This is a genomic window from Micromonospora sp. NPDC023644 (assembly GCF_040640115.1).
GTDB lineage: Bacteria > Actinomycetota > Actinomycetes > Mycobacteriales > Micromonosporaceae > Micromonospora.
The window spans coordinates 1-56,244 of the sequence record NZ_JBFABA010000032.1; the positions used below are offsets into that span (position 1 = coordinate 1).

At 73.2% G+C, this 56,244-nt stretch carries 54 protein-coding genes and 1 pseudogene (1 of these 55 only partly in view); 18 read left to right on the forward strand and 37 right to left on the reverse strand.

Annotated elements, in window-relative coordinates; translation table 11 throughout:
* Positions 1-88: pseudogene (locus AB0G08_RS20850) on the forward strand (phytochelatin synthase); the annotation flags it as partial.
* A gap of 236 nt (positions 89-324) precedes the next feature.
* On the opposite strand, the gene AB0G08_RS20855 reads toward AB0G08_RS20850, so the two are convergent.
* Positions 325-681 (reverse strand): VOC family protein, encoded by a 357-nt coding sequence (locus AB0G08_RS20855; RefSeq protein ID WP_358090348.1) that lies wholly within the window; start codon positions 679-681, stop codon positions 325-327.
* 159 nt (positions 682-840) lie between these two features.
* On the opposite strand from AB0G08_RS20855, the gene AB0G08_RS20860 reads away from it, so the two are divergent.
* A complete protein-coding gene (locus tag AB0G08_RS20860; RefSeq protein WP_358090351.1) occupies positions 841-3,696 on the forward strand; it encodes an aconitate hydratase in 2,856 nt (951 codons plus the stop codon).
* A gap of 55 nt (positions 3,697-3,751) precedes the next feature.
* Here the strand turns inward: AB0G08_RS20860 and AB0G08_RS20865 are convergent, their stop codons facing one another.
* The 9 genes from AB0G08_RS20865 to AB0G08_RS20905 form a co-directional block, all read right to left on the reverse strand.
* Positions 3,752-5,752 carry a hypothetical protein gene (locus tag AB0G08_RS20865; RefSeq protein ID WP_358090353.1) on the reverse strand — a complete coding sequence of 667 codons (2,001 nt, stop codon included), beginning with the start codon at positions 5,750-5,752 and terminating at the stop codon, positions 3,752-3,754.
* Between the two features lie 402 nt (positions 5,753-6,154).
* Positions 6,155-6,766 carry an ATP/GTP-binding protein gene (locus AB0G08_RS20870; protein ID WP_358090356.1) on the reverse strand — a complete coding sequence of 204 codons (612 nt, stop codon included), beginning with the start codon at positions 6,764-6,766 and terminating at the stop codon, positions 6,155-6,157.
* Positions 6,747-7,133, reverse strand: a complete 387-nt coding sequence (locus AB0G08_RS20875; protein ID WP_121400719.1) for a DUF742 domain-containing protein — start codon at positions 7,131-7,133, stop codon at positions 6,747-6,749. The genes AB0G08_RS20870 and AB0G08_RS20875 overlap by 20 nt, the downstream gene beginning before the upstream one ends.
* Before the next feature lie 5 nt (positions 7,134-7,138).
* Positions 7,139-7,561: a roadblock/LC7 domain-containing protein gene (locus tag AB0G08_RS20880; RefSeq protein WP_357880558.1), complete on the reverse strand. Its 423-nt coding sequence runs from the start codon at positions 7,559-7,561 to the stop codon at positions 7,139-7,141.
* A 91-nt stretch (positions 7,562-7,652) separates the two neighbouring features.
* A complete protein-coding gene (locus tag AB0G08_RS20885; RefSeq protein WP_358090358.1) occupies positions 7,653-10,136 on the reverse strand; it encodes a nitrate- and nitrite sensing domain-containing protein in 2,484 nt (827 codons plus the stop codon).
* Between the two features lie 208 nt (positions 10,137-10,344).
* Positions 10,345-11,886: a prenyltransferase/squalene oxidase repeat-containing protein gene (locus AB0G08_RS20890; RefSeq protein ID WP_358090360.1), complete on the reverse strand. Its 1,542-nt coding sequence runs from the start codon at positions 11,884-11,886 to the stop codon at positions 10,345-10,347.
* Between the two features lie 95 nt (positions 11,887-11,981).
* On the reverse strand, positions 11,982-12,887 hold the full coding sequence (locus AB0G08_RS20895) for a terpene synthase family protein (RefSeq protein ID WP_358090363.1): 906 nt from the start codon (positions 12,885-12,887) through the stop codon (positions 11,982-11,984).
* Positions 12,884-14,275, reverse strand: a complete 1,392-nt coding sequence (locus AB0G08_RS20900) for a cytochrome P450 (RefSeq protein WP_358090366.1) — start codon at positions 14,273-14,275, stop codon at positions 12,884-12,886. The genes AB0G08_RS20895 and AB0G08_RS20900 overlap by 4 nt, the downstream gene beginning before the upstream one ends.
* Positions 14,276-14,424: 149 nt before the next feature.
* Entirely contained in the window at positions 14,425-15,345 is a 921-nt protein-coding gene (locus AB0G08_RS20905; protein WP_358090368.1) for a GNAT family N-acetyltransferase, read from the reverse strand.
* A gap of 91 nt (positions 15,346-15,436) precedes the next feature.
* Between AB0G08_RS20905 and AB0G08_RS20910 the strand changes: the two genes are divergently transcribed.
* A complete protein-coding gene (locus AB0G08_RS20910; protein WP_357880536.1) occupies positions 15,437-15,685 on the forward strand; it encodes a DUF2630 family protein in 249 nt (82 codons plus the stop codon).
* Positions 15,686-15,728: 43 nt separating this feature from the next.
* On the opposite strand, the gene AB0G08_RS20915 is transcribed toward AB0G08_RS20910, so the two are convergent.
* From AB0G08_RS20915 to AB0G08_RS20925, 3 genes are all read right to left on the reverse strand, one after another.
* Positions 15,729-16,664, reverse strand: a complete 936-nt coding sequence (locus AB0G08_RS20915; protein ID WP_358090370.1) for an RIO1 family regulatory kinase/ATPase — start codon at positions 16,662-16,664, stop codon at positions 15,729-15,731.
* A gap of 221 nt (positions 16,665-16,885) precedes the next feature.
* Positions 16,886-17,530: an HAD family hydrolase gene (locus AB0G08_RS20920; RefSeq protein WP_358090372.1), complete on the reverse strand. Its 645-nt coding sequence runs from the start codon at positions 17,528-17,530 to the stop codon at positions 16,886-16,888.
* Positions 17,531-17,591: 61 nt separating this feature from the next.
* A complete protein-coding gene (locus tag AB0G08_RS20925) occupies positions 17,592-18,461 on the reverse strand; it encodes a carbon-nitrogen hydrolase family protein (protein ID WP_358090374.1) in 870 nt (289 codons plus the stop codon).
* A 106-nt stretch (positions 18,462-18,567) separates the two neighbouring features.
* On the opposite strand from AB0G08_RS20925, the gene AB0G08_RS20930 reads away from it, so the two are divergent.
* The 6 genes from AB0G08_RS20930 (at position 18,568) to mug (ending at position 22,921) form a co-directional block, all read left to right on the forward strand.
* Positions 18,568-19,140, forward strand: coding sequence for a TetR/AcrR family transcriptional regulator (locus AB0G08_RS20930; protein WP_121400709.1), 573 nt, complete (start codon positions 18,568-18,570; stop codon positions 19,138-19,140).
* Between the two features lie 160 nt (positions 19,141-19,300).
* Entirely contained in the window at positions 19,301-20,209 is a 909-nt protein-coding gene (locus AB0G08_RS20935) for a TIGR04222 domain-containing membrane protein (RefSeq protein ID WP_358090377.1), read from the forward strand.
* Complete coding sequence (locus tag AB0G08_RS20940) at positions 20,206-21,024, forward strand: DUF692 domain-containing protein (protein WP_358090380.1); 819 nt, start codon at positions 20,206-20,208, stop codon at positions 21,022-21,024. The genes AB0G08_RS20935 and AB0G08_RS20940 overlap by 4 nt, the downstream gene beginning before the upstream one ends.
* A complete protein-coding gene (locus tag AB0G08_RS20945) occupies positions 21,021-21,467 on the forward strand; it encodes a hypothetical protein (protein WP_358090383.1) in 447 nt (148 codons plus the stop codon). The genes AB0G08_RS20940 and AB0G08_RS20945 overlap by 4 nt, the downstream gene beginning before the upstream one ends.
* Before the next feature lie 60 nt (positions 21,468-21,527).
* A complete protein-coding gene (locus tag AB0G08_RS20950; protein ID WP_358090385.1) occupies positions 21,528-22,295 on the forward strand; it encodes an SDR family oxidoreductase in 768 nt (255 codons plus the stop codon).
* A complete protein-coding gene (gene mug / locus AB0G08_RS20955) occupies positions 22,295-22,921 on the forward strand; it encodes a G/U mismatch-specific DNA glycosylase (RefSeq protein ID WP_358090388.1) in 627 nt (208 codons plus the stop codon). The genes AB0G08_RS20950 and mug overlap by 1 nt, the downstream gene beginning before the upstream one ends.
* A gap of 125 nt (positions 22,922-23,046) precedes the next feature.
* Here the strand turns inward: mug and AB0G08_RS20960 are convergent, their stop codons facing one another.
* From AB0G08_RS20960 to AB0G08_RS20970, 3 genes are all read right to left on the reverse strand, one after another.
* A complete protein-coding gene (locus AB0G08_RS20960) occupies positions 23,047-25,026 on the reverse strand; it encodes an ABC transporter ATP-binding protein (RefSeq protein ID WP_358090470.1) in 1,980 nt (659 codons plus the stop codon).
* Positions 25,027-25,147: 121 nt separating this feature from the next.
* Positions 25,148-25,915: an enoyl-CoA hydratase/isomerase family protein gene (locus AB0G08_RS20965; RefSeq protein WP_358090391.1), complete on the reverse strand. Its 768-nt coding sequence runs from the start codon at positions 25,913-25,915 to the stop codon at positions 25,148-25,150.
* Between the two features lie 46 nt (positions 25,916-25,961).
* Positions 25,962-26,189 carry a helix-turn-helix domain-containing protein gene (locus AB0G08_RS20970; protein WP_007462679.1) on the reverse strand — a complete coding sequence of 76 codons (228 nt, stop codon included), beginning with the start codon at positions 26,187-26,189 and terminating at the stop codon, positions 25,962-25,964.
* 210 nt (positions 26,190-26,399) lie between these two features.
* Between AB0G08_RS20970 and AB0G08_RS20975 the strand changes: the two genes are divergently transcribed.
* A complete protein-coding gene (locus AB0G08_RS20975) occupies positions 26,400-26,999 on the forward strand; it encodes a cadmium resistance transporter (RefSeq protein WP_358090394.1) in 600 nt (199 codons plus the stop codon).
* 117 nt (positions 27,000-27,116) lie between these two features.
* On the opposite strand, the gene AB0G08_RS20980 is transcribed toward AB0G08_RS20975, so the two are convergent.
* Positions 27,117-28,721: an ABC-F family ATP-binding cassette domain-containing protein gene (locus AB0G08_RS20980; protein WP_358090397.1), complete on the reverse strand. Its 1,605-nt coding sequence runs from the start codon at positions 28,719-28,721 to the stop codon at positions 27,117-27,119.
* A 245-nt stretch (positions 28,722-28,966) separates the two neighbouring features.
* Here AB0G08_RS20980 and AB0G08_RS20985 point away from each other — a divergent pair, with 245 nt between their 5' ends.
* On the forward strand, positions 28,967-29,884 hold the full coding sequence (locus tag AB0G08_RS20985; protein ID WP_358090473.1) for a neutral zinc metallopeptidase: 918 nt from the start codon (positions 28,967-28,969) through the stop codon (positions 29,882-29,884).
* 99 nt (positions 29,885-29,983) lie between these two features.
* Here the strand turns inward: AB0G08_RS20985 and AB0G08_RS20990 are convergent, their stop codons facing one another.
* The 10 genes from AB0G08_RS20990 to AB0G08_RS21035 form a co-directional block, all read right to left on the reverse strand.
* Positions 29,984-30,634, reverse strand: coding sequence for an acVLRF1 family peptidyl-tRNA hydrolase (locus tag AB0G08_RS20990; protein WP_358090399.1), 651 nt, complete (start codon positions 30,632-30,634; stop codon positions 29,984-29,986).
* A gap of 34 nt (positions 30,635-30,668) precedes the next feature.
* On the reverse strand, positions 30,669-31,295 hold the full coding sequence (locus AB0G08_RS20995; RefSeq protein WP_358090401.1) for a LysE family transporter: 627 nt from the start codon (positions 31,293-31,295) through the stop codon (positions 30,669-30,671).
* A gap of 205 nt (positions 31,296-31,500) precedes the next feature.
* Positions 31,501-31,917 carry a metal-sulfur cluster assembly factor gene (locus tag AB0G08_RS21000; protein ID WP_358090404.1) on the reverse strand — a complete coding sequence of 139 codons (417 nt, stop codon included), beginning with the start codon at positions 31,915-31,917 and terminating at the stop codon, positions 31,501-31,503.
* Entirely contained in the window at positions 31,914-32,390 is a 477-nt protein-coding gene (gene sufU / locus AB0G08_RS21005) for a Fe-S cluster assembly sulfur transfer protein SufU (protein WP_358090407.1), read from the reverse strand. The genes AB0G08_RS21000 and sufU overlap by 4 nt, the downstream gene beginning before the upstream one ends.
* Positions 32,391-32,432: 42 nt before the next feature.
* Positions 32,433-33,737 carry a cysteine desulfurase gene (locus tag AB0G08_RS21010; RefSeq protein ID WP_358090409.1) on the reverse strand — a complete coding sequence of 435 codons (1,305 nt, stop codon included), beginning with the start codon at positions 33,735-33,737 and terminating at the stop codon, positions 32,433-32,435.
* A 32-nt stretch (positions 33,738-33,769) separates the two neighbouring features.
* Positions 33,770-34,543, reverse strand: a complete 774-nt coding sequence (gene sufC, locus AB0G08_RS21015; RefSeq protein WP_121400692.1) for a Fe-S cluster assembly ATPase SufC — start codon at positions 34,541-34,543, stop codon at positions 33,770-33,772.
* Positions 34,543-34,869: a non-heme iron oxygenase ferredoxin subunit gene (locus AB0G08_RS21020; protein WP_358090412.1), complete on the reverse strand. Its 327-nt coding sequence runs from the start codon at positions 34,867-34,869 to the stop codon at positions 34,543-34,545. Before AB0G08_RS21020 ends, sufC begins: the two co-directional genes overlap by 1 nt.
* On the reverse strand, positions 34,869-36,011 hold the full coding sequence (gene sufD / locus AB0G08_RS21025) for a Fe-S cluster assembly protein SufD (protein WP_358090414.1): 1,143 nt from the start codon (positions 36,009-36,011) through the stop codon (positions 34,869-34,871). The genes AB0G08_RS21020 and sufD overlap by 1 nt, the downstream gene beginning before the upstream one ends.
* A 116-nt stretch (positions 36,012-36,127) precedes the next feature.
* The gene (sufB, locus tag AB0G08_RS21030) at positions 36,128-37,558 is read right to left on the reverse strand and encodes a Fe-S cluster assembly protein SufB (protein WP_088999372.1); all 1,431 of its coding nucleotides are present in this window, start codon (positions 37,556-37,558) and stop codon (positions 36,128-36,130) included.
* Complete coding sequence (locus AB0G08_RS21035) at positions 37,555-38,313, reverse strand: HTH domain-containing protein (protein ID WP_358090417.1); 759 nt, start codon at positions 38,311-38,313, stop codon at positions 37,555-37,557. The genes sufB and AB0G08_RS21035 overlap by 4 nt, the downstream gene beginning before the upstream one ends.
* Before the next feature lie 98 nt (positions 38,314-38,411).
* Between AB0G08_RS21035 and AB0G08_RS21040 the strand changes: the two genes are divergently transcribed.
* The gene (locus AB0G08_RS21040; RefSeq protein ID WP_358090420.1) at positions 38,412-39,374 is read left to right on the forward strand and encodes a COX15/CtaA family protein; all 963 of its coding nucleotides are present in this window, start codon (positions 38,412-38,414) and stop codon (positions 39,372-39,374) included.
* Positions 39,375-39,411: 37 nt separating this feature from the next.
* Here AB0G08_RS21040 and AB0G08_RS21045 read toward each other — a convergent pair whose 3' ends face one another.
* From AB0G08_RS21045 to AB0G08_RS21055, 3 genes are all read right to left on the reverse strand, one after another.
* Positions 39,412-40,332: a hypothetical protein gene (locus AB0G08_RS21045; RefSeq protein WP_358090423.1), complete on the reverse strand. Its 921-nt coding sequence runs from the start codon at positions 40,330-40,332 to the stop codon at positions 39,412-39,414.
* A gap of 6 nt (positions 40,333-40,338) precedes the next feature.
* Entirely contained in the window at positions 40,339-40,671 is a 333-nt protein-coding gene (locus AB0G08_RS21050) for a hypothetical protein (protein WP_358090426.1), read from the reverse strand.
* A 412-nt stretch (positions 40,672-41,083) separates the two neighbouring features.
* Entirely contained in the window at positions 41,084-42,043 is a 960-nt protein-coding gene (locus AB0G08_RS21055; protein ID WP_358090429.1) for a heme o synthase, read from the reverse strand.
* Positions 42,044-42,308: 265 nt separating this feature from the next.
* Between AB0G08_RS21055 and tkt the strand changes: the two genes are divergently transcribed.
* The 6 genes from tkt (at position 42,309) to pgl (ending at position 50,787) form a co-directional block, all read left to right on the forward strand.
* Positions 42,309-44,447 carry a transketolase gene (gene tkt, locus AB0G08_RS21060; protein WP_358090431.1) on the forward strand — a complete coding sequence of 713 codons (2,139 nt, stop codon included), beginning with the start codon at positions 42,309-42,311 and terminating at the stop codon, positions 44,445-44,447.
* A gap of 16 nt (positions 44,448-44,463) precedes the next feature.
* Positions 44,464-45,642: a transaldolase gene (tal, locus tag AB0G08_RS21065; protein WP_358090434.1), complete on the forward strand. Its 1,179-nt coding sequence runs from the start codon at positions 44,464-44,466 to the stop codon at positions 45,640-45,642.
* Positions 45,639-47,288, forward strand: a complete 1,650-nt coding sequence (locus AB0G08_RS21070) for a glucose-6-phosphate isomerase (protein WP_358090437.1) — start codon at positions 45,639-45,641, stop codon at positions 47,286-47,288. The genes tal and AB0G08_RS21070 overlap by 4 nt, the downstream gene beginning before the upstream one ends.
* A 2-nt stretch (positions 47,289-47,290) precedes the next feature.
* Complete coding sequence (zwf, locus tag AB0G08_RS21075; RefSeq protein ID WP_358090476.1) at positions 47,291-48,841, forward strand: glucose-6-phosphate dehydrogenase; 1,551 nt, start codon at positions 47,291-47,293, stop codon at positions 48,839-48,841.
* Positions 48,842-48,932: 91 nt separating this feature from the next.
* Entirely contained in the window at positions 48,933-49,949 is a 1,017-nt protein-coding gene (locus AB0G08_RS21080) for a glucose-6-phosphate dehydrogenase assembly protein OpcA (protein ID WP_358090440.1), read from the forward strand.
* A 67-nt stretch (positions 49,950-50,016) separates the two neighbouring features.
* The gene (pgl, locus tag AB0G08_RS21085; protein WP_358090443.1) at positions 50,017-50,787 is read left to right on the forward strand and encodes a 6-phosphogluconolactonase; all 771 of its coding nucleotides are present in this window, start codon (positions 50,017-50,019) and stop codon (positions 50,785-50,787) included.
* A gap of 72 nt (positions 50,788-50,859) precedes the next feature.
* On the opposite strand, the gene AB0G08_RS21090 is transcribed toward pgl, so the two are convergent.
* The 7 genes from AB0G08_RS21090 to AB0G08_RS21120 form a co-directional block, all read right to left on the reverse strand.
* Positions 50,860-51,210, reverse strand: a complete 351-nt coding sequence (locus AB0G08_RS21090; RefSeq protein ID WP_358090446.1) for an RNA polymerase-binding protein RbpA — start codon at positions 51,208-51,210, stop codon at positions 50,860-50,862.
* Between the two features lie 128 nt (positions 51,211-51,338).
* Positions 51,339-51,602 (reverse strand): preprotein translocase subunit SecG, encoded by a 264-nt coding sequence (gene secG / locus AB0G08_RS21095; RefSeq protein ID WP_121400676.1) that lies wholly within the window; start codon positions 51,600-51,602, stop codon positions 51,339-51,341.
* Between the two features lie 95 nt (positions 51,603-51,697).
* The gene (tpiA, locus tag AB0G08_RS21100) at positions 51,698-52,489 is read right to left on the reverse strand and encodes a triose-phosphate isomerase (protein WP_358090449.1); all 792 of its coding nucleotides are present in this window, start codon (positions 52,487-52,489) and stop codon (positions 51,698-51,700) included.
* A complete protein-coding gene (locus tag AB0G08_RS21105) occupies positions 52,489-53,688 on the reverse strand; it encodes a phosphoglycerate kinase (protein ID WP_358090452.1) in 1,200 nt (399 codons plus the stop codon). The genes tpiA and AB0G08_RS21105 overlap by 1 nt, the downstream gene beginning before the upstream one ends.
* A 35-nt stretch (positions 53,689-53,723) precedes the next feature.
* A complete protein-coding gene (gene gap / locus AB0G08_RS21110; RefSeq protein ID WP_358090455.1) occupies positions 53,724-54,728 on the reverse strand; it encodes a type I glyceraldehyde-3-phosphate dehydrogenase in 1,005 nt (334 codons plus the stop codon).
* 264 nt (positions 54,729-54,992) lie between these two features.
* Complete coding sequence (gene whiA / locus AB0G08_RS21115; RefSeq protein WP_076467662.1) at positions 54,993-55,973, reverse strand: DNA-binding protein WhiA; 981 nt, start codon at positions 55,971-55,973, stop codon at positions 54,993-54,995.
* A gap of 54 nt (positions 55,974-56,027) precedes the next feature.
* Positions 56,028-56,244, reverse strand: the end of a protein-coding gene (locus AB0G08_RS21120) for a 2-phospho-L-lactate transferase CofD family protein (protein WP_358090458.1). 902 nt of this gene lie beyond the right edge of the window; the window shows 217 of its 1,119 coding nt (coding positions 903-1,119); the start codon falls outside the window, past its right edge; its stop codon occupies positions 56,028-56,030.

Consider the following 56,244-nt stretch of genomic DNA (forward strand, 5'->3'; position numbering starts at 1 on the left):
CGACTCCGCCGACCCCACCCAGGCCTCCTACCGGATGAGCGTCGACAACCTCGCCGACTGGATCGCCACCCGCGGCTACACCGCCTGACCCGACCACGAGAACGCACCACCGAACGACGACAAGGGCCGGCCCACGGGGCCGGCCCTTTCGTCATGCCCACAAGCTGGCCCCGCCCCGCACGGGGGAGGCCGGGGCGGGGCGGCCGAGCCCGGGGCGGGGTGGGCCGCACGGGCCCAGGCGGGGCGGCCGAGCCCGACTCGGGGAGGCCCCTCCGAGTCGGCAGCCCCGAGTCGGCAGCTCCGCGAGCCCGGTGACGGCGGAAGTCAGTCGATCGGGGCGAGGAACTCCAGCCGGTTGCCGTGCGCGTCCTGCGAGTGGAAGCGGCGCATCCCGGGCAGCTCGTCGTTGCCCCAGGTGACCGGGTACCCGGCGGCGGCCAACCGGGCGGCGAGCGCGTCCAGGTCCGGCCGGAGCAGGCCCGGATGGGCCTTGCGGGCGGGGCTGAAGTCGTCCTCCACGCCGAGGTGCAGCTCCGCGCCGTGACCGGTGAACCAGCAGCCGCCCCGGGCCACGAGCGCGGGCGGCTTGGGCTTCTCGGTCATCCCGAGCACGCCGACGTAGAAGGCCCGCGACGCCGCCTCGGAGCCGCGTGGGCAGGCGAGCTGGACGTGATGGATCATGGTGGCACCTCCTCGTCCCGAACGATGGCACGAGGTTGCGAAGTTAGCAAGACGGACGTACGGTTTTGTTGACGACGAGATCGGCGGTAAGTGTCCCCTAACCACGGCGGCACCCCGACCGGTGCGACAGACTGCTCAGGACTACTCACGGTCGCTGGTGTGAAGGAGTACGACGTGGCGAGCCTCGACACCTTCGGTGCGAAGACCCAGCTACGCGTCGGAGACGCGAGCTACGAGATTTTCAAGATCAGTAAGGTGGAGGGCCACGAACGGCTCCCCTACAGCCTGAAGATCCTCCTGGAGAACCTGCTCCGGACCGAGGACGGCGCGAACATCACCGCCGACCACATCCGGCAGCTCGGGGCCTGGGAATCCGACGCCGACCCGAGCGTCGAGATCCAGTTCACCCCGGCGCGGGTGCTCATGCAGGACTTCACCGGCGTGCCCTGCGTGGTCGACCTGGCCACCATGCGCGAGGCCGTCCGGGACCTGGGCGGCGACGCCACCAAGGTGAACCCGCTCGCCCCGGCCGAGCTGGTCATCGACCACTCCGTCATCGCCGACCTGTTCGGCCGCGAGGACGCCTTCGAGCGCAACGTCGAGCTGGAGTACGAGCGCAACAAGGAGCGCTACCAGTTCCTGCGCTGGGGCCAGACCGCGTTCAACGAGTTCAAGGTCGTCCCGCCGGGCACGGGCATCGTGCACCAGGTCAACATCGAGTACCTGGCCCGCACGATCATGGAGCGCAACGGCCAGGCGTACCCGGACACGGTGGTCGGCACCGACTCGCACACCACGATGGTCAACGGCCTGGGCGTGCTCGGCTGGGGCGTCGGCGGCATCGAGGCCGAGGCCGCGATGCTCGGCCAGCCGGTCAGCATGCTGATCCCGCGCGTGGTGGGCTTCAAGCTCTCCGGCGAGATGCCGGCCGGCACCACCGCCACCGACCTGGTGCTCACCATCACCGAGATGCTGCGCAAGCACGGCGTGGTCGGCAAGTTCGTCGAGTTCTACGGCCCGGGCGTGAGCGCCGTGCCGCTGGCCAACCGGGCCACCATCGGCAACATGTCCCCGGAGTACGGCTCCACCGTGGCGATCTTCCCGATCGACGCCGAGACCGTCCGCTACCTGGAGCTGACCGGCCGCGACGCCGCGCAGGTCGCGCTCGTCGAGGCGTACGCCAAGGAGCAGGGCCTCTGGCACGACCCGGACGCCGAGCCGGAGTACTCGGAGCGCCTGGAGCTGGACCTGGGCACGATCGAGCCGTCCCTGGCCGGCCCGAAGCGCCCGCAGGACCGGGTCCCGCTGGGCAACGCCAAGACGCTGTTCCGCTCGGCGCTGACCGACTACGTGGCCGCCGACGAGACCGGCGGCGACCGTGGCCGCAAGTCGGGCGTGCCGCAGCTGGAGAAGCCGTTCGGCGTGCAGGGCCACGCCGACGAGGCGAGCGCCGAGTCCTTCCCGGCCAGCGACTCCCCGGCCAACGGGGTCAGCGACCCGGCCGACGCGCCGCGCGACCTGGAGACGGCGGCGGTCGGCTCCGGCGGGCGGGCCAGCAACCCGATCCAGGTCACCGGCACCGACGGCGTCGAGTACGAGCTGGACCACGGCGCCGTGGTGATCGCGGCGATCACCTCCTGCACCAACACCTCCAACCCGCAGGTGATGATCGGCGCGGCCCTGCTGGCCCGCAACGCGGTCGACAAGGGCCTGACCCGCAAGCCGTGGGTGAAGACCACCCTGGCCCCGGGTTCCAAGGTCGTCATGGACTACTACGAGCGCGCCGGCCTCACGCCCTACCTGGAGAAGCTCGGCTTCCACCTGGTCGGCTACGGCTGCACCACCTGCATCGGCAACTCCGGCCCGCTGCCGGAGGAGGTCTCCGCCGCGGTGAACGAGGCCGACCTGGCGGTCGTCTCCGTGCTCTCCGGCAACCGGAACTTCGAGGGCCGGATCAACCCGGACGTCAAGATGAACTACCTGGCCTCCCCGCCGCTGGTGGTCGCGTACGCGCTGGCCGGCACGATGGACATCGACCTGGCCAACGAGCCGATCGGCGAGGACAGCGAGGGCAACCCGGTGTTCCTGCGGGACATCTGGCCCGACAGCGCCGAGATCCAGGACGTCATCGCCTCGGCGATCGGCGCCACCGGCTTCAGCGCCGCGTACTCCGACGTCTTCGCCGGTGACGAGCGCTGGCAGTCGCTGCCCACCCCGACCGGCGACACCTTCGCCTGGGCGGGCGAGTCCACCTACGTCCGCAAGCCCCCGTACTTCGAGGGCATGGAGCGGGAGCCGAAGGCCGTCGTCGACATCACCGGCGCCCGGGTGCTGGCCAAGCTGGGCGACTCGGTGACCACCGACCACATCTCGCCGGCCGGCTCCATCAAGGCCGACTCCCCCGCCGGGAAGTACCTCGCCGAGCACGGCGTGCCGCGGCACGAGTTCAACTCGTACGGCTCCCGCCGGGGCAACCACGAGGTGATGATCCGGGGCACCTTCGCCAACATCCGGCTGCGCAACCAGCTGGTCCCCGGCGTCGAGGGCGGCTTCACGGTCAACCACCTGACCGGCGAGCAGACCTCGATCTACGACGCCTCGGTCGCCTACCAGGAGGCGGGCATCCCGCTGGTCGTGCTGGCCGGCAAGGAGTACGGTTCCGGCTCGTCGCGCGACTGGGCGGCCAAGGGCACCATGCTGCTCGGCGTCCGGGCGGTCATCGCCGAGTCGTACGAGCGGATCCACCGCTCGAACCTGATCGGCATGGGCGTGCTCCCGCTGCAGTTCCCGGCCGGCGAGACCGCCGAGTCGCTCGGCCTCACCGGCACGGAGACGTTCTCCATCGCCGGGGTCACCGCGCTGAACGACGGCGAGACCCCGCGTACGGTCAAGGTCAGCACCGACACCGGCGTCGAGTTCGACGCGGTGGTCCGGATCGACACCCCGGGCGAGGCGGACTACTACCGGCACGGCGGCATCCTGCAGTACGTCCTGCGTCGCATGATCGCCAGCTGACGGCACGGACGGAGGGCCCCCTGCCACCACGGCAGGGGGCCCTTCGCGCGTCCGGTCAGATGCGGCCGGTGCCGGCGCCCGCGACGACCAGGGCGGGCACGTCCGCCGCCGCGTCGAGGGTGTACGGGTAGTACGTGCGCGGCTCGACCACGGTGCCGTTCGTCTCCGGCACGCCGGAGCCGACGTACACGTTGTGGCGCTGCACCGCCCGGCCGGGCCCGCTGTCGGCGTAGCCGCTCGCCGACCACATCGGGTGCGGCACGTCGCGGAAGTAGTTCCCCTCCACCAGCACGCCCGCGTTCTCCGTCGACGCCACGCCGTAGAGGGCGTTGCCGAGGAAGTAGTTGTTGTAGACGTGCACCGGCTCGCCGAAGCGGACCCGGGGGTGCCGCTGGCGGCTGTGGTCGAAGAAGTTGTGGTGGATGCTGACCTTCAGGCGGCCGACGTCGGTGGAGGCCGCGCCATCGGAGTGACCGATCAGCATGGACTTGTCCGAGTGGTCGAAGTGGTTCCACGACACCGTCACGTAGTCCGCGCCCCGGACGATGTCGACCGACCCGTCCACCGCGCCGGAGAAGCGGTTGTGGTCGATCCAGATGTGGTGCGAGTTCTGGCCGACGTTGATCGCGTCGTCCTCCGCGTTCGTGAAGTTGATGTTGCGGACGATCACGTTGTACGACCGGTAGAAGTCCAGCCCGCCGCCGGTGATCTCGGCGTTGCCGACCCCGACGATGGTCTTGTTGGGACGTACGCCCTGCTTGCTGGTGATCGCGATCCGCCCGGTGACCTGGATGACCAGCGGGCCCACCGTGTCGATGTGTTCCAGGAAGTCGGCCGCGTTGGTGGCGGTCACGGTCGGTCCGCCGGCGCCGCCGGTGGTGCCGTTCTGCCCGAGGGCCGCGACGGCGGCGAAGCCGTCCGGGCCGGCGAGGGCCGGCGCCGGGGCGGTGGCGACGGCCGTGACCTTGCCGGGCCCGGCACCCGCCGGGACGATGGTCGGCACGCTCACGGCCGGGTCGAGGGTGTACGGGTAGTACCCGCGCGGGTCCGGCACCGTGCCCCGGGTCTCGATCGGGTGGTTGCAGGCGACCAGGATGTTGCCCCGCTCGACGATCCGGCCCAGGTCGCCGCTGAAGGCGACCCGGCCCGGGTTGTTGACGCTGTAGAAGTAGTTGTTCTCCATCAGCACCGCGGCGTCGTACGTGGAGGCGACCCCGTAGCTGTTGTCGTTGTAGTGGTTGTTGTAGACGTGCGCCAGCGCGGAGAAGCGCACCCGCGGGTTGCGCTGGTCGGAGCGGTCGAAGAAGTTGTGGTGGTAGGTGACCCGCAGCCGGCCGAGGTCCTGCGGGCCGGCGTCCTCGTCGTGGCCGAGCAGCAGCGTCTTGTCGTGGTCGTGGAAGTGGTTCCAGGAGACCGTGACGAAGTCCGAGCCGCGCTTGATGTCGACCGCGCCGTCGTCGCCGTTGGAGAACTCGTTGTGGTCGATCCAGATGTGGTGCGAGAACATCTGCACGTTGATCAGGTCGTCGGTCGCGCCGGTGAGGTGCAGGTTCCGGATGATGATGTTGTGCACCGCGTTCGCCGGGGGCGAGGTCACGTCGTCGTCGACCGGCACGCCGATGTTGAGCCCGCCGCCGGAGAGCGTCGCGTCGTCGCCGAGCCCGACGATCGTCTTGTCGGAGGCGACGTTCCACATCCCGTCGTTGGCGCCGGTGGGCAGCGTGATGGTGCCGGCGACCTGGATGACGTACGGCCCCGGGCGGGCGATGTGGCCGAGGAACTGCGCGGTGGTGGTGACCGTGACGACCGGCCCGCCGGCGCCGCCGGTGGTCCCGTTCCGGCCGAGGGCGGAAACGCTGGCGAAGCCGTCCGCCGCCGCGAGCGAAGCGGTGCCGACCGCTGCCTGCGGGGCGGGTGGGGCCGGCGCGGCGGGCGGGAGCGCGGCGCCGGCCGGCGACGCCGGTGCCAGTAGCGCGGCGGCCAGTCCGGCGGCGGCGAGCAGCCGTCGGCGCCGCCGGGGCCGTGGCGGCCCGTCGGGGTTGCGGGTCGCGAGCATGGGGTTCCGCCTTTCTCGTACGGCGGATCGCCGGAGCCGGCGCACGACGAGCCGGCGCCGTTCTCCGGTGCCGGGGCGCGGTCGAGCGACCGTTTCGGGGCACGCTCGCGCGACCGGACGCGAGGGGACGGGTCCCGCGTCGGGGGTGCGGGCCGGCTCCGGCGATCAGCCAGCTGATGGACGACGGAAAGCGCTTTCCAGCGCCCATGCTAGGCAGCCCGATTGATCGAAGTCAATCAATCACGCGATCCGGCCCCGCCCCACTCCGGCGGGACGACGGCGGGAGGCGCGGGGGTCCACGCCCCGAGATCTTGGTACGGGAAGGCCCGAGGAGGGGCTGTTCCGTACCAAGATCTCGGCGGCGGACCGCGGACGGCGCGGCGCGGTGATGGTGGTGGTGGGTTACTCGGTCGCGGCGGCGCGGCGGCGGGCCTCGCGGGTCTTCATGGCGTGCTCCATCAGGGTGATGAGCACCTCCTTGCTGGACTCCCGCTGCCGGGCGTCGCAGAGCAGCACCGGCACCCCCGGGTCGAGGTTGAGCGCCGCCTGCACCTCGTCGAGGCGGTACTGCCGGGCCCCCTCGAAGCAGTTGACCGCCACGACGAACGGGGTGCCCCGGCCCTCGAAGTAGTCGATCGAGGGGAAGCAGTCGGCCAGCCGCCGGGTGTCGGCCAGCACCACCGCGCCGAGCGCGCCGAGCGCCAGTTCGTCCCAGACGAACCAGAACCGGTCCTGGCCCGGGGTGCCGAAGAGGTAGAGCACCAGGTCGTCGCTGATGGTGATGCGGCCGAAGTCCATCGCCACCGTGGTGGTCGTCTTGCTCTCCACCCCGGAGAGGTCGTCGATGCCGACGCCGGACTCGGTCAACACCTCCTCCGTACGCAACGGGCGCGTCTCGCTGACCGCACCGACCATGGTGGTCTTGCCGACGCCGAAGCCACCCGCGACGAGGATCTTGATCGCGGTGGGCAGTGGCGTCGCTCCCGCCGGCCGCTCAGAGTGCCCGTAGTCCATTGATTACCGCCTCGAAAACGCTGTTGTCGGGAAGGCCGGCCGTGGTGTGCGGCTCGCGTACCTGCACCAGGCTGCGGGCCGCCAGGTCACCGAGCAGGACCCGGATGGTGCCCACCGGCAGGTCCAGGTGGGCGGCGATCTCGGCGACGGACTGGATCCGCTGGCAGAGCCCGACGATCGCCAGGTGCTCCGGGCCCAGCCCGACCTCCGGGGTCACGTCCGCCCGGGTCGCCGTCACCAGGGAGATCAGGTCGAACGTGCCGGTGACCGGCCGGGCCCGGCCGCGCGTCATCGCGTACGGGCGCACGACCGGCCCGGCATGGTCGTCGACCCACTGGTGCTCCGAGGACTCCCCCTGCACCGTCATCGCGGCTACTTCTCGCCGGTCTGCTGCTCGCCGGTCCGGGACGGCGACGCCACGTACTTGCCGACGCGGGTGACCAGCATCGCCATCTCGTACGCGATCAGTCCGACGTCGGCGTCCTCGCTGGCCAGGACGGCGAGGCAGGCGTTGCGCCCGGCCGCTGTGACGAACAGGAACGACGACTGCATCTCGATGATCGTCTGCTGCACCTGCCCGCCGCCGAAGCGCTTGCCCGCGCCCCGGGCCAGGCTCTGGATGCCGGCCGCCATGGCCGCCAGGTGCTCGGCGTCGTCCCGGCTGAGCCCTCGCGAGGCGGCCATCAACAGGCCGTCCGTCGAGAGCGCGACCGCGTGGTCGGCCTGCTTCACCCGGCCGACCAGATCATCCAGCAACCACGTCAGGTCGGCACTCGAAGCCGTCTTCTGCGCCACTCGTCGTCCTCTTCTCCCCCGGCAGTTGTCGCCGTGCTCGTCTCGGCTGAGCGCCACGACGCGGGGATCCCCCGCGCCGTGGCGGCACCGGTCAGGTCGCTTGCAGGTCCTCGCCGGCGTCGGGTTCCTCGCCGGCCTCGGTTCGGCTGTCGCCCGCTCCGCCGAGCAGCCGGGCGGCGTCCGTACGGCCGCGCCGGGTGCCGGTCTGGTAGGAGCTCATCATCCGGCGTACCTGCTCCGGCGGGCGCACCGTGTCGTCGTCCTCGTCGCCGCCCCCGGCCGCCGGGTCGTCGCGCAGCTCCGGCACGATGCTGGCCTGCCGGACCCGGACCGGCAGCCCCGAGCCGGTGCGCGCCGTCACCTGCCGGGCCGTCGGCGTCGGGCCGGCGGCGGCCGCGGTGTCCGCCTCGGGCGGGGCGGGCGCCTCGGCGGGCGCTTCCGTCGACGCGGGCCGGGCGGCGGCCAACGGCAGGCCGGTCGGGAAGGTCGGGCCGTCCAGGGCGTACTGCTCGGATCCGCCGCGCTGCCGGACGGGCAGCGGCGCGTCGCGGGCCGGGGCGGTCGTCGGCAGGCTCCGGCCGCGCGAGCGGGTCGGCAGGGCGCCCGCGTCGGCGTCGGCAGCCGAGGGCGCGTGGGGCACGAGCGGCGACTCGGCCAGCGCCACCGGCACCGTGGCGAGCGGCGGCTCGGCGGCGGGCGGCGCCTGGCCGGAGACGCCGGCCACCGGGCCGGCGGCGGGCAGGCCGGCCGGGAACCCGCCGGAGGTGCTCGGGTCCTCGTCGTCGGCGGTGACCAGGTCGGCCGGGATCAGCACGACGGCCGTGGTGCCGCCGTACGCGGACTCCTTGAGCTGCACCCGCACGCCGTGCCGCTCGGTCAGCCGGCTGACGACGTAGAGGCCCAGCCGGGAGGCGTTGGCCAGGTTGAGCTCGGACTGGTCGACGATCCGGTGGTTCGCGGCGGCCAGGTCCTCCTCGCTCATGCCCAGGCCACGGTCCTCGACCTCGATGGCGAAGCCGTTGGCCACCATCTGTCCGCGCACCTCGACCGAGGTGTGCGGCGGGGAGAACGACAGGCCGTTCTCGATCAGCTCGGCTAGCAGGTGGATGACGTCGCCGACCGCGCGGCCGGTGAGCGAGACCGCGCCGAGGGGCAGCACGTTGACCCGGGTGTAGTCCTCGACCTCGGCGACGGCGCCGCGGACGACGTCGACCATCGGCACGTTGCGCCGCCAGGCGCGGCCCGGGGTGGAGCCGGAGAGCAGGATGAGGTTCTCGGCGTTGCGCCGCATCCGGGTGGCCAGGTGGTCGACCCGGAACAGGTCCTCCAGCTCCTCGGCGTCGTGCTCGCGGCGCTCCATCGCGTCGAGCAGGGTGAGCTGGCGGTGCACCAGCGCCTGGGTGCGCCGGGCCAGGCTGAGGAAGACGTCGCGCACGTTGCGGCGCAGCTCGGCCTGCTCGACGGCGGTGCGGATGGCGGTCTCCTGCACGGCGTTGAACGCCTTGCCCACCTGGCCGATCTCGTCGTCACCGAACTCCAGCGGAGGCGCCTCCTTGGCGACGTCGACCTCCTCGCCGTGGCCGAGCCGCTCGACCACGCCGGGCAGCCGCTCGTTGGCGAGCCGGAAGGCGGCCTCGCGCAGCCGCTCCAGCTGCCGCAGCAGCGCGCGGGTCGTCGTGACGGAGACGACGATCGAGGCGATGACCGCCAGCAGGCCCAGGCCGGTGGCCAGGACGAGGCGCACCATGACCATCGCGGCCACGGTGGACGCCCGGCCCACGATGTCGTCGCCGCCCGCCACCACCGTGCTGTTGACGCCGGCCAGCGCCTGGTCGACCGTGTCACGCCAGTCGGCCCGGCTCACCGGCAGCTGCGGCGTCGGCTGGCCGCCCCGGATGATGCCGTCCTGCACCGAGCGCAGGCGCTTGAACGGCTCGCTCTCGACGAGCTGCTGGTAGCGCCGCTCGTCGGCGGCGGAGAGCTTCGATCTGGTCTCCTCGCCGAGGAAACGCTCGGCGCCGACGAGCGCGGTGTATCGGGCGTACTCCGGCCCACTCATGCGGCCACTGCCGAACAGGCCGCTGAGCAGCGCGTCCTGTTGTGAGATCAGCTCCTTCATCCGGTTGAGCTGGATGAGGGCCGCCGCGTCCGCCGCCAGCTCCTTGTCGTCCAGACTGCCGGTGACGTCGTAGATCTGGAAAATGGATCCGATGGCACGGGTGTAGGCGTCCGCCGCGGAAATCCGGTCGATACCGCGATCGAGTACCGCGCTGCGTACCGCCCTCAGCGCCTCCAACTGCGCCACCGATTCGTCGAGCTGCCGGCTCAACGCGTCACCGCCGGCGAGGTCGACCTGCCAGTGCCGCACCGACGTGGTGAAGGAGGTCGTCAGCTCCGCCGTCGTGCGCTGTTCGGCCTCGAGCGCCGCCCGCTGCTCCGGCCCCGGGTCACTGAGGTACGCCTGGGTCAGGCGGCGTTCCAGCTGGAGTTCCTGGAGCAGCGGCTCGCTGGGCACGTAGATCTTGGCGTTGAGCATCTGGACGCCGAGCAGATTGAAGCCGTCCCGCAGGGTCACCCAGGCCGCGAACGTCCAGAGCGCTACGAGGGAGAGCAGGAGAGCGACAACCTTCGTGCGGATACTCGTACCGCGAGAACGCATTGAACCGTCCCAGGCCGGCGTTGACTCAGGTCATCAACGGCAGATCGTAAAAGTGCGGATGTCCCGCCGGAGGGCCGTGCGGGACAAAGGCAGTGGGTACGCTAGCAGTGTCCACATGGCACCCTCAAGTTGCTGATTTCTGCCGTCCCGTCACGACATGTGCAGCACTGCGGAAATGTGCGAGTCGGCGGTGAGCGAGGTGGGCGGCCGCGAGCACCGCCGAGCGGACGATCGTGGTGGGGCAATAGAGTTCCTTGCCGTACCACAGTGGCGGGTGCTCGCCTCGGCCGACGTCCGCTCGCAGGTGGGCGCTTCCCCGCAGGGCGGCGACGGCCACCGCCGGTTCGTCCGACGGGACGGCCAGCAGGATCTGCAGAGCGTAGGCGGTCTCCTCCGCGGTGCCCGCCCACCGGCCCCACGACCCGTCGTCGCGTTGGTTGGCCAGCACCCAGCGCACCGCCCGACCGAGCGTGCCCACGCTGTCGTCGTCCGGGCCGGACTCGGCCAACGCGAGCACGCAGCAGGCGGTGGCGTAGTACGGCGAGGCGTGCCACCTGTCGCGCCAGCTGCCGTCGGCCTCCTGCCGCTCCCGGAGCACCCGGGCCAGCCGGCCGATGGCGGTGCGGTGCCGGGAGCCGGCGCCCGGAGCACGCGCGGCGTGCTGCGCGAGGGCGTCGAGCACGTGCGCGTTCGTGGTGACCGAGAAGCCGTCCTCCCCCGGCCAGGTGCAGAACCCCTCCGCCGTCTCGTACCCCCACAGACTCGCCGGGTCGAGCGGGCGGCCCAGGCGCCCGAGCGCGTAGAGAGTCACGGCGGTGGTGTCCGCGTCGGGGAGCAGGCCCGCTCCGGTGGCGGCACCGGCGGGGCCGACCGCGTCGGCCAGGCTCGCGAGGACCGCCTCCGGTGGTCGCACCTCGATGCCGGCCCGGGACAGCCAACTCAGGACCCAGGCACGTTCGAAGACGGTGATCGGCGTAGGGCAGGGCACCGGCCCGCCGCCCTCGCTGACCAGCCGGTCCAGGAAGGCGCGGGCCGCTCGCGCGTCGGCGCCCGGCCCGGCGGCGGCCAGCCACGCGGCGGTGGCTGCCGGGGAGGCCCCGACTGTGGTCGGCTCGGCGGCGCGCGGCCGCGGCCACCGCTGGGCCGGCCCGTCGAGCAGCTCGCCGAAGTGCGCCAGCTTCGGGTGCAGCTCGGTGCCCGCGGCGTGTGCCGCCCGGACCGCGGTCAACCGTCGACGGTCCGTCCCGGCGGGCAGGCTCAGCGGGTGCGTGACCGGCAGCGCGGCGTCCGGCCCGGACGTCCGCGCGTTGATCGATTCCACCAGGGCCGGCACGATGAGGTCGGCGGCGGGCGTGTCCGGCACGGCGGAGCCCGCCGCGAGCAGGGTGGACAGGGCCCGCAGCCCGCGCCCGGCCACGGCGGCCGAAGCCTGGCGGGCGGCCGCCGGCAGGCCCTCGTCGGCCAGCGCCGCCAGCAGGGCGTCCGTGGCGCTCAACGTCGGCACCAGCGCGTAGCCCTCCGGGGGTCCCCACGCGCCGTCGGCGCGCTGGCGCCGAACGAGGAACGCGACCCGTTCGGCGTGCCCGGCGAGCAGGGGCGCGACGGCGACCAGCCGGCCGGTCTCGTAGACGGAGGGGGCGACCTCTCCCCACGGTCTCCGCGCCATCGCGTCGACGAGTTCCCCCGCCAGGCTCCCGCAGTCGTCCGGACCACGGCCGGCGCGCGGCGCGGCTGCCGTGCCCGCCCGGGATCCACCGTGCCTCATGGCGTCCCCCAGAAGTCCGAAACCTGGTAGAAGCCGGCGGTGAAGGAGAGCTGCCGGCGCATGTAGTCGGCCTGCCGGGGCTCGCGCTCGGCCAGCAGTTCGAGCAGCCCGTGGCAGCGCCGCGTGAGCTGGGCCAACCGGTCGCGCACGACAACCGGGTCGGAGACCAGCATGAGCGCGTTGAGGTCGCCCCACTGGACGTCCCGCTCGTGGGTGGCCAGATCGTTGACCAGGCGCAGCACCCGCTGCACCTCGCGGCCCACCGTCAGCAGCTCGTCCAGGTGCCGCAGGCAGTTCGCGTCGCCGGTGGCGGTCCAGTGCGTGACGTTGACGAAGGAACAGGCCAGGTTGTCGGCGTTGTCGAGGTACCGGTCGAGGGTGGGCAGGGATCCGCCCGGGGCGCCCGAGGCGTTCTTCCAGTCCCACTCCCGGGCCACCGCGGCGAACATCCGCTCCAGCTCGTCGCGCCACACCGGCCGCAGCCGGTCGAACGCCGGCACGGTCGCCAGTTCGTCGCGGAGGTCGGCCAGCAGCCGGGCCAGGTGTCGCCCCGCCGGCGGATCGGCGCCGTCGGCGACCGCGAGGCACTCCGCCACCAGCGCACGCACGTCGTCGGAGGACGCCGCGAGGTAGTCGACCTGCCAGTCGGCGGCGAAGACCCAGAGCAGCGTACGGGTGGTGATCCGCAGCTCGTCGGCGCTGTGCCAGGGAGCGGTGAAGGCGATGGCGGTGGCGACGGAACTGAGCATCGCGGAGTCGAACGTGTCGGCGGAGAAGAGTCCGGGGTGCGCGGCGGTGACCTTCTGCAGGTCGCGTACGCCCCGCGTGGCCAGGGCGCAGATCCTGCCCTGTTCGGCCACGTCGGCCTGGCCGGCCCTCGACCGCGCGTCCGTCGCGCTCACGGGGCGACCGGCCGCTGCACCGGCGACAGGGTCACCCGCAGCCGTTGCCGGGGCGAGAGCGAGGCGCCCATCCGTGGGGTCAGGTCGGCCGGCGCGGTCGGCCGGAACCGGAAGCGACTCAGCACCGTGCTCACGATGAGCTGCGCCTCCAGGAGGAACAGGTACTGCCCGAGGCACTGGTGCGGGCCCCCGCCGAAGGGGTAGTAGGAGTAGCGGTAGCGGCGACGGGGCCGCTCCGGCGAGAAGCGTTCGGGGTCGAAGCGCTCCGGGTCGTCCCAGAACATCGGCATCCGTTGGGTCACGTACGGGCTGACCAGCACCGTCGCGCCCGCCTTGATCCGCACCCCGCCGAGCACGTCGTCGGCGACCGCCGTGCGGGGCACCATCCAACCGGCGGGATACAGCCGCAGCATCTCGTCCAGCACCATGCGCCCGTACCGCAGTTCGGCGAGGTGCTCCCGCCGGACCCGGCCGCCGCCCACCACCCGGTCCACTTCGGCGTAGAGCCGCGTGGCGACCTCGGGTTGGGTCTCCAGCACCGGCCAGAGCCAGGACAGCAGCGCGATGGTGGTCTCGGTGGCGGTGGAGAACATGGCCACGACATCGCCGCGGATCTGGTACTCGTCCGGCATGCTGCCGTCCGGACGCGGCCGGCAGAGGGTGGAGATGATGTCGTCGTCGTCGCTCGGCCGGGCCCGCGCCTCGCGGATGATCGGCAGCACCACCTCGTCGATGGTCCGCACGGCCGCCCGGAACGCGCGGTCGCCGGGCATGGGCACCGAATAGGGCACGAAGGGCACCAGCAGGCGGGCGATCATCGAGGTGGTGACGGTGTCGAGCGCGGCGCTGATCCGCTCGGCCTCCGGCACGGAGATCCGGTCCGCGAAGAGCACCCGCATGGTGGTACGCAGGACGATCCGGGTCAGCTCGGCGGCGGTGTCGATCGGCCGCCCCTGCCGGGCCGGCTCGTCCCACTCGTCGACCGCCTCGCTGATCACCTCGGCCATCCGGTCCACCATGGTCTCGACCCGCTTCGCCGTGAACAGGGGCAGCAGGGCGCCACGGCTGGACTCCCACACCTCCCCCTCGGCGACCAGGATGGCCTCCCCGACGACCCGGCGGACCGGACGCCACAGCAGCCCCCGACCGTCCCGGATGTAGTTGTCCGCGCGGTCGCGCAGCACGTACTGCAGGTGTTCGGGGTGGCTGACCAGGTACGGGCGGAACGACCCGAGGTTGAGCCGGACGACCTCCCCACCGGATCCCTCCGCGAAGCCGACCAGCGCGCCGAGCGGGTCCCGGAGCAGGGCGGGCAGCGCCCGTCGCAACCCGACCGTGCGCGGGTTCGCGGGGAGGGGGTCGCCGTGGCCGTCGGGCAAGCTGGACATGCGTACCAGGTCTCCTCGTCGTCTCGGCAGTCGTCCACGAGCGGGTCCCACGTGGAACTTCCACCGCCTGAGTGCGGAAGCATCTCACCAATGAGGACAGCAGTTCCAGTGTTTGTGCTGCGAAATGTCCCACTGTAAACAGTGGACGGTCAGCGACGAGGCAACTCCCGCAGGTAGCGCCACTCGGCGGCCACCGGCCGGTATCCGAACCACGCGTTGACCCTCCGCATCGCGTCGTTGCCGGCGTCGTTGATCGTGGACGCCCACCGGAAGCCCGCCGACCCGGCGGCCCGCAGCGACGCGTGCTTGACGAGCCGGGCGAGGCCCCGGCCCCGCCACCCGCTCCGGGTGCCCGTCATTCCCGACAGGTAGCGGTCCCGGCCGTCGGTCAGCGCGAGGCTGAACGCCACCACCACACCGTCGGCCGTCGCCACGGTGCTGAGCGCCCGGTCCAGGTCCGGCCGGTGCCAGTACGCGGCCCGCCAGTCGGAGAAGCTGATCTCGTCCATCCCGACGTCGCCCGGCTCGTCCGCGGCGGCGGCCAGGTCCGCCTCGTACAGCGGACGCGGGTCGGTCAGCTCCGCCGCCGTGCCCAGCCGCACCCCGGCCGGCGGGGCGGGCGCGGCCGGCAGGACCGCCGTCGCAAGGTCCAGGCCCAGGATCACGCTGCGTCGACCGGGCCGGTATCCGCGCCGCTCGGCGAAGGCGAGGGCCGCCGGCTCGTCGTCGACCCGCGCGTACGCCCGGCGCACCCCGAGCCCGGCGAGCCGCTCCTCGGCGGCGGCGAGCAGCGCCGACCCGACGCCCCGTCCCCGCCCGTCGGGGCGCACGACCAGGTTGATGAAGCCGAGCCCCGGCTCCGCGCTCTCGTGCAGCAGCCCCGTCCGGGCGACGCCGGCGATCCCGTCGCCCGCCTCGGCGACGAGCATCCCGAAACGCTCGGCCGGCTTGCCGGTCGCCTGCCAGGCGAGCAGTTTCGGCGTGACCACCAGGTGGGGCCTGGCGGCGCGGAGCAGGTCGACGACCGGCGCCGCGTCGGAGGGGCCGGCGGCCCGGAGGGTGAGGACCATGGCTGGGCAACCTACGGCAGCGGCGGGCGCGGCGGGGGCACGCGCCGGTGGAACCCGGGCGCGCCCGCGCGGCCTGTGCCAGGCTCAGGGCATGGACGACAAGACCATCCTGAACCGGATCTCCGAGCTGGTCGACGAGGAGCACCGGCTGCGCGCCGACGCGCAGGCCGGCGAGTCGGGCACGGACGACGACGCCCGCACCCGGCTGCGCGAGTTGGAGGAGTCCCTCGACCAGTGCTGGGACCTGCTGCGTCGGCGGCGGGCCGCCCGGCAGACCCACGGCGACCCGGACGCGCAGGGGATGCGCCCCAAGCCGGCGGTCGAGCGCTACCTCCAGTGACCGGGTCCCGGGCGACCCGTTCCGGCCGCCCGGGACGTCGCGGTCAGCGGAGCCCCGCCTCCCGCAGCAGCAGCGCGGTCAGCGCGCCCGGGTCGGCGTCCGTCGCGGGCAGCCCCCGGCCCGCGAACCAGGTGGCGACCACCCGCACGTCGCGGGCCAGGAATTCCGGCCCCTGCGGGTTGGCCACCACGTCGACCACCTGCGGCAGGTCGATCAGCACCAGTCGCCCCGCGTGCACCAGCAGGTTGTACGGCGACAGGTCGCCGTGGGCGAGGCCGGCGCGGGCGAGCACCACGAGGGCGTCGACGAGCTGGCCCCACAGCTCACGCAGCTCCCCCGCCGTGGGCCTCAGCTGGGCCAGCCGGGGCGCGGCCAGCCCCTCGTCCTGGTCGCCGAGGAACTCCAGCATCAGCTCGGTGCCGCGCACCTGCACCGGGTAGGGGACGGTGATCGTGCCGTACCGGGCGCCGACCTCCCAGAGCCGGGCCAGCGCGGCGAACTCGGCCGCCGCCCACTGCCCGGCGATCATCTGCCGGCCGAAGGCGGTGCGGCCGGCCATCGCCCGGTTCTCCCGGGACCGGCGGACCCGGCGTCCCTCCAGGTAGCCGGCGTCGCGGTGGAAGAGGCGGTGCTGGGGGTCCCGGTACCGCTTCGCCGCCAGCAGGCAGGACCGGTCGGTGCCGGGCACCGTTCGGCGGACCAGGTGGACGTCCGCCTCCTTGCCGGTCTTGAGCACCCCCAGCTCGGTGTCCTTGGCGGCCAGCTCGGTGACCAGCCACTCCGGGTGGGGTTGCGGGCCGTGCACGGCGTCGTCCCAGGAGGACCAGCGCTCCCCCGTGTCGGGGTCCGGCTCGGCGTCGGGGTCGGCGAGGGCGGGCTCGGCGGCCCGGCCCCGCTTCAGGAAGAGCTGTTCGTCGTCGTCGAAGCGGCGCTTGCCGCGGGTACGGCGCTCGCGCGCCGGAAGGTCGTGATCGCGCACTGCGGTGGTGATCCCTTGCTCGAGGCTGATGGGGGCAGGTGGAAGCGACCTGCGAAGACGGCCATGACCGACCCCCTCTCCTCGACCGGGCGCGGGCCCGGTTGCACGATGCGCGGACCATGCTCACTTCTCGGCGCGGCCCGGGTCAACCGAATTACGCCCGACCGGCGGCCCGGCGCCCCGCCCGTTACGCCCGACCGGCTCCCCGCCCGTTACGCCCGTCAGGCGGCGAGCACCGCCGCGACGGCGGCGATCACGCCGTCCGCCGTGCGGGTGGGGGCGAACCGGCTGTCGACCCAGCTCCGCCCCCGGTGCAGCCAGACGCTGGGCAGGCCCACGGCGGCGGCGCCCGCGATGTCCGCCTCCGGGCCGTCGCCGACCACCCAGGCGTCGCGCAGGGGCAGCCGTACCCGCCGGGCGGCCAGCGCGAAGATCCTCGGATTGGGCTTGCTGACGCCGACCTCCTCGGAGATGACCCAGTCGGCGACGAAGCGGTCCAGCCCGGTACGCCGGATCATGGCCTCCTGCTGCCGCGCCCCGCCGTTGCTGACCACCACGGGCGTCCAGCCGGCCTCGTCGGCGATCCGCAGCGCGCAGGCGACCAGCGGATCGAGCCGGACGTTGGCCACCACGCCGTCGTGCAGCTCCTCGACCAGGTCGATGGACGGGATCCGCAGCCCGTAGCGGTCACGCACGGCGTCGGCCACGTCCCACCGGTCGGTCAGCCCGTCGGCGTCGATGGACAGCAGCCAGTCGATGTCGTCCGGCGGCGCGCCGACACCGGCCAGGAAGCGCTCCCCCCAGGCGCGGAACGGACCGGCCCGGTCGAGCAGCGTGTTGTCCAGGTCCAGCAGGAGCAGCGGCACCCGGGCACCCTACGGGACCGCCACCGCCCGCCGACAGTGCCGAGCCCTCTCCCGACGCCCGTCAGGCCGGCAGCGCCGAGCGGGCGCTGCCCTGGTCCGGCAGGCGGTCGAGCAGCATGCAGTGGGCCGCCCGGGTCGCCGCGAGGGCCTCCGGGGCGAGCGTGACGACCAGCACGGCCTCGCCGGTGTCCGCGCCCCGGGCCAGCGGCCGGCCCTCCGGGTCGTAGACCGCCGCGCCACCGTTGAACCGCCACGGGTGGGCGCCGCCGACGAGGTTGGCGAACACCACGTACATCGTGTTGTCCAGCGCGCGGGCGGCGTAGTAGAGGTCGCGGCGGTGCTCGGAGCCGGCCAGGTAGCCGCTCGGGCAGAGGTAGCCGTGCGCCCCGTCGACCGCCGCGGCCCGGCCGTGCTCCGGGAAGCAGCCGTCGTAGCAGATGCCGAGCCCGAGCCGCCAGTCGTCGACGAGCAGGGTGGCGCCCCGGTCGCCGGCCACGAAGAGTTCCCGCTCGCCGCTCCACAGCTGCTGCTTGTCGTATCCGACGCGGACGGCGCCGGCGCGGTCGACCAGCAGAGCGGAGATCGTCCGCCGGCCGTCCGGGTGCCGGACGGCCGCGCCGACCACCACGGCGCCGTCGCCGTCGCGGGCCGCCTCGCGCAGCGGGTCCAGCCGCGGGTCGTCGACCCCGCCCGCCGCGTCGGCCGCGACGTCGGTGCCGGCCGGGTCGGCCGCGAGCGTCGGCAGGTGGTATGCGGGCAGGAAGAGCTCGGGCAGCACGCTCACCCGGGCGCCCCGCTCCGTCGCACGGCGGACCAGGCGGGCGGCGCTCGCCGCGTTGCCGGCCACGTCGCCGGGGACGGGCTCGGCCTGCACGGCCGCGACGGTCAGCGGCGCGGCGGGGACCGCGACGGCGGTGGGGAGTGGCGTCACGGGCCGATCCTAACCGCGATCGCCCCGCCTGGATGATCATGCGAGCGGCCAAACCAAGCCGTACGTACGGTTTGCACGACGGGGGGTGAGCTGTCACGATCGACCCGTGCCCAGAGTAAGTCAGGACCAGCTCGACGCGCGCCGGCAGGAGATCCTCGCCGCCGCGCGGGCGTGTTTCGCCCGGCACGGCTACGAGGGTGCCACCGTCCGCCGGCTGGAGGAGGCCACCCGGCTGTCCCGGGGCGCGATCTTCCACCACTTCCGCGACAAGGACTCGCTCTTCCTGGCGGTGGCCGAGGACGACGCCGCGGCCATGGTGGAGACGGTGGCCCGCAACGGCCTGGTCCAGGTCATGCGGGACCTGCTGGCCGGCGCGGTCTCCCCCGACACCACCGGCTGGCTCGGCAGCCAACTGGAGGTGTCCCGGCGGCTGCGGACCGACCCGGCGTTCGCCAAGCGGTGGGCGGAGCGGTCGGCCGCGATCGCCGAGGCGACCCGCGACCGGCTGGCCCGGCAGCGGGAGGCGGGCGTGCTCCGCGAGGACGTGCCGATCGACGTGCTGGCCCAGTTCCTCGAACTCGCCTACGACGGCCTGGTGCTGCACCTGGCGATGGGCCGCCCCGCCGGCGACCTCGGCCCGGTGCTCGATTTGGTCGAGGAGGCCGTCCGCCGCCGCTGACCCGCCCGGCCTCCGACGCGCCCCGGGCAGCCGACCCCGGGCGCCGGCCGCCGTCTCGCCGTGCGTATCGGTCCGGTAACTGGGTCCACGCGGTGGATACGCCCTGGCGGGCCTGCTCCACAATTGGATCGCGATCCCCCTCGCCCGACAGGAGCAGCCCATGACCGTCCTCGCCGCGCCTGGTGACACCTGGGGCATCCCCGGTCCCGTCTTCCTCGGGGCCTACCTCCTCGCGGCCGTCGTGATCATCGTCGGCACGGTCGTCCACCGGCTCTCGGTCCTCGCCGGGCCGCCTGTGGGTGACGTGGGCCAGCTCGGCCCGCAGCAGGTCGCCTACCTCAACGGCGGGCAGCAGCTGGCGATCTGGGCCTCGCTCGGCGGGCTGCGCGGCAGCGGGGCGATCGGCGTGCGGCCGGACCGGCGGCTCACCACGGGCGGTCCGCTGCCGGCCGGGGTCACGCCCCTGGACCAGGCGGTCCATTTCGCGGCCGGACGGAACGCCACCACCAAGGAACTGGCCCGTGACGAGTGGGTCCGCCGGGCGCTCGACCAGCTCCGGACCAGTCTGGAGCAGCGCGGGCTCGCGCTCGCACCGGCCGACCGGGCCGCGCTGCGCCGGGGCGCGTTCCTGCTCTTCGCCCTGCTGCTGGTCGGCGTGGTACGCATCTTCGCGGGGCTGGGCAACGACCGTCCGGTGGGCTGGCTCGTGCTGAGCCAGGTTCCGCTGATCGTCGCGGCCGTCCTCCTGCACCGGGTGCCGTGGCGCACCCGCGCCGCCACCCGGGCCCTGCGCGACCTGCGGCGTCAGCACACCTACCTCGCGCCCGCCTCGGCCCCCGCCTACGCCACCTACGGCGCGGCGGGCGCCGCGATGGGCGTCGCGTTGTTCGGCACCGCGTCGCTCTACGCCATGGACCCCGGCTTCGCCGCCCAGGCCGAGATCCAGCGCCAGGCGATCAGCGGCTCCGGCGTCTCCTCCTCGGGCGGCGGGTGCGGCGGGGGCAGCTCGTGCAGCGGGGGCAGCTCGTGCGGCGGCGGGGGTTGCGGCGGAGGCGGGTGCGGCGGATGACCGGCCCCGCCGGCGTGGGCATCGGCTGGCGGCCGGAGATCGCCGGGTTCGTCGCCGACCTGCCCGGGCTGCGCTTCGTGGAGGTGGTCGCGGAGAGCGTCGCCGCGGCCGGGCCACCCCCCGCCGGGCTGGCCGCGCTGCGCGAGCGCGGCGTGACGGTCGTACCGCACGGCGTGCGGCTCTCCCTCGGCGGCGCGGAACCGGTCGACCCGGCACGCGTCGCCCACCTGGGCGCGGTGGCGCAGCTGGTCGGGGCGCCGCTGGTCAGCGAGCACATCGCCTTCGTCCGGGCCGGCGGCGTCGAGGCCGGCCACCTGCTGCCGCTGCCGCGCAGCCGGGCGGCGGTCGACGCGGTCTGCGCCAACGTCGCCCGCGCGCAGGCCGAGCTGCCGGTGCCGATCGCGCTGGAGCCCATCGCGGCCCTGTTCGACTGGCCCGACGACGAGCTGGACGAGGCCGACTTCCTCACCGAGATCCTGGACCGCACCGGCGCGTTCCTGCTGCTGGACGTCGCCAACGTGTACGCCAACGCCCGCAACCGGGGCGCCGACCCGGTCGCGCTGCTCGACCGGCTGCCGCTGGAGCGGGTCTCCTACGTGCACGTGGCGGGCGGCGCCGACCACGGCGGCTACTACCACGACACGCACACCGATCCGGTGCCCCCGGCGGTGCTCGACCTGCTGCGCGAGCTGTGTGCCCGCCGCCGGCCGCCGGCGATCCTGCTGGAACGCGACGGGCACTACCCGCCCGCCCCGGTGCTCCGGGCCGAGTTGGACGCCCTCGCCGCCGCGTCCGGCTTCCCGGTGGTGACGTGAGCGGCGACCTGGCCGAGCGGCAGGCGGCGCTGGTGGCGGCGCTGGTGGCCGGCGGCCCGGTGCCGGCGGGCTTCGACCCGGCGGCGCTCGCCGCGGCCGGGGCCGCGCTGCTGCGCAAGCGCGCCGGGGAGGTGGCCCGGCACTGGCCGCTGCTGGCCGCCGGTCTCGGCTCGCGGTGGCCGGCGGCCTTCGCCCGGTGGGCCGCGGGGCGGCCGACCGCGGGCTCGCTGCGCGACGGCTGGGACCTGGCCCGCGACCTGCGCGACCGGGGCGAGCTGCCGCCGCTGGGCGCGGAGGAGCTGGCCGCGCGCGAGGCCGCCGACCGCTACGACGGGCACGGGCCGCCGCGCCCGCGCCGGCTACCGGCGTGGGGGCGCGCCGGCGGGGCCGTCGCCGTCCAGGTCGCCGGCCGGGTACGCCTGCTGCGTCCCGCCCACCACTGACCGCCCACCGCCCACGAGGGCCCGCTGGCGGATCCGGCCGGGTGCGGCAGGATCGACGGCATGGATCTCGGACTGACCGATCGGGTGTACGTACTCACCGGCGCCTCCCGGGGGCTGGGCTACGCCACCGCGGAGTGCCTCGTCGCCGACGGTGCCCGCGTCGTGCTCTCCGCCCGCGACGCCGACGCGGTGGCCGCCGCCGCGCAGCGCCTCGGCGGGCCGGAGCGGGCGGTCGGGCTGACCGCCGACCTGGCCGACGCCCACACGCCGGAGCGCCTCGTGGCGGCGGCGCGGGAGCACTTCGGACGGCTGGACGGGGCGCTGGTCTCGGTCGGCGGGCCACCGCCGGGCAGCGCCGCCTCGGTCACCGACGAGCAGTGGCGCCGGTCCTTCGAGACGGTCTTCCTCGGCACCGTCCGCATGGTCCGTACCGTCGCGCAGGAGCTGGCCGGGGGCGCGGGCGGCGCGGTCGGGCTGGTCCTGTCCACCTCGGCGCGCGGGCCGGTGCCCGGCCTGGGCGTCTCCAACGGCCTGCGGCCCGGCCTGGCGGGCATGGCCAAGGACGTCGCCGACGAGTACGGGCCCCGGGGCGTGCGGGTGGTCGGCCTGCTGCCCGGGCGGATCATGACCGACCGCAACGTGGAGCTCTTCGCCGCCACCGGCGACCCCGAGCGGGCGCGTGCGGAGGCCGAGGCCGCCATTCCGCTGCGCCGCATCGGCGCGCCGGCCGAGTTCGGCCGGGTGGCCGCGTTCGTGCTCTCCCCCGCCGCGAGCTACCTGACCGGCGTCACCGTGCCCGTCGACGGCGGCGTGCTGCGGGGCCTGTGATGGTCACGCCCGCCGACCGGCCGGGCAGCGGCTCCCCCGCCCGACGGCGGGCGCGGGCGGCGGATGCGGCCGGACGGTACCCGCGGCCCACGCGGGAGGAACTCGCGGCGGCGGCGGAGCGGACCATCCCCGACGTCATCGCCCCCGGCCTGGACGTGCTCTTCGTGGGGATCAACCCGGGCCTCTGGTCGGCCGCGACCGGGTGGCACTTCGCCCGGCCGGGCAACCGGTTCTGGCCGGCGCTGCACCGGGGCGGGTTCACGCCCCGGCTGCTGCATCCCAGCGAGCAGGACGAGCTGCCGGGGTACGGCCTGGGCATCAGCAACATGGTCGCGCGGGCCAGTGCCCGCGCCGACGAGCTGACCCCGGCCGAGCTGGTCGAGGGGGCCGAGATCCTCACCGGCAAGGTCGAGCGCCATCGCCCCCGGTGGGTGGCCGTGGTCGGAGTGACCGCGTACCGGATCGGGTTCGCCCGGCCGAAGGCCGCCTTCGGACCGCAGCCGGAGCGGCTGGCCGGCGCCCGGGTCTGGGTGCTGCCCAACCCCAGCGGCCTGAACGCACACTTCACCCCCGAGACGCTGGGCGCCGCGTTCGGGGAGTTGCGGGCGGCGGTCACCGCCGGCTGAGGCGTCGGCGGGCCGTGGCCGGTTGAGTCGCTCGCCGGCCCCGGCCGGTTGAGTCGCTCGCCGGCCACGGCCGGGTGCGAGCCGGGCGCCGGTGCGACGGTGTTCGCTGGAGCGCCGGCCGGGCGTCAGTTGGCCGCGGCCGGCGGCAGCGCCTCGTCGGCGAGGTAGGGCCGCAGCGGCGGCACGGCCACCGGCTCGGGCCCGGTCGCGTCGGCGTACGGGGTGGGCGAGTCGGCGACCGCGAACTGGGTGCGGTAGAGCTCGGCGTAGAGCCCGCCCACGGCCACCAGTTCCTCGTGCCGCCCCCGCTCGACGATCCGCCCGTCGTCGAGCACCAGGATCTGGTCGGCGTCGCGGACGGTCGAGAGCCGGTGTGCGATCACCAGCGCGGTACGCCCGGTCAGCGCCACCGACAGCGCCCGCTGCACGGCGGCCTCGCTCTCCGAGTCGAGGTGCGCGGTCGCCTCGTCGAGGATCACGATCGACGGGGCCTTGAGCAGCAGCCGGGCGATGGCGATGCGCTGCTTCTCGCCACCGGAGAAGCGATAGCCGCGCTCGCCGACGAGGGTCTCCAGCCCCTCCGGCAGCGACCGGACCAGGTCGGCGACCTGCGCCCCGGCCAGGGCCGCCCAGATCTCGTCGTCGGTGGCGTCCGGCCTGGCGTAGCGCAGGTTCTCGGCGATGGTCTCGTGGAACAGGTGCGAATCCTGGGTGACCACGCCGATCTCGTCGCGCAGCGAGTCGAGGGTGGCGGTGCGGACGTCGACCCCGCCGACCAGCACCTGCCCGTCGGTGACGTCGTAGATGCGGGAGATCAGCATGGACAGCGTCGACTTGCCGGCGCCGGAGGGGCCGACCAGCGCCACCATCTGCCCCGGCTCGACCGCGAACGAGACGCCCTTGAGCACGGGCTCGTTGACCGTGCGGTCGAGGGCGGCGACCTCCTCCAGGGAGGCGAGCGAGATCTCGGCGGCGCTGGGGTAGCGGAACCGGACGTCGCGGAACTCGACCCGGCCGTTGGCCGGGGGCACCGGCACGGCGTCGGGCTTCTCCTCGATCGTCGGCTTCAGGTCGAGCACCTCGAAGACCCGGTCGAAGGAGACGAGCGCGCTCATCACGTCGACCCGGACGTTGGACAGCGCGGTCAGCGGGCCGTAGAGGCGGGTGAGCAGCAGGGCGAGGGTCACCACGGTGCCTGCGCTGACGTTGCCGGTGACCGCCAGCCAGCCGCCGAGGCCGTAGGTGAGCGCCTGGGCCAGCGAGGCGACCAGCAGCATCGCCACGAAGAACGTCCGCGAGTACATCGCGGACTGGATGCCGATGTCGCGGACCCGCTCGGCCCGCCCGGCGAACCGGCGGGCCTCCACCTCGGGCTGGCCGAAGAGCTTCACCAGCAACGCGCCCGAGACGCCGAACCGCTCGGTCATCGTCGCGTTCATCTTCGCGTCGAGGTTGTAGGACTCCCGGGTGATCTCGGCGAGCCGCCTGCCGACGCGGCGGGCCGGGATGATGAAGACCGGCAGCAGCACGAGCGAGAGCGCGGTGATCTGCCAGGAGAGGGTGAACATCACCGCGGCGGTGAGCACGAGCTGGATGACGTTGCTGACCACCCCGGACAGCGTCGAGGTGAACGCCCGCTGCGCGCCGAGCACGTCGTTGTTGAGCCGGCTGACCAGCGCGCCGGTCTGGGTGCGGGTGAAGAACTGCAGCGGCATCCGCTGGACGTGGTCGTAGACCCGGGTGCGCAGGTCGAGGATGATGCCCTCGCCGATGCGGGCCGAATACCACCGCTGGGCGAGGGAGAGCAGCGCGTCGGCCACCGCGAGCCCGGCGATGACGAACGCCAGCCGGACCACCGCGCTGCCGGCGTCGGCGCCGCCCCGGGTGATGGTGTCGATCACGTCGCCGGCGAGCACCGGGGTGGCGACCCCGATGACCGCGGCCAGCACCACGGTGACCAGGAAGACGACGATGTCCCGGCGGTAGGGCCCGGCAAAGGCCACGATCCGGCGGGCCACGCCGCGCTTGAGCCGGTGGGTGGAGATCTCGTCGCGGTTGCGCATCGACCGGAGCATGCTCCAACCGGCCATGCCGCCGCCGGACATCGAGTTGGACACGTTCACCTCCGGGTCGTCGGGCTGACCGCACCGTCCGTCAGGTCAATTCTCCCGACGACTCTGACAACCTCGGCCGTAACCCTGATCTTCCCGAACGGTCCTTACTATTCTATTCTCCCCGCCCGGCGAGATCGCGCAGCCGGCGCGTCTGCGCCTCCCGCTCGGCCCGCTGCTGGTCGGCGGCGGACCGGCCGGTCGCGCCGGCCAGCAGGGCCTTGATCTCCACCACCGCGTTGCGGTCGTTGGCCAGCAGCCCGGCGGTCAGGTCACGCACCGCGGCGTCCAGCTCGGCGTTCGGCACGACCAGGGTGGCCAGGCCGATCCGGTCCGCCTCGGCGGCGTCCATCCGCCGACCGGTCGCGCAGATCTCCAGCGCGCGGCTGTAGCCGACCAGGTCGACCAGGCGGCCGGTGCCGGCGAGATCCGGGACCAGGCCGAGCGTCACCTCGGCCATGGAGAGCTTCGCGTCCTCGGCGAGCACGCGCAGGTCGCAGGCGAGCGCCAGCTGGAAGCCGGCGCCGATCGCGTGCCCCTGCACGGCGGCGACGGAGACGACGTCGGGGCGGTGCAGCCAATTGAAGCCGCCCTGGTATTCAGCGATCCGGTCGGCGCACTCCTGCTCGGGCAGGGTGGCCAGCTCGGCGAACGACCCCGGGCCGGAGGCGCCGGCCACCGACAGGTCGAGGCCGGCGGAGAACGCCCGCCCCTCGCCGCGCACGACGACGACGCGTACGTCGCCGGGGAGGTCCCGGGAGAAGTCGCTCATCGCGCGCCACATCGCCGGGGTCTGCGCGTTGAGCACGTCGGGCCGGCACAACGTGACCGTCGCGACCGGCCCGTCGCATTCCAGCCGGACCCCGGTCGCCTCGGCGGTCACCGGGCGACCCGGGGAGCGGCGCTGACGGACAACGCTGGTGGGCGGGTCACGCCTTCTTGCGGCGACGGGCGCCGCCACGCTGCCGCAGCTGAACCCCGGACTCGGTGAGCACCCGGTGGATGAACCCGTAGGAACGGCCGGTCGAGGCCGCGAGCGCGCGGATGCTCTCACCCGAGGTGTACCGCTTTACCAGGTCCTTGGCGAGCGTCTGACGCTCGGCTCCGACGATCCGGCGACCCTTCTCAGTGCTGGTGGCTGTGCCCGTGGCTGCCATGCTGTGTCCTCACGTCCCAGACTGTGCGGTTCGGATACGGTCCCACCTATTAGACCGCCTCGAACGATCATGCGCCAGATATCAACTCTTCGCCAACCGACACGCTATGCAATGTCAGCTTCCCGATAGAGTGACCCTCCCGACGCGAGCGGGGGCCCACCCGGCCCTCCGCGCGGGGCGGGGTGGGCGGTCGCGCCGTACCCTGCTGGCGTGATCGACCTGTTGGGCACCGCGGCCGGCGCCGCCGTGGTGTTCGCCGCCACCGACATCGACGACATCGTCGTCCTGACGCTGTTCTTCGTCGCCGCCCGCACCACCGGCCGGCCCCGCACCTGGCAGATCGTCGCCGGGCAGTACCTGGGCATCGGCGCGCTCGCGCTGGCCAGCGCGGTGGTCGCGGCCGGGCTGCTGGTGGTGCCCGAGCCGTGGACCGGGCTGCTCGGCCTGCTGCCGGTCGCCCTCGGCGTACGCGCGCTGCTCCACCACGACGCCGACGACGCCCCGGCGGTGGTCGGCTCGGCGCTCGGGGTGGCCGGGGTGACGATCGCCAACGGCGCCGACAACATCGCCGTCTACGTGCCGGTGTTCCGGGCGCTCGGCCCGGCCGACAGCGCGGTGTTCCTGCTGGTCTTCGTGGTGCTCATCGCGCTGTGGTGCGCCGCGGGGGCCTGGCTGGGCGGCCACCCCCGGGTGGTCCGGCTGGTCGGCCGCGTCGGCCCCCGGCTCGTCCCGGCCGTCTTCATCGCCATCGGCGTGGTCATCCTGGCCACCTCGGGCGTCCTCCCCCACGCGCTCGGCCTGCTGCGCTGACCACGCCGACGCGCGCCGCCACGCCGGGACCAGGGCCGGCGGGCTGACCGCGCCGGGACCGGGCCGGCGGGCTGACCGCGCAGGGACCGGGAGCCGGCGGGCGGCGCTGCGGTCCGCTCAGGCCAGCTCGACCAGTTCGAGCAGGTCGTCGCTCCAGGCGTCCTCGTCGCCGTCGGGCAGCAGGATGGCGCGGTCCGGCTTCAGCGCCATGACCGCGCCGGGATCGTGGGTGACCAGCACGATCGCACCCGGGTAGCGGGCGATGGCGTCGAGCACCTGCTCCCGGCTGACCGGGTCGAGGTTGTTCGTCGGCTCGTCGAGCAGCAGCACGTTCGCCCCGGAGCAGACCAGGGTGGCCAGCGCGAGCCGGGTCTTCTCGCCGCCGGAGAGCACCCCGGCCGGCTTGTCCACGTCGTCGCCGGAGAACAGGAACGCACCGAGGATCTTGCGCAGGTCGGTGTCGGTCTGCTCGATGGCGGCGCTGCGCATGTGCTCCAGCACCGTCCGGTCCACGTCGAGCGTCTCGTGCTCCTGCGCGTAGTAGCCGAGCCGCAGGCCGTGCCCGGCGTGCACCTCGCCGGTGTCCGGCTCCAGCAGGCCGCCGAGCATCCGCAGCAGGGTCGTCTTGCCGGCGCCGTTGAGCCCCAGGATGGCCACCCGGGAGCCCCGGTCGACCGCCACGTTCACGTCGGTGAAGATCTCCAGCGAGCCGTACGACTTCGACAGGCCGGTCGCGGTGAGCGGGGTCTTGCCGCACGGGGCCGGGTTCGGGAAGCGCACCTTCGCCACCCGGTCGGCGACGCGTACCTCCTCCAGGCCGGAGATCAGCTTCTCGGCCCGCCGGGCCATGTTCTGCGCGGCGACCGTCTTGGTGGCCTTGGCCCGCATCTTGTCGGCCTGCGCCATCAGCGCGCCGGCCTTCTTCTCGGCGTTGGCCCGCTCCCGGCGGCGACGCCGCTCGTCGGTCTCGCGGGCCTCCAGGTACGCCTTCCAGCCCAGGTTGTAGACGTCGACCACGGAGCGGGTGGCGTCGAGGAACCACACCTTGTTGACCACCGACTCCAGCAGCGAGCCGTCGTGGGAGATCACGATCAGGCCGCCCTTGTGGTTGGCGAGGAAGCTGCGCAGCCAGGTGATCGAGTCGGCGTCGAGGTGGTTGGTCGGCTCGTCGAGCAGCAGGATGCCGCCGCCGTTCTCGCCGGCGTCGCGGAACAGGATCCGGGCCAGCTCGATGCGGCGGCGCTGACCGCCGGAGAGCGTGCCGATGGTCTGGGCCAGCGCCCGGTCCGGCAGGCCGAGGTTGGCGCAGATCCGGGCGGCCTCGGCCTCGGCCGCGTACCCGCCGAGGGAGGCGAACTGGTCCTCCAGCGCGCCGTAGCGACGGACCAGCTTGTCGTCGGCGCCGTCGGCGAGCTTGGTCTCGATCTCCTTCATCTGGGCCATCAGCACGTCCAGGCCGCGGGCGGAGAGCACCCGGTCGCGGCCGGTGACCTCCAGGTCGCCGGTCCGGGGGTCCTGCGGGAGGTAGCCGATGGCGCTGCGCCGGTCGATCTGGCCGGCGTACGGCTGACCCTCGCCGGCGAGCACCTTCAGCGTGGTGGTCTTGCCGGCGCCGTTGCGGCCGACCAGGCCGATCCGGTCACCCGGCTGCACCCGCAGCGTGGTGTCGGACAGCAGGATGCGGGCGCCGGCGCGCAGCTCCAGGCCGGTGGCAGTGATCATGTCGGAGGACTCGCTCTCGGGGTCTGGAAGGGCTGACTCAGGGCACGCGAAAGCGCCGGCGAGCACGAGGCCCGTCGGCGCGGGGCGGTTCAGCCTTCGCAGAGCAGCACGGGACCAAGTGTACCGGGCGCCGCGCGGGCGCCCCGCCGGATTACCGACCAAGATCATCGGGTACCGAAACGCAGTCCGGACCCGGTCCGGTACCGCAACCACCAAAACGGATCAAATCGGTGATCGGGGTAGACATGGAGCTGAACGAGAACGCGCGGATCGACACCGGCCAGGTGGACGACCGGCGAGGGTCCGGCGGGGGCGGCGGGCTGGGCGGCATCCCCATCCCGATCGGCGGCGGCCGGGGCGGCATCGTCGGCCTCGTCATCGCCGTGCTCGTCGCGCTCGTCGGCGGCGGCTTCGGCCTGAACGCGGCCACCAACGGCGGCGACGAGCCGCAGGGCGACAACGCGTCGCTGGAGCAGAAGTGCTCGGCCGAGGACGCGCTCCAGCAGCTCGACTGCCGCAACGCGCTCTACGTCAACTCCATCCAGGCGTACTGGCAGAAGGCCCTGCCCGAGGCGTTCGGCGAGCAGTACCGCCCGTCCCGGACGGTGTTCTTCAGCCAGGGCGTCAACACCGCCTGCGGGCAGGCCGACTCCGGCGTCGGCCCGTTCTACTGCCCCGCCGACGACCTCGTCTACATCGACCTCACCTTCTACCAGGTGCTCGCCCAGCAGCTCGGCGCCTCCGGTGAGTTCGCCCAGCCCTACGTGCTCGCCCACGAGTACGGCCACCACGTGCAGGACCTCCTCGGCACCGAGGCCCAGATGCGCCGCCAGCAGCAGCGCGACCCGGACAGCGCCAACGAGCTCTCGGTCAAGCTGGAGTTGCAGGCCGACTGCTACGCCGGCGCCTGGGCGAAGAACGCCACCGGCACCGCCGACGCGAGCGGCCAGAAGATCTTCACCAGCATCAGCGAGCAGGACATCCAGCAGGCCATCGACGCCGCCGAGAAGATCGGTGACGACGCCATCTCCGAGCGGGCCAACCGGCCGGTGAACCCGGACGAGTTCACCCACGGCTCCTCCGCCCAGCGCAAGGAGTGGTTCACCCGGGGCTACTCCACCGGCGACCCGAAGTCCTGCGACACCTTCCGCGGCAGCCTCTGACCGGCACGGGAACCGTCCCTCGGCGGCCGGTGGGCGAGCGCCCGCCGGCCGCCGTCGTGTCCCCGGTGCACGGGCCAGGATCCGGACCGCCCGGGAGGGTCAGGCCGGGTCGCGGACCAGGATCCGGACCGCCCGGGCCGCCGCGATGGCGGCGACGAGCACGGCGTGCCGCGGCTCGGGGACGTCCAGCAGCCGCTCGGCGCGCAGCGCCGCCAGCGGGGCGAGCCGCCGGTCGGCCAGCACGGTGTCCACCGCCCGCCGGTCCCCGCCGCAGACCAGCGCGCCCAGCGACGACGCCTCCGGCAGCAGCAGCCGTACGGCCAACTCGGCCGCGTCGCCCAGCGCCGCCTTCGCCTGGTTGTCGCGCCGCCGGGCGAAGCGCTGCTGGGACCAACCCCCGGCGGCGGTGCGGCCCTGCACGTAGCGGGTGTCCACCTTGGAGACCACCAGTTCCTCCCCCGCCGCGACGCCCACCGCCACCGCGCCCTTGCGGGCGAGCAGCAGGCCGAGCCGGCGGGGTGCGGTCGCCGCGGCCACGAAGCCGGGCACGTCCGGGGCGGCCGGCGCGCCGGGCGGGGTGTGCAGCTCGGCGGTGGCGCCGTCCGCGGCGGCGAGCAGCAGCCCGTACGCCTGGACGGTGGTGGTGGTGGGCGGGCCGTGCCGCTCGGCGAAGCCCTCGACCCAGCGGGCGGCCCGGGCCGGGTCCACCTCGACCCAACGGCCGCCTCCGGCTGCGGGTCGGCTGCTCATACGCCCGAACCTACGGCACCGGGCCGCCGGCGGGTCAGTCGGGCAGCAGCATCGCCACGGCCAGGGCGGCGATGATCGCGCTGGAGAGCAGCGCGGTCACGAGCCGACCGCGCGGGCCGGTCAGCACCCGGCCGACCAGGGTCCCCCCGCCGGCGATCAACAGCTGCCAGCTCGCCGAGGCGACGAACGCGCCGAGCACGAAGAGGCCGGCGGCGAGCGGACCCGGCTCGGTGCGGTCCGTGCGGCCCAGCACGAGCGCGGCGAAGTAGACCACGGTCGCGGGGTTCAGCAGGGTCAGCGCGAGCACACCGGTGAAGGCGCGGACCGGGGTGTCCATGCCCCGGCGGACGCCGGCGGCCCCGGTCGCGGCGCGGGGGCGCAGCGCGCGCCAGGCGCCGTGGCCGGCGAGAAGCAGCAGCACCAGTGCCGCGGCCAGCCGCAGCGGCCCGGCGACCGGGGCGATCAGCCCGGCGACGGCGGCCCCGCCGAGGGCCGCCACGGCGGCGTAGAGCCCGTCGGCGGTCGCCACCCCGCACGCGGCGGCGGCGCCGACCCGGAACGACGTGCGGGCGCTGAGCCCGAGGATGAGGATCGCGATCGCGCCGACCGGGATGGCCACGCCGTAGCCGGCGACCAGACCGGCCAGGAACGCGCCGGTCACGACGGTCGGCGGCGGATCGGGACGCGACCGGACGCGGTCCGCTGTCGCCACGCGGCGGTGGCCGCGGCGACGGGAACGGTCTTCGTCGGGTACGTCTCGATCACCCGCTCATCCTCGGCCGCACCCCGCCGCCCCGCCACCGAATTCCCCACGAACGAGCGAGCGCGCCGCCCCGGCAGGGGCGACGCGCTCGACGAGAAACGTGTCAGACGTTGAAGCCGAGGGAGCGGAGCTGGTCGCGCCCCTCGTCGGTGATCTTGTCCGGCCCCCACGGCGGCAGCCACACCCAGTTGATCCGGATGTCGTCGACCAGGCCGCCGCCCGGTCCGGTGGTCAGCGCCTGCCGGGCCTGGTCCTCGATCACGTCGGTCAGCGGGCACGCCGCCGAGGTCAGCGTCATGTCCAGGGTGGCGACGTTGTCGTCGCCGACGTGCACGCCATACACCAGGCCGAGGTCGACCACGTTGATGCCCAGCTCGGGGTCGACGACGTCCTTCATCGCCTCCTCGATGTCGGCGACGGCGGCCTTGCCCTTGGCCGCCGTCGCGGCGGCCTCCCCGACCGGGGCGCCCGCGCCCTCGGTCGCCGGGTTCGCCGCGGTGGCGGTGTCCTCGCTGCTCATGCCTCAACCTCCGTCAGGCTCACGCCCACGCCGGCGCGTGCCGCGGCGTCCTTGAACGCCATCCACGGCAACAGCGCGCACTTGACCCGGGCGGGGTAGCGGGCGACGCCCGCGAACGCGACCCCGTCACCGAGCACGTCCTCGTCCGGCGTGACCTGGCCACGGCCGGACATCAACTCGACGAACGCCTCGTGCACCCGGAACGCGTCGCCCGCGCCCCGGCCCACCAGCAGTTCGTGCAGCACGCTCGCCGACGCCTGGCTGATCGAGCAGCCCATGCCGTCGTACGAGACGTCGTGCAGCACGTCGCCGTCGGTCGCCACCCGGACGGTCACCTCGTCACCGCAGGTCGGGTTGACGTGGTGCGCCTCGGCGACCCGGGCGCCCGTGGCGTCCGCGTCGCGCAGGCCCCGGCCGTGCGGGTGCTTGTAGTGGTCCAGGATGATCTCCTGGTAAAGAGATTCAAGCTGCATCAGGCTGAACTCCCGTCGATCCGCGGGCTCCTGCGTCGCCGCTCACTCGAACACCTTCCGCACCTGCTCCAGGCCCGCCACCAGGGCGTCGATCTCCCCGGTGGTGGTGTAGAGGTAGAACGAGGCCCGCGTCATGGCCGGCACGCCGTACCGGGTGCACACCGGCTTGGCGCAGTGGTGGCCGACGCGCACCTGCACGCCGAGCGAGTCGAGCACCTGCCCGACGTCGTGCGGGTGGATGTCGCCGAGGGCGAACGAGATCGTGCCGCCCCGGCCCACCGGCACGGCCGGCCCGAAGATCCGCAGGCCGGGCACCGTGGCGAGGGCGTCCAGCGCGTACGCCGTCAGCTCCTTCTCGTGCCACTGGATGGCCCGCATCCCGATGCCGGTGAGGTAGTCGACGGCCGCGCCGAGCGCGACCGCCTCGGCGATCGGCGGGGTGCCCGCCTCGAACCGGGCCGGCGGCGCGGCGAACGTCGACCGGGCCATGCTGACCGTCTCGATCATCGACCCGCCGCCCAGCACCGGCGGCATCGCCGACAGCAGCTCGGAGCGGCCCCAGAGCACGCCGATGCCGGTCGGGCCGCACATCTTGTGCCCGGTGAAGACGATGAAGTCGGCGTCGTAGTCGACCACGTCCATCGGCATGTGCGGCACCGACTGGGAGCAGTCGAGCAGCAGCAGCGCACCCACCTCGCGGACCCGCTCGGTGATCCGCGAGGTGGCGTTGACCGTGCCGAGGATGTTGGACATGTGCACCAGCGAGACGATCTTCGTCCGCTCGGTGACCAGGTCCGCCAGCCCCGACTCGTCCAGGCGCCCCTGGTCGGTGACCGGGAACCAGCGCAGGGTCGCGCCGGTGCGCTCGCAGAGCAGCTGCCACGGGACGATGTTCGAGTGGTGCTCCATCTCGGAGATCACCACCTCGTCACCGGGGCCGAGCCGGAAGCGAGGGTCGGCGTCGGGCCGCAGCGACGCGTTGGAGAACGCGTACGCCACGATGTTGATCGCCTCGGTGGAGTTCTTGGTGAACACCACCTCGTCCACGCTCGGCGCGTTGATGAACGCGGCGATCTTCGCCCGCGCGCCCTCGTACGCCTCGGTGGCCTCGGTGCCCAGGGTGTGCACCGAGCGGGAGACGTTGGCGTTGTGCATCGCATAGTGCTCGCCGAGCACGTCGAGCACCTGCCGCGGCTTGTGCGAGGTGTTGGCGCTGTCGAGGTAGACCAGCCGGTGCCCGTTGACCTCCCGGTCGAGGATCGGGAAGTCGGCGCGCACCTTCGCCACGTCGTAACGCGGCACGTCGTCGTACTGCGGCATCCCCGACGGGATCGCGATGGAAGTCATGTCGACCGGCCCACCCATTCTTCAGAGAGGACTCAGGCCCGCGCCGCGCCGGCCCCGGCGGCGTACCGCTCGTAGCCCTCTTCCTCGAGCTTGTCGGCCAGCTCCGGGCCGCCCTGCTCGACGATCCGGCCGGCGACGAAGACGTGCACGAAGTCCGGCTTGATGTAGCGCAGGATCCGGGTGTAGTGGGTGATCAGCAGCATGCCGGTGTCGCCGGTGTCGCGGACCCGGTTCACGCCCTCGCTGACCACGCGCAGCGCGTCCACGTCGAGGCCGGAGTCGGTCTCGTCGAGGATGGCGATCTTCGGCTTGAGCAGCTCCAGCTGCACGATCTCGTGCCGCTTCTTCTCGCCGCCGGAGAAGCCCTCGTTGACGTTGCGCTGGGCGAACGCCGGGTCCATCTGGAGGCGCTCCATGGCCCCGCGCAGCTCGCCGCCCCAGGTGCGCAGCTTGGGCGCCTGGCCGTCGATGGCGGTCTTGGCGGTACGCAGGAAGTTCGCCACCGAGACGCCGGGGACCTCGACCGGGTACTGCATGGCCAGGAAGAGGCCGGCGCGGGCCCGCTCGTCCACGGACAGGGCCAGCACGTCCTCGCCGTCGAGGGTCACCGAGCCGCCGGTGATCTCGTACTTGGGGTGGCCGGCGATCGAGTAGGCCAGGGTGGACTTGCCGGAGCCGTTCGGGCCCATGATCGCGTGGGTCTCGCCCGAGCGGACGGTCAGGTCGACACCGGCCAGGATCGGCTTGAGCTCACCCTCGGGCAGCTTGACCGACACCTTCAGGTCGCGGATCTCCAGGGTGCTCATTATCGGGTCACTCCATTGCTCGGCGTGAGACTGACGTAGATGTCGCCGTCTCGGACTTCGACGGGATAGACGGGAACGGGTTCGGTGGCGGGCAGCCCGGTCGGCTCGCCGGTCCTCAGGTCGAAACGGGATCCGTGCAGCCAGCATTCCAGGGTGCAGCCGGAGACCTCCCCCTCGGAGAGGGCGACCGCGGCGTGCGAGCACTCGTCGTAGGCGGCGTAGAAGACGCCGTCCTCGCCGTGCACCAGCGCGATCGGGGTGCCGTCGACGTCCGCGCTGACCACGGTGCCCTTCGGCACGTCCTCGGTGGAGCAGAGGCGGATCATCAGGCGCCGGCCTTGGTGAGCCGGGCCTCGATGGCGTCCCCCAGGCGCTCGCGCAGCGACTCGACCGGGATCTTGTTGATCAGCTCGGCGAAGAAGCCGCGGACCACCAGGCGCCGCGCCTCGGACTCCGGGATGCCCCGGGCCATCAGGTAGAACAGCTGCTCGTCGTCGAAGCGGCCGGTCGCGCTCGCGTGCCCGGCGCCGGCGATCTCGCCGGTCTCGATCTCCAGATTGGGTACGGAGTCCGCCCGCGCGCCGTCGGTCAGCAGCAGGTTCCGGTTGATCTCGTACGTGTCGGTGCCGGTCGCCTCGGCGCGGATCAGCACGTCGCCCACCCAGACGGTGCGCGCGCTCTCGCCCTGCAGGGCACCCCGGTAGCCGACGTAGCTGCGGCAGTCCGGCACGGTGTGGTCGACCAGCTGGCGGTGCTCCAGGTGCTGCCCCGAGTCGGCGAAGTAGAGGCCGTACAGCTCGGCCTCGCCGCCCCGGTCGGTGTACTCCACCGAGGTGTGCTGCCGGACCAGGTCGCCGCCGAGGGAGACCTGGACGTGCACCACCTTGGCGTCGCGGCCCAGCCTGACCCGCAGGTGCTGGGCCTGGACGGCGTCGTCGGCCCAGTCGGCGACGGTGACCAGGGTCAGCTTCGCCCCGTCCGCCACCGCCACCTCGACGTTGTCGGCCAGCGTGGCCGAACCGACGTGCTCCACCACCAGGGTCACCTCGGCGAACCGGCCCACCTCGACGAAGGTGTGCCCGAAGGCCACGCCCTCGGCGCCCTCGCCGACCACCCGCAGGCTCACCGGCTCCGCCACCACCGCGTCGCGGGCGACCTGGACCAGCAGCGCCTGCCCGGCCCCGCCGTAGGCGAGCGCGCTGACCCGGTCGACCGGGGTGAGCACGCTGCCCACCCGCGGGTCGTCGGAGCCGATGCGCCCGACGGTGACGCCCTCGGGCAGGTCGCCGTGCTCGTGGCGGACCGTGCCGGTGGCGGCCTGCGCCCCGGCGGTGAGCCCGCGCAGCCGCTTGAGCGGGGTGAAGCGCCACTCCTCCTCCAGGCCGGTCAGGGCCGGGAAGTCGGCGACGTCGTACGAGCGGAGCGCCTGCGACTTGGTGCTGGGCGGCGCGGAAGCCTGGGTAGTCATCTCTTCCTTGGTGTGTTCTACGACGACGGTGTCATTGATCGGAGGGGCGGTCGGTGTTCGCGCGGCCCGGCCAGACGGGTCGGCGTCCGCGCGGCCCCGCAGCGGCCGGGCTTGGGTCAGCCGACCGCGCCCTCCATCTGGAGCTCGATCAGGCGGTTGAGTTCCAGGGCGTACTCCATCGGGAGCTCCTTGGCGATCGGCTCGATGAAGCCACGCACGATCATCGCCATCGCCTCGTCCTCGCTCAGGCCCCGGCTCATCAGGTAGAAGAGCTGGTCGTCGCTGATCTTGGAGACGGTCGCCTCGTGCCCCATCGACACGTCGTCCTCGCGGATGTCGACGTACGGGTAGGTGTCCGAGCGGGAGATCGTGTCGACCAGCAGCGCGTCGCACTTGACCGTGCTGCGGCTGCTGTGGGAGCCCTCCAGCACCTGGACCAGGCCGCGGTACGACGTGCGGCCGCCGCCCCGGGCGATCGACTTGGAGATGATGGTCGAGGAGGTGTGCGGGGCGGCGTGCACCATCTTGGCGCCCGCGTCCTGGTGCTGCCCCTCGCCGGCCATGGCCACCGAGAGCACCTCGCCCTTGGCGTGCTCGCCGGTCATGTAGACCGCCGGGTACTTCATGGTGACCTTGGAGCCGATGTTGCCGTCGACCCACTCCATGGTCGCGCCCTCGTGGCAGACGGCGCGCTTGGTGACCAGGTTGTAGACGTTGTTCGACCAGTTCTGGATGGTCGTGTAGCGGCACCGGGCGTTCTTCTTGACGATGATCTCCACGACGGCGCTGTGCAGCGAGTCGGAGGAGTAGAGCGGCGCGGTGCAGCCCTCGACGTAGTGCACGTACGCGCCCTCGTCGACGATGATCAGCGTCCGCTCGAACTGGCCCATGTTCTCCGTGTTGATCCGGAAGTAGGCCTGCAGCGGAATCTCCACGTGCACGCCCTTCGGCACGTAGATGAACGAGCCGCCGGACCACACGGAGGTGTTCAGCGCGGCGAACTTGTTGTCGCCGACCGGGATCACCGTGCCGAAGTACTCCTTGAAGACGTCCTCGTGCTCGCGCAGCGCGGTGTCGGTGTCCAGGAAGACGACACCCTGCTCCTCGAGGTCCTCGCGGATCTTGTGGTAGACGACCTCGGACTCGTACTGCGCCGCGACACCGGCGACCAGCCGCTGCTTCTCCGCCTCGGGGATGCCCAGCCGGTCGTAGGTGTTCTTGATGTCCTCGGGCAGGTCCTCCCAGCTGGTGGCCTGCTTCTCGGTGGACCGGACGAAGTACTTGATGTTGTCGAAGTCGATCCCGGTGAGGTCGGCGCCCCAGGCCGGCATCGGCTTGCGACCGAACAGCCGCAGGCCCTTCAGCCGCAGGTCGAGCATCCAGGCCGGCTCGTTCTTCTTGGCCGAGATGTCCCGCACCACCGCCTCGTCGAGGCCACGCTGGGCGACCGCCCCGGCGACGTCGGGGTCGGCCCAGCCGTACTCGTAGCGACCCAGCGCGGCGAGCTGCTCTTCCTGGGTCAGGGGCTGGACGATCTGCTCGGTCATCTATCTGTCCTCACAGTGGTGACGGTCTTACCGGACTGGGCACGCCCCGGCTGGGCGGGAATGTGCGTGGTGCACACCCCGTCGCCGTGCGCGATGGTGGCCAGGCGCTGCACGTGGGTGCCGACCAGGCGGGAGATCACCGCGGTCTCGGCCTCGCACAGCTGGGGGAACTCGGCGGCCACGTGCGCCACCGGGCAGTGGTGCTGACAGAGCTGGCCGCCGGAGGCGATCGTGGACGCGTTCGCAGCGTAACCCTCGGCGGTGAGCGCTCCGGCGAGTGCCTCGGCCCGCGCGATCGGATCGTCGCCGGCGTCCTCCATGGCGGCCCGGCAGCGGGCCTCCAGCGCGGCGACCTGGTCGGTGGCGAACGCCTCGACCGCCTCGGCGCCGCCGTTGCGCGAGATCCAGCGCAGCGCGGCGGTGGCCATGTTGTCGTAGTGGTGGGTGCCGCAGCGGACCCGGGCCGCGGCGGTCAGCACGAACACCTTCGCCGGCCGGCCCCGGCCGCGGTGGCCCCGGACGGTCTGGTCGCGGGCGACCACGTCACCGTCGGCGAGCATCGCGTCGAGGTGCCGGCGGATCGCGGCCGGGCTGAGCCCGAGGGCCGAGCCGAGCTGCGCGGCGGTGGTCGCGCCCCGCTCCAGCAGCAGCTGGGTGACCCGGTCACGGGTGGAGACATCCGCGACGGACGCGGACTGACCGGCGGCCGGGACGGCCGCCGGCTGGTGCTCGGAGAGCGCCGCCACGTTTTTCACAACGCCAACGTTACGTAATTCGCCCGGGGCCCGCAAACCCGGGTCCCGGTGATCCGAACCACCGCACGGACGGAGTCACCCGATCGGGCTCCACTACGGTGCGTAGGATTTGCGCCGTGAAGCGATCCGTCCGGTTCCCGGTCTCCACCGCCCTGCTGCGCCGTCTCGCGCTCGCCTCGATCATCGCGAACGTGGGCATCGTCGTCACCGGCGGGGCCGTCCGGCTCACGGCGTCCGGTCTCGGCTGCCCCACCTGGCCCAGGTGCACCGACGACTCGTACGTCACGACCTCGGAGATGGGCATCCACGGGGTGATCGAGTTCGGCAACCGCCTACTCACCTTCGCGGTCGGCGTCATCGCGCTGGCGGTGCTGGTGGCCGTGCTGCTGCACCGCCCCCGGCGCCGGAGGCTGATCCCCCTCGCGGTCGCCGTGCTCCTCGGCATCCCGGCCCAGGCGGTCGTCGGCGGCATCACCGTGCTGACCAACCTCAACCCGTGGGTGGTCGGCCTGCACTTCCTCGCCTCGATGCTGGTGATCGCGGCCGCGTACGCGCTCTGGCGGCGGATCAAGGACCCGGCGGGCCCGGCGGTGGCCGTCGTGCCGACCCCGCTGCGGACCCTGGCCGCGCTCACCACCGTGGTCGGCGCGGCCGTGCTGGTGATCGGCACCTGGGTGACCGGCAGCGGCCCGCACGCGGGCGACCAGGGCGCCGCCCGCAACGGGCTCGACCCCGAGACGATCTCCCAGGTGCACGCCGACGGCGTCTTCCTGCTGGTCGGCCTGTCCGTGGCGCTGGTCTTCGCCTTCCGCGCGGTCGGCGCGCAGCGGGCCGCGCGGGCCGCGGTGGTGCTGGTCGCGGTCGAGCTTGGCCAGGGCGTGATCGGCTTCGTGCAGTACTTCACGAACCTGCCGGCGCTGCTGGTGGGCGCGCACATGCTGGGTTCCTGCCTGGTGCTGCTGGCCACCCTCTCGGTGCAGTGGTCCACCCGCGAGCGTCACCCGGTCGGGTCGACCCCGGCCCCGGCGGCCACCGAGCGGCCCGTCCCGGTCGCCGCCTGAGCGCTCCCCGGCCGCCCCTGGCGCCGGTGGCGGCTGGTCAGCCGGCGGCGCGGCCCAGGCGGGCCAGGATCGCGTCGGCCAGGCGGTCGGCGGCGCCGTCGGCGTGGGCGAGGAACAGCGACGGCTCGGTGAGCTCCAGCTCCACCAGGAGCGGCGCGCCGTCCGGGCCGGGGATGAGGTCCACCCGGGCGTAGAGCAGCCGTCCCGGCCCCCCAGGCACCGCCGCGAGGGCCCGCTCCGCCACCGCCAACTGTTGAGCGGTGGCGGTGCGGGCGGTGATCTCCTCGGGCCGGTACAACCCGGTGACCTCGAGGTCCGGGCCGGTCAGCATCGGGCCCTTGCGGATCGCGTGGCTGAACGTCGGACCGCCCGGTCCGGCCAGGAAGAGCAGCGCCGTCTCGCCCGCCGTGTCGACCGCATCGAGGTACGGCTGCACCATGGCCAGCCGCCCCGCGTCCGACAGCCGTCGCACGTGCGCCACGGCCAGTTCCCGGTGCCGCGGATCAGCCAGGTCGTAGCGGCCGGTGTCCCGGCTGCCCGCGCTGACGGCCGGCTTGACGACGTACTCGCCGCGGGCGGGCGGTAGCCAACTCTCCCCCGGCGCGACCCAGGACGTCGGCACGGTGGGCACCCCGGCCGCGGACAGCTCGGCCAGGTACCGCTTGTCGGTGTTCCAGCGCACCACGTCGGCCGGGTTGGCCAGGGCGGGGACCCTCGACGCCCAGGCGACGAACTCGTCGCGCCGCAGCGCGTAGTCCCACGGCGAGCGGAGCACCGCCAGGTCGTAGGCCGGCCAGTCGGCGGTCGGGTCGGCCCAGTCCAGCGCCTCGGCGCTCACGCCGCGACGCGCCAGCGGGTCGAGCAGCAGCCGGTCGTCGGGGTCGAGGTCGGGCAGTTCGGCACAGGTGACGAAAGCGACCCGGGGTTCCCCCCGGGTCGACTGGTGGTGATCGGTCAATTTATGTCAACGGGCCATCGTGCGCCGGGCCATCGACCGCCAGAGGTCGTTGCTCGGACGCATCTGGTCCATCAGTTCACGCTCCCAGGCGTTCTCGACGGTGACTCCCGCCTTCGCGCAGGCCTGCCGCGCCACGACGGTGTCGTCGGCGAACTGGTCGCCCCACACCCCGTCCTCGCCCACGAGGACGATGCGCGCGCCACGCTTGCCGACGTACTCGATGACCGCCTTCGCCCCACCGTGACCGGCGGCGAACGACTTTAGGCCGGCGACCAGGCCCTGCGGGGCCTGCCCGGGGGTCTGTTCGGCCGTCAGCGTCGTATCGGAACCATCTGCCATGACGGGAAGCGTAAGCAGACTTCCACCCGGGCGGGCGAGAACCATGAACCTTTTGTGATGCCAATTACCCGCGGGTTTAAGGAGAACCACAGGCGATATGCCCGGCCTTATCCGCACTTGTCACTCCAAAGCATCGCCCCGAACCGGGCCGGCCCGGGGCATCCGAGCGGTTCCGGACCGATGCCGACGGTGTCGCCGATGTAACAAGAAACCGGACATGGCATACACGATGATGATTTGCCGCGCGACGGCCGGCCGGGCCGGGAACCGGTGACGGGTCGGCACCGGTCAGGCCGGCGGGCCGGGCCCAGTCAGCTCGGGCGAGCGCGGCACGGTCGGACCAGCCGCGTCGAGCGCCGTCGGACCAGCGCGTCGAGGGCGGTCGGACCAGCGCGTCGAGCGCGTCGAGCCGTCAGATCAGCGCGTCGAGGGCGACGGCGGCGAAGAGGATGGTCAGGTAGGTGGTCGACCAGTGGAACAGCCGCATGGGCTTGACGGCCTGCCCCCGCGCCACCCGCCGGGCGAGCTTGTGCGCCTCCACCACGAAGATGGCGCCGACCACCACGGCGGGCACGCCGTAGATCAGGCTCATCCCCAGCGGCCACACGGCCAGCGAGGACGCCACGGTCAACCAGGCGAAGCCGATGATCTCGGCGTTCACCCGCCGGGTCGAGGCCACCACCGGCAGCATCGGGATGCCGGCCCGGGCGTAGTCGTCCTTGTACTTCATGGCCAGCGGATAGAAGTGCGGCATCTGCCAGAAGAAGACCACCGCGAACAGCGCCCACGCGGCCGGGGCGAGCGTCCCGGTCACCGCCGCCCAGCCGATCAGCACCGGCGCGGCCCCGCAGGCCCCGCCCCAGAACGTGTTCGCCGTCGTGGTGCGCTTGAGCCAGAGGGTGTAGACGACGTCGTAGTAGACGATCGCGGCCAGCGTGAGCGCGGCGGCCAGCAGGTTGGTGAACGCCGCCATCATCGCGACCGACACCGTCGCCAGCACCAGCCCGAAGATCAGGGCGTTGCGCGGCGACACGGTGTGCGCCGGCAGCGGCCGGCGCTTGGTGCGCCGCATCAGCTGGTCGATGTCCCGGTCGATGTAGCAGTTGATGACGCTGGCCGCGCCAGCGGCGAGCGAGCCGCCGACCAGCACCACGGCCACCAGCCAGAGCGACGGCAGGCCGCCGTCCGCGAGCATCATCGCCGGCACCGTGGTGACGAGGAGCAGCTCCACGATCCGCGGCTTGGTCAGCGTCACGTAGGCCGCGACCACCGCGCGGACGTCCCGGCGGGCCACCGCCGACGCCTCCGTCGCAGTCCGCACCGGCGGCTGCCCGGCAGAGTTGCTGACGGGGCGCTCGGTGATCATGCTCACGGATTGCCACCTTCCGGCGTCGGCAGGGGAGGTCGGATCGGCCGGACCCGACTGGGGCCACACGCCGCACCACAGACTACGCGTCGTCGTTTTGGCTGCCCGGGCGACCCGACAACGGTGCGGGCCGTCACACCGTCGAGGCGGGGCCACGGACCGGCGCCGACCAGTACAGACCGGCATGCAGAGATCCCTGGGCGGACGTTTAGGACCGCTCGATAGGGTCATCACTGAGGGTTCCGCCCATCTGCCGAGGAGCACAACCATCGTGGCTGCCAACCGACCCGAGCACCCCGCACTCAACTGGTCCGACCTCGACCGCCGGGCCGTCGACACCGTCCGCGTGCTGGCCATGGATGCCGTGGAGAAATCCGGCAACGGCCACCCGGGCACCGCGATGAGCCTCGCGCCCGCGGCCTACCTGCTCTTCAATCGGGTCATGCGGCACAACCCGGCCGACCCGAACTGGCCCGGCCGGGACCGCTTCGTGCTCTCCGCGGGCCACTCCAGCCTCACCCTCTACATCCAGCTCTTCCTCTCCGGCTACCCGCTGGCCCTGCAGGACCTGGAGTCGCTGCGGCAGTGGGGCTCGCTCACCCCGGGCCACCCCGAGCACGGACACACCCCCGGCGTGGAGACCACCACCGGGCCGCTCGGGCAGGGCCTCGGCAACGCGGTCGGCATGGCGATGGCCGCCCGCCGCGAGCGCGGCCTGTTCGACCCGGAGGCCGAGCCGGGCCGGTCGGTCTTCGACCACGACATCTGGTGCATCGTCTCCGACGGCGACATCGAGGAGGGCATCAGCCACGAGGCCAGCGCGCTCGCCGGGCACCAGCAGCTCGGCAACCTCACGGTGATCTACGACGACAACGAGATCTCGATCGAGGACGACACCCGGATCGCCAAGAGCGAGGACGTCGCCGCCCGCTACGAGGCGTACGGCTGGCACGTGCAGACCGTCGACTGGCGCGCCGGCGACGCCGACCAGGGCGACTACCACGAGGACGTCGAGGCCCTCCACCGGGCGCTGCTGGCGGCGAAGGCCGAGACCGGCCGCCCCTCCTTCATCGCGCTGCGCACCATCATCGGCTGGCCCGCGCCCAACAAGAAGAACACCGGCAAGATCCACGGTTCGGCGCTGGGCGGCGACGAGGTGGCCGCCACCAAGCAGCTCCTCGGCTTCGACCCGGCGCGGACCTTCGAGGTCGACGAGGAAATGCTCGGGCACGCCCGTCAGGTGATGGAGCGCGGCGCCCGGGCCCAGCAGGAGTGGACCACGGCGTTCGACGGCTGGGCGAAGGCCAACCCGGAGCGCCACGCGCTCTACGACCGGATGGCCGGGCGGATCCTGCCGAGCGGCTGGACCGAGGCGCTGCCGGAGTTCCCGGCCGACGCCAAGGGCATCGCCACCCGGGCCGCGTCCGGCAAGGTCCTGGAGGCGCTCGCCGGAGTGCTGCCGGAGCTGTGGGGCGGCTCGGCCGACCTGGCGGAGAGCAACAACACCACCATGAAGGGCGAGCCGTCCTTCGTCCCAGCCGTCCACGCCACCAAGGACTTCCCGGGCCACGAGTACGGCCGCACGCTGCACTTCGGCATCCGCGAGCACGCCATGGGCGCGATCCTCAACGGCATCGCGCTGCACGGCGGCACCCGCCCGTACGGCGGCACCTTCCTGGTGTTCAGCGACTACATGCGCCCGTCGGTGCGGCTCGCCGCGCTGATGAAGCTGCCGGTGGTCTACGTCTGGACGCACGACTCGATCGGCCTCGGCGAGGACGGCCCGACGCACCAGCCGGTGGAGCACCTGAGCGCGCTGCGCGCCATCCCCGGCCTGGACGTGGTCCGGCCGGCCGACGCCAACGAGACGGCCTGGGCCTGGCGGCAGGCGCTGGAGCACACCGACCGGCCGACCGCGCTGGCGCTCAGCCGGCAGGCGCTGCCGACGCTGGACCGGTCGACCCTGGCCGGCGCCGAGGGCGTGGCGAAGGGCGGCTACGTGCTCGCCGAGGCGTCCAACGCCAAGCCGCAGGTGATCCTCATCGGCACCGGCTCCGAGGTGCAGCTCTGCCTGACCGCGCGCGAGCGGCTGGAGGCCGACGGCACCCCGACCCGGGTCGTCTCGATGCCCTGCCAGGAGTGGTTCTTCGAGCAGGACGAGGCGTACCGGGAGTCGGTGCTGCCGCGCGGGGTAAAGGCACGGGTGAGCGTGGAGGCGGGCATCAGCATGTCCTGGCACGGCATCGTCGGCGACTGCGGCGAGAGCGTCAGCCTGGAGCACTACGGCGCGAGCGCCCCGCACTCCGTGCTCTTCGAGCAGTTCGGCTTCACGCCCGACCGGATCGTGGCCGCCGCGCACGCGGCGCTGACCCGGATGGGCGACATCACCGGTTTCACGACCGGCAACTGAGGGGAGCGTGGACGGTATGACGGACAGGCTGAGTGAACTCACCGCCGCAGGCGTGGCGGTCTGGCTCGACGACCTTTCCCGGGTACGGCTGTCCTCCGGCGGGCTGGACCAGCTCCGCCGGGAGAAGCACGTGGCCGGGGTGACCACCAACCCGACGATCTTCGCCAAGGCGCTGAGCGACGCCGACGAGTACGACTGGCAGCTGCGCGACCTCGCCACCCGTGGGGTGGAGGTCGAGGAGGCCGTGCGGATGCTCACCACCTACGACGTGCGGTGGGCGTGCGACGTGATGCACCCGTCGTACGAGCGCAGCGCCGGGGTCGACGGCCGGGTCTCCATCGAGGTGGACCCGCGGCTGGCCCACGAGACCGACAAGACCGTCGCCGAGGCCAAGGCGCTGTGGTGGCTGGTCGACCGGCCGAACCTCTTCATCAAGATCCCGGCCACCGAGGCCGGCCTGCCGGCGATCACCGCCACCCTGGCGGAGGGGATCAGCGTCAACGTCACGTTGATCTTCGGGCTGGACCGCTACTCGCAGGTGATGGAGGCGTTCCTGGCCGGCCTGGAGCAGGCGAAGGCCAACGGCCACGACCTGTCGAAGATCGGGTCGGTCGCGTCGTTCTTCGTCTCCCGCGTGGACAGCGAGGTCGACAAGCGACTGGAGAAGCTCGGCTCCGACGAGGCCAAGGCGCTGCGCGGCAAGGCCGCCGTCGCCAACGCCAAGCTGGCGTACGAGCGCTACGGCGAGGTGTTCTCCTCCGACCGTTGGCAGGCCCTCGCCGACGCCGGCGCCCACCCGCAGCGGCCGCTGTGGGCCTCCACCTCGACCAAGAACCCGGACTACCGGGACGTCATCTACGTCGAGGAGCTGATCGCCCCCGGCACGGTCAACACCATGCCGGAGCCGGTCGTGCACGCGTACGCCGACCATGGCGAGACCCGCGGCGACACCATCACCGGCTCCTACGACGAGGCCCGCAAGGTCTTCGCGGACCTGGAGTCGGTCGGGATCGACATGGCCGACGTCATCGAGACCCTGGAGCGCGAGGGCGTGGAGAAGTTCGAGACGAGCTGGCAGGAACTGCTCGACGGCGTCCGCAAGTCGCTGTCGGCCGCGGGCCGGGGCGCCGGCCACCCGGGCGACGCCGCGAAGGGCAACGCGCAGGCCGCGCAGCAGGCGGGAGGAAACGCGTGAGTGATCTGCTCGCCGGGGCGGTCGAGGCCGCCGCCGGGCTCTCCGTGCACGGGGCCGACACGGTCGACAAGTCGGCCCCCGCCTCCACCCGGGACGCGCTGGTGAACGCCGGCGTGCCGGGCAAGCTGGCCGCGAAGGACGCCACCCTGTGGGGTCCGGACGCGCAGGCCGAGGCGAAGATCCGCCTCGGCTGGGTGGACACCCACCTGCGCAGCCGGGAACTGCTCCCCCAGCTCGCCGAGCTGAAGGCGGAGCTGGCCGACCTGGACCACGTGGTGCTCGCCGGGATGGGCGGCTCGTCGCTGGCCCCCGAGGTCATCGCCCGCACCCTCGGCAAGCAGCTGACGGTGCTCGACACCACCGACCCGGGGCAGGTCCGGGCGGCGCTGGCCGACCGGCTGGAGCGCACCGTGGTCGTGGTGGCCAGCAAGTCCGGCTCGACGGTCGAGACCGACAGCCACCGCCGGGCCTACTGGCAGGCGTTCCTCGACGCGGGAATGACCGAGGCGGAGGCCGGCCGGCACTTCGTCGTCGTCACCGACCCGGGCTCGCCGCTGGAGGCCACCGCCGCCGAGATGGGCGCCTTCACCGTGCTCGCCGATGCGAACGTGGGCGGCCGCTACTCCGCGCTGACCGCGTTCGGGCTGGTCCCGTCCGCGCTGGCCGGCGTCGAGGTGGCCGAACTGCTCGACGAGGCCGACGCGCTGGCGCGGTCGCTGGGCGGGGACCGCGACAACCCGGGCCTGGCGCTCGGCGCGGCCCTCGGGGCGGCGGCCACCATGGGCCGGGACAAGGTCGCCCTGGTCTCCGACGGCACCGGCATCGAGGGCCTCGGCGACTGGGCCGAGCAGCTGATCGCCGAGTCCACCGGCAAGGCCGGGGTCGGCATCCTGCCGGTCGTCGTCGAGTCGCCGCAGAGCCCCGGCGCCGCCGGCGACGACGTGCTCACCGTGACCTACGGCGGCGCGCTGCCCGCCGGCGCCGTCCCCGGCGGCGGCGTCGACGCCGACGTGGCGGTCAACGGCCCGCTCGGCGCACAGTTCCTGGCCTGGGAGTACGCCACCGCGATCGCCGGCGTGGTGCTCGGCATCGACCCGTTCAACCAGCCCAACGTCACCGAGTCCAAGGAGAACACCAACCGCATCCTCGCCTCGGGTCCGCCGGCGGAGACGCCGTCGTTCACCGAGGGCGCGATCGAGGTGTACGCGCCGCAGGGCGCCCCGGGCGACCTGGCCGGCGTGCTCCGTCAGCTGGTCGACGGGGCGGGCGACGACGGCTACCTCGCGGTGATGGCGTACCTCGACCGGTTCGCCGACGCCGACGCGGCCCGGCTGCGGCCGCTGCTGGCCGCTGCCGCCGGGCGGCCGGTCACCTTCGGTTGGGGGCCGCGGTTCCTGCACTCGACCGGCCAGTACCACAAGGGCGGTCCGCAGGTCGGCAGCTACCTCCAGCTCACCGGCGCGGTCGTCGACGACCTGCCGGTGCCGGGCCGGCCGTACACCTTCGGGGAGTTGCAGGCGGCGCAGGCCGCCGGCGACCGGCAGGCCCTGGCCGAGCGGAAGCGCCCGCTGGTGCGGCTGCACCTGACCGACCGGTCGGCGGGCGTGGCCCAGCTGCTCGATGCGGTCGAGGCGCTGCGGGCGTGACGATGAGGACCATGGACGACGCGGAGCGAGGAGGCGGCGTGAACCCGCTGCGCGACCCGCAGGACCGCCGGCTGCCGAGGATCCCGGAGTCGTGCGCTCTGGTGATCTTCGGCGTCACCGGTGACCTGGCCCGCAAGAAGCTCCTGCCCGCCGTGTACGACCTGGCGAACCGGGGGCTGCTGCCCCCGGGCTTCGCCGTGCTCGGCTTCGCCCGCCGGGACTGGGGCGACGGGGACTTCGAGTCGCTCGCCCACGAGGCGGCCAAGAAGCACGCCCGCACCCCCTGGCGGGAGGAGGTGTGGGCGCGGCTGGCGGGCAACATCAAGTTCGTCGGCGGCTCGTTCGACGACGACGACGCGTTCGACCACCTCTCGGAGATGCTGGACGAGCTGCGCCAGACGCACGGCATCCCGGGCAACGCCGCCTTCTACTTCTCCATCCCCCCGGCGGCGTTCCCCGTGGTCCTCAAGCAGCTGGCGCGCACCGGGATGGCCGACAACGCCAAGTCCGGCGGCTGGCGCCGGGTGGTGGTGGAGAAGCCCTTCGGGCACGACCTGCCCTCGGCGAAGGCGCTCAACGACCTGGTCGACGACGTCTTCACCCGCAAGGACGTCTTCCGCATCGACCACTACCTGGGCAAGGAGACCGTCCAGAACATCCTCGCCCTGCGGTTTGCCAACAACCTGTTCGAGCCGCTGTGGAACTCCAAGTACGTCGACTCGGTGCAGATCACCATGGCCGAGGACGTCGGCATCGGCACCCGCGCCGGCTTCTACGACTCGGCCGGCGCGGCCCGCGACGTGCTCCAGAACCACCTGCTCCAGCTGCTGGCGCTGGTGGCGATGGAGGAGCCGACGAGCTTCGACGCCGACGAGATCCGCACGGAGAAGCTCAAGGTGCTCCGGGCGATCACCCTGCCGAAGGACGTTGCCGAGGGCACCGTGCGCGGCCAGTACCTGCCCGGCTGGGTGGGCGGCGAGCGGGCCGTCGGGTACCTGGAGGAGGAGGGCGTCCCGGCGGACTCGACCACGGAGACCTACGTGGCCGTCCGGCTCGGCATCCAGAACCGCCGCTGGGCGGAGGTGCCGTTCTACATCCGGGCCGGCAAGCGGCTGCCGCGCCGCGTCACCGAGGTCGCCATCATGTTCAAGAGGGCGCCGCACCTGCCGTTCAACGAAGCCGACATGGAGTCGCTGGGCAACAACCAGCTCGTGATCCGGGTGCAGCCGGACGAGGGCGTCGTGCTCAAGTTCGGCTCCAAGGTGCCCGGCACCACGATGGAGGTCCGCGACATCGCGATGGACTTCCAGTACGGCGAGGCGTTCACCGAGTCCAGCCCCGAGGCGTACGAACGGCTCGTGCTGGACGTGCTGATCGGTGACCGCACCCTCTTCCCGGACGCCGCCGAGGTCGAGCAGAGCTGGCAGGTGGTGGACCCGCTGGAGCACGCGTGGGCGGGCACCAAGCCGGAGCCCTACCGCGCCGGCGAGTGGGGCCCCCGGGCCGCCGACGAGATGCTGGCCCGCGAGGGCCGGGCGTGGCGGCGGGCGTGAGCGCGAGGAGTGAGCCGGTTCTGCGAGCCCCGCAGTCGCGAACGAAGGCAGGTGGCGTGAGCAGGCGCAGCGAGCAAACCAGGAGGCTCCATTGATCGGCCTGTGGGACACCACCGGCAACGAGGTGGTCAAGGCGCTGGCCGCCGAGCGGCGCAGCGCCGGTGGGGTGGCCAGCGGCATGGCGCTGACCCTCATCGTGGTGGTGGACGAGAAGCGGGTCCGCGAGGCGGAGGCGGCGGCGACCATAGCGGCCGCCGCCCACCCCTGCCGGCTGGTGGTGGTGGTCCGCACCGACGTGGAGCGCGAGCGCAACCGGCTGGACGCGGAGATCGTCGTCGGCGGCCGGCTCGGCCCGTGCGAGGCGGTGGTCACCCGGATGTACGGGCGGCTCGCCCTGCACGCCGAGTCGGTGGTGATGCCGTTGCTGGTGCCGGACGTGCCGGTGGTGACGTGGTGGCACGGCGAGCCACCGGCCGAGATCGCCACGGACTTCCTCGGCGTGGTGGCCGACCGGCGGATCACCGACTCCGCGCAGGCCGCCGACCCGATCGAGGCGCTGCACCAGCGGGCCCGGGACTACGCGCCCGGCGACACCGACCTGGCGTGGACCCGGATCACCCCGTGGCGCACGCTCGTGGCGGGGGCGTTCGACACCACCCAGGCCAGGGTGACCGAGGCGACCGTGGTGGCCCCGTCCACCGACCCGACCGCCGCGCTGATGCAGGGCTGGCTGGCCGCACGGCTCGGCATCGAGCCGGTGTGGGAGCCCAGCGACGCGTCCCCCCGGATGCGGGAGGTGCAGCTGCGCTGCGCCAACGGCGACACGCTGACACTGACCCGGGACGACAGCGTGGCGACGTTCCGGCGTACCGGCCAGGAGGACCGCCAGCTGCCGCTCGTCCGCCGGCCCCTCGGCGACGAACTGGCCGAGGAACTGCGCCGGCTCGACGCCGACCAGGTGTACGCGGAGGCGCTGGGCACGGCGGCCGGGCTGACCGACCTCGACCAGCGCCCGCCGCAGCGGGTGCACGTCTGGAAGGACCCGGCCACGGCCCAGCGGGCCGAGGCGGGGGTCACCGCGCACGCGGGAACGAGCGCCGAGCACTGAGCGCCCGACTGCCGGGGGCATCACGGAAGACCGACCGCGTGACGGCCGGAGAAACGAAGGCACACAGATGAGTGAGGCGAGTGTCGCCGTCCACGCCGACGCCGACCTGCTGGCCCAGGCGGTGGCCGCCCGGTTGGTGGTCAAGCTGCTCGACGCGCAGGCCGAGCGGGGCCAGGCGTCGGTGGTGCTGACCGGCGGGCGGATCGCCGCCGCGGTGCACCGGGCGGTGGCGGCGTTGCCGGCCCGCGACGCCGTGGACTGGTCCCGGGTGGACGTGTGGTGGGGCGACGAGCGGTTCCTGCCCGCCGGCGACCCCGAGCGCAACGAGACCCAGGCCCGCGCGACGCTGCTGGACGCGGTGCCGCTGGACCCGGCCCGGGTCCACCCGATGCCGGCGTCCGACGGCCCGACCGGGCCCGACCCGGAGGAGGCGGCGGCACGGTACGCCGAGGAACTGGCCCGCGCGGCGCGTCCGGGACACGCCGCGCTCCCCCACTTCGACGTGCTGATGCTGGGCGTCGGCGAGGACGGGCACGTCGCCTCGGTCTTCCCCGAGCACCCGGTGCACCACGACAGCCGGCCGGTCAGCGCGGTGCGGGGCAGCCCGAAACCCCCGCCGGTGCGGACCACTTTGACCCTCCCGGCCATCAACACGGCCGAGGAGGTCTGGCTGGTGGCCAGCGGGGCCGACAAGGCACAGGCGGTCGGCATGGCGCTGGCCGGGGCCGGGCCGGTGCAACTGCCGGCGGCCGGCGTGCAGGGCACGGGCCGGACCCTCTGGCTGCTGGACCGGGCGGCGGCGGCCGACGTGCCGGCCCGCCTGCGCAGCCTGCGCTGACGGTGAGAGAGGGCCCCCTGCCGACGCCTGGCGTCGACGGGGGGCCCTCACCCGTCGTGGACGGGACGCCGCCTAGCTGACGGGACGGCCACGGCGGCGGCGCAGGTCGGCGAGGGCCTCGGCCAGGATGGCCGCCCCCTCCTCCGCGGTGCGCCGCTCCTTCACGTACGCCAGGTGGGTCTTGTAGGGCTCGGGCCGGGCGCGGCCCGGCGGGTTCTGCGCGTCCCGGCCGGCGGGGAGGCCGCACCGCGGGCAGTCCCACACCTCCGGCGCCTCGACCTCGGCGGCGAGCCGGATCTGGGTGTGGTGGTCGTTGCGGCACCAGTAGGCCACCGTCCGGCACGGGGCCGGCTGGTGGCGCTCGGCGCGGTGGTCGGGCGCGGATCCGACCCGGGTGCCCCGGATGACGTTGCCAATGGGCACGGCTGCTCGCTCCTGTCGTCGGAGGGGAACCGCCGCGGAGAGGGCGGCGGGCGACGCGGTGCAGCGGATGAAACGAACTGCGCGCGGCCCGTCGGTGACGGGCCGCGCGCAGATTGTACTCGGCGGGCTCAGACGGTGCCGCTGGCCATCTGGAGGCGGAGCCAGAGCCCCAGCCCGACGATGCAGGCGAACCAGACGATGCCCACCAGGACGGTGTAGCGGTCCAGGTTCTTCTCCGCCACCGAGGAACCGGCGAGGCTGGAGCTGACGCCACCGCCGAACATGCTCGACAACCCGCCGCCCTTACCGCGGTGCAGCAGGATCAGCATCGTCAGCAGGATGCTCGTGATGACCAGCAACACGATCAACGTGTATGCGAACCAGATCGGCATGGCTGGGGTCAGTCCTCTCGTTACGATCCTCGCCCGGGCAGATCGGGCACGGTGGCACCGACCGACGGACGGGCGGAGTCAAGGATAGCGAGCGATCAGCGGGAGATGTGCTCCGGGAACCGGCAGATCTTCGCGAACTCCTCGGCGTCCAGGCTCGCGCCGCCCACGAGCGCCCCGTCGACGTCCGGCTGGGCCATGATCGCCGCGACGTTCGAGGACTTGACCGATCCGCCGTAGAGGACCCGGACCTTGTCGGCGGTGTCCCGACCGAAGGACTCGGCCAGGCGCTGACGGACCGCGCCGCACACCTCCTGGGCGTCCTCCGGGGTGGCCGTCTTGCCCGTGCCGATCGCCCAGACCGGCTCGTACGCCACCACGACCTTCTCCACCTGCTCGGCGGTGAGCCCCTTCAGGGCGCCGTCGAGCTGGTCGCTGCAGTGCGCCACGTGGGTGCCCTTGTCCCGGACGTCGAGCCCCTCCCCCACGCAGAGGATCGGGGTGAGCCCGTGGGTCAGCGCGGCCTGCACCTTGGCGTTGACGATCGCGTCGTCCTCGTGGTGGTAGGCGCGCCGCTCCGAGTGCCCGATCACCACGTAGGTGCAGCCCAGCTTCGCCAGCATCGGGCCGGAGATGTCCCCGGTGTAGGCCCCCGACGCGTGCGGCGAGAGGTCCTGCGCGCCGTAGCCGATGAGCAGCTTGTCGCCGTCGACGGCGGTCTGCACCGTACGCAGGTCGGTGAACGGCGGCAGGACCACCGTCTCGACGTCGGTGAGCTGCTTCTCGGTGAGGCTGGCCGCCAGCCTCTGCACCAGCAGGTTGGCCTCGAGGTGGTTGCAGTTCATCTTCCAGTTGCCGGCCATCAGGGGCCGGCGGGTGACGCTCGCCATCAGTTCTCCAGGGCCGCGATGCCGGGGAGGGTCTTGCCCTCCAGGTATTCCAGGGAGGCGCCACCGCCGGTGGAGATGTGCCCGAAGGACGACTCGTCCAGCCCGAGCGCCCGTACGGCGGCGGCGGAGTCACCGCCACCGACGACGGTGAACGCGTCGGTCTTCGCGATCGTCTCGGCGATCCCGCGGGTGCCGTGGGCGAACGCCGGCATCTCGAACACGCCCATCGGGCCGTTCCAGAAGATCGTCCGCGCGCCCTTGAGGGCGGCGGCGAACCCGGCGACCGTCTCCGGCCCGATGTCGAGCCCGACCCGCTTGCTGGGGATGCCGTCGGCCGGCACGGTGTCGTGCGCGGCGTCCGGGGCGAACGCGTCCGCGGCCACCACATCGACTGGGAGCATGATCTTGCCCTCGGAGCGCTCCAGCAGGTTGCGGCAGGTCTCGACCATCTCCTCCTCCAGCAGCGAGGAGCCCACCTCGTGGCCCTGCGCCTTGAGGAAGGTGAAGCACATCCCGCCGCCGATGAGCAGCCGGTCGACCGTCGGCAGCAGCGCCTCGATCACCGCCAGCTTGTCGGAGACCTTCGAGCCGCCGAGCACCACCACGTACGGGCGCTGCGGCTCACCGGTCAGCCGGGACAGGACCTCCACCTCGCGCAGCACCAGCCGGCCCGCGACGTGCGGCAGCCGGGCCGGCACGTCGTGGACGCTGGCGTGCTTGCGGTGCACCGCGCCGAACGCGTCGTCGACGTAGGCGTCGCCGAACGCGGCGAGCTGGTCGGCGAAGGCGCCCCGCTCGGCGTCGTCCTTGCTGGTCTCACCGGAGTTGAAGCGCAGGTTCTCCAGCAGCGCGACCTCGCCGTCGGCGAGCGCGTCCACCGTGGAACGGGCCGACTCGCCGACGGTGTCGGTGGCGAAGTGCACGGGCGCGCCGAGCAGCTCGCCGAGGCGCCCGGCGACCGGGCGCAGGCTGAACTGCGGGTCCGGGGCGCCCTTCGGGCGACCCAGGTGCGAGCAGACGACCACCTTGGCGCCGGCTCCGGTGAGCGCGCTCAGGGTGGGCAGCACGGCGCGGATGCGGCCGTCGTCCGTGATGTCACCGGACTGCTTGTCGAGCGGGACGTTCAGGTCGGCGCGCACCAGCACGCGCCGACCCGACACCCCCTCGGCGAGCAGGTCGTCGAGGGTACGGATGCTCACTTAGGCCAGCCCTCCGTTCGTGACCGACGGCGCGCTCACAGGGACTGGCCGACCAGCTTGACCAGGTCGACCAGGCGGTTCGAGTAGCCCCACTCGTTGTCGTACCAGCCGACGACCTTGACCTGGTTGCCGACGACCTTGGTCAGCGGCGCGTCGAAGATGCACGACGCCGGGTCGGTGACGATGTCCGAGGAGACGATCGGGTCCTCGTTGTAGACCAGGATGCCCTTGAGCGGGCCGTCGGCGGCGGCCTTCAGCGCGGCGTTGACCTCGTCCACCGTGGTCTCACGGTTGACGTCGACGGTGAGGTCGGTGGCCGAGCCGGTCGGGATCGGCACCCGCAGCGCGTAGCCGTCCAGCTTGCCCTTCAGCTCCGGCAGCACCAGGCCGATCGCCTTCGCCGCGCCGGTCGAGGTCGGCACGATGTTCAGCGCGGCGGCGCGGGCCCGACGCAGGTCCTTGTGCGGCGCGTCCTGCAGGTTCTGGTCCTGCGTGTACGCGTGGATCGTCGTCATCAGGCCGTGCTGGATGCCGAACGTGTCGTGCAGGACCTTCGCCATCGGCGCGAGGCAGTTGGTGGTGCAGGAGGCGTTCGAGATGATGGTGTGCTTGGCCGGGTCGTACTGGTCGTGGTTCACGCCCATGACGACCGTGACGTCCTCGTTCTTCGCCGGGGCGGAGATGATGACCTTCTTGGCCCCGCCGTCGACGTGCGCCTTCGCCTTGGTGGCGTCGGTGAAGAAGCCGGTGGACTCGATGACCACGTCCGCGCCGACCTCGCCCCACGGCAGCTTCGCCGGGTCCTTCTCGGCGAACGCCTTGATGGTCTTGCCGCCCACGGTGATCTCGTCGGCGGTGGCCTTCACCTCGTGCGGCAGGCGGCCCAGGATGCTGTCGTACTTGAGCAGGTGGGCGAGCGTCGCGTTGTCGGTCAGGTCGTTGACCGCCACGACCTCGATGTCAGCGCCGGACGCCAGCACTGCCCGGAAGAAGTTGCGGCCGATCCGGCCGAAGCCGTTGATGCCAACCCGGATGGTCACAGGTCCCATCTCCTTGCGTTCTGGTCCGCCGGCATAAGACCCGGGCCGGCGGAGGTGTGTGCGCCGACCGTTGGAGCCGGCCGTTGACGATTCATCTCGGCCACCCCGCCGCGGTCTCGAAGGACCTGACCGCCCGAGGCGGTGTGCACGGCGAGGAGTGCCTGTGCCGGCCCCCTTGCCGTACGCAGCGACCTTATCCGAGCGTGCGGCGCAGTGCAGCGCCGGGTGGTGATCCCACCGGCACCGCCGACCCGCACCGTCCTATCAGACCACGAGCATGTCGGGCGTGACGGCCGCTTCCGTATCCGGGATGCCCAGGTCCCGGGCCCGCTTGTCGGCCAGCGCCAGCAACCGGCGGATCCGGCCGGCGATCGCGTCCTTGGTCAACGGCGGATCCGCCAGCGCGCCCAGCTCCTCCAGCGAGGCCTGCCGGTGCTCCAGGCGCAGCCGGCCGGCCGAGGTGAGGTGGTTGGGCGCGTCGTCGGCGAGGATCTCCAGCGCCCGGGTCACCCGGGCCGCCGCGGCGACCGCGGCCCGCGCCGAGCGGCGCAGGTTGGCGTCGTCGAAGTTCGCCAGCCGGTTCGCCGTGGCCCGCACCTCGCGGCGCACCCGGCGCTCCTCCCAGGCCAGCACGCTGGAGTGGGCGCCGATGCGGGTGAGCAGCGCGGCGATCGCGTCGCCGTCCTTGACGACCACCCGGTCCACGCCGCGCACCTCGCGGTTCTTCGCGGTGATGCCGATGCGGCGGGCCGCACCCACCAGGGCCAGCGCGGACTCCGGGCCGGGGCAGGTGATCTCCAGCGCGCTGGAGCGGCCCGGCTCGGTCAGCGAGCCGTGCGCCATGAACGCGCCGCGCCAGGCCGACACGGCGCAGCAGACGTTCGCGGCGACGACGTGCGGCGGCAGGCCCCGCACCGGGCGTCCCCGGACGTCGAGCAGCCCGGTCTGCCGCGCCAGCGCCTCGCCGTCCTTGACCACCCGGACGATGAAGTGGCTGCCCTTGCGCAGGCCACCGGACGCGAGCACGTGGATCTCGCTCGGATAGCCGTAGACCTCGGCGATCTCCCGCCGCAGCCGTCGGGCCACCGCCCCGGTGTCGAGTTCGGCCTCCACCACGACCCGACCGGAGACGATGTGCAGCCCGCCGGCGAAGCGCAGCAGCGCCGCCATCTCCGCCCGCCGGCAGCAGGGCTTGGGCACGTCGACCCGACTCAGCTCGTCCTTGACCGCAGCCGTCATCGCCATTGTGCGTCCCCTCACGGACCTGTTCCGGCGTGTCGCCGGAGATTACGTACGTGCCTAACGATCGGCGCCCAGGACAGGCACCAGTGCGGCGCCCAGGGCGGCCGGATCATGACGGGGAGTGCCGTCGGTGACCGCGACGGGAGCGAGGACCAGGCGGGCACCCAGCGATTCTGCCGCACGTTCGACCGGTTCGGGGTCACCCGCCGCCTTGGAATCGGCGACCACACGGTCGATCCTCAGCTCCGGCAGGTACCAGCGCAGCGCGGCCAGG

What these genes read in the sequence shown, in the direction of transcription:
- AB0G08_RS20970 (WP_007462679.1), bottom strand. Translation starts at nt 26,189, where the DNA reads ATGGCAGCCACGGGCACAGCCACCAGCACTGAGAAGGGTCGCCGGATC.
- AB0G08_RS20985 (WP_358090473.1), top strand. Translation starts at nt 28,967, where the DNA reads ATGGAGCTGAACGAGAACGCGCGGATCGACACCGGCCAGGTGGACGAC.
- secG (WP_121400676.1), bottom strand. Translation starts at nt 51,602, where the DNA reads ATGCCGATCTGGTTCGCATACACGTTGATCGTGTTGCTGGTCATCACG.
- AB0G08_RS20870 (WP_358090356.1), bottom strand. Translation starts at nt 6,766, where the DNA reads ATGGACTACGGGCACTCTGAGCGGCCGGCGGGAGCGACGCCACTGCCC.
- sufC (WP_121400692.1), bottom strand. Translation starts at nt 34,543, where the DNA reads ATGAGCACCCTGGAGATCCGCGACCTGAAGGTGTCGGTCAAGCTGCCC.
- AB0G08_RS20960 (WP_358090470.1), bottom strand. Translation starts at nt 25,026, where the DNA reads ATGTCCGGCGGCGGCATGGCCGGTTGGAGCATGCTCCGGTCGATGCGC.
- AB0G08_RS21050 (WP_358090426.1), bottom strand. Translation starts at nt 40,671, where the DNA reads ATGGCAGATGGTTCCGATACGACGCTGACGGCCGAACAGACCCCCGGG.
- AB0G08_RS20875 (WP_121400719.1), bottom strand. Translation starts at nt 7,133, where the DNA reads ATGACGGTGCAGGGGGAGTCCTCGGAGCACCAGTGGGTCGACGACCAT.
- AB0G08_RS20935 (WP_358090377.1), top strand. Translation starts at nt 19,301, where the DNA reads ATGACCGTCCTCGCCGCGCCTGGTGACACCTGGGGCATCCCCGGTCCC.
- sufU (WP_358090407.1), bottom strand. Translation starts at nt 32,390, where the DNA reads ATGCAGCTTGAATCTCTTTACCAGGAGATCATCCTGGACCACTACAAG.
- AB0G08_RS20855 (WP_358090348.1), bottom strand. Translation starts at nt 681, where the DNA reads ATGATCCATCACGTCCAGCTCGCCTGCCCACGCGGCTCCGAGGCGGCG.
- AB0G08_RS20890 (WP_358090360.1), bottom strand. Translation starts at nt 11,886, where the DNA reads ATGGCGCGGAGACCGTGGGGAGAGGTCGCCCCCTCCGTCTACGAGACC.
- AB0G08_RS20900 (WP_358090366.1), bottom strand. Translation starts at nt 14,275, where the DNA reads ATGTCCAGCTTGCCCGACGGCCACGGCGACCCCCTCCCCGCGAACCCG.
- sufD (WP_358090414.1), bottom strand. Translation starts at nt 36,011, where the DNA reads ATGACTACCCAGGCTTCCGCGCCGCCCAGCACCAAGTCGCAGGCGCTC.
- whiA (WP_076467662.1), bottom strand. Translation starts at nt 55,973, where the DNA reads ATGGCGATGACGGCTGCGGTCAAGGACGAGCTGAGTCGGGTCGACGTG.
- AB0G08_RS21000 (WP_358090404.1), bottom strand. Translation starts at nt 31,917, where the DNA reads ATGAGCAGCGAGGACACCGCCACCGCGGCGAACCCGGCGACCGAGGGC.
- mug (WP_358090388.1), top strand. Translation starts at nt 22,295, where the DNA reads ATGGTCACGCCCGCCGACCGGCCGGGCAGCGGCTCCCCCGCCCGACGG.
- AB0G08_RS21020 (WP_358090412.1), bottom strand. Translation starts at nt 34,869, where the DNA reads ATGATCCGCCTCTGCTCCACCGAGGACGTGCCGAAGGGCACCGTGGTC.
- tpiA (WP_358090449.1), bottom strand. Translation starts at nt 52,489, where the DNA reads ATGGCGAGCGTCACCCGCCGGCCCCTGATGGCCGGCAACTGGAAGATG.
- pgl (WP_358090443.1), top strand. Translation starts at nt 50,017, where the DNA reads ATGAGTGAGGCGAGTGTCGCCGTCCACGCCGACGCCGACCTGCTGGCC.
- AB0G08_RS20910 (WP_357880536.1), top strand. Translation starts at nt 15,437, where the DNA reads ATGGACGACAAGACCATCCTGAACCGGATCTCCGAGCTGGTCGACGAG.
- AB0G08_RS20980 (WP_358090397.1), bottom strand. Translation starts at nt 28,721, where the DNA reads ATGATCACTGCCACCGGCCTGGAGCTGCGCGCCGGCGCCCGCATCCTG.
- AB0G08_RS20950 (WP_358090385.1), top strand. Translation starts at nt 21,528, where the DNA reads ATGGATCTCGGACTGACCGATCGGGTGTACGTACTCACCGGCGCCTCC.
- sufB (WP_088999372.1), bottom strand. Translation starts at nt 37,558, where the DNA reads ATGACCGAGCAGATCGTCCAGCCCCTGACCCAGGAAGAGCAGCTCGCC.
- AB0G08_RS20990 (WP_358090399.1), bottom strand. Translation starts at nt 30,634, where the DNA reads ATGAGCAGCCGACCCGCAGCCGGAGGCGGCCGTTGGGTCGAGGTGGAC.
- AB0G08_RS20865 (WP_358090353.1), bottom strand. Translation starts at nt 5,752, where the DNA reads ATGCTCGCGACCCGCAACCCCGACGGGCCGCCACGGCCCCGGCGGCGC.
- zwf (WP_358090476.1), top strand. Translation starts at nt 47,291, where the DNA reads ATGAGGACCATGGACGACGCGGAGCGAGGAGGCGGCGTGAACCCGCTG.
- tal (WP_358090434.1), top strand. Translation starts at nt 44,464, where the DNA reads ATGACGGACAGGCTGAGTGAACTCACCGCCGCAGGCGTGGCGGTCTGG.
- AB0G08_RS20905 (WP_358090368.1), bottom strand. Translation starts at nt 15,345, where the DNA reads ATGGTCCTCACCCTCCGGGCCGCCGGCCCCTCCGACGCGGCGCCGGTC.
- AB0G08_RS20940 (WP_358090380.1), top strand. Translation starts at nt 20,206, where the DNA reads ATGACCGGCCCCGCCGGCGTGGGCATCGGCTGGCGGCCGGAGATCGCC.
- AB0G08_RS21010 (WP_358090409.1), bottom strand. Translation starts at nt 33,737, where the DNA reads ATGACTTCCATCGCGATCCCGTCGGGGATGCCGCAGTACGACGACGTG.